Below are 56,451 nucleotides of genomic sequence, written 5' to 3'. Positions count from 1 at the left end.
ACACCGGCCGCGCCTTGACGAGCAGCGCCTTCAGCTCGTCGTTCTTCGCGTTCGGGATCAGCGTCTTGTCGAGCGCGTCCAGCACCGTTTCATGGTAGGCCACTTCATGCGCGACGTACGCGCTGTCGAACGCGGCGCCGTGCAGTGTCTTCAGATTCGCGAGGTTCTCGTCGCCGCCCTGCTTGAGGCTGCGGCTCGTCGCGTTTTCTTCCGGCGCGACGTTCAGTTTGTGCAGCAGATCGGCGGCGGCCTGATTGACGCTGCCGTGATCCGCGACCATGCGCTGCGCGAACGCCTTCACGTCCTTCGATGCGGATCGCGATTCGGCGAGCTTGCCGGCGTCGATGTCGACCTGATTGGCCGTCGCGACGATCGCCGCGATCTGCGGATCGGTCGGCCCCGCGCCCTGCGCGCAGGCGGCGCCGCTCGTGAGCGCGAGCGTCAGCGCGCCGAGCCATCCTCTCGTGATGATCTTCATGCGAGTTCTCCCAAGTGACGGACAGGCGGCGTGCGGAAACGGGCCTCGATGCGGCCGGCGCTGCCGTGCGCCGTGAGGACATAGATGTCGCGTGTCGCCGTCGCGTTCCGGCGCAGCGGAAGCGATGCGGCTCGCACGGCGCTGCCCCCGGCGGACGCGACGCGCCGGCGGCGTTTCGTACGCCCGATGCGCTAGTGCCGCAGCATGCCGCCCGACATGCCGCCGCCATGCGACAGCCCGTGATGAAAACCGCTGCCCATCGGCGGGCCGATGTGACCCGGCGTCATCGGATGAAAATGGTGGAACCGGTGGAAGTGGTGGAAGCGATCGACGAATACGAAGGTCGTGCCGCCGACGACGAAGAAAGGCGTGCCCCAGTACCACGGATCGGAAAACGGGTAGTCGGCGATCGGATACCACAGCACGCTGCCGTCGTCGCTCTCGATGAGCCGCCAGGTGCCGTCGCTTTGCAGGCATGCGCGGCCGACGACTTGCTGCATCGTGCCGTCGATTTCCGCTTGTCCGGTGATCGCCCGGCAGCGAGACGTGTCGATCGACGTGGTGGTTCCGTCATAGGCTTGTGCGCATGCGCAGACGGACACGCTCGCGCACATCAGCGCGGTTGCGCAACGAATCAGCTTGTTCATGATAGGGCTCTGAATGGACACCCCGAAATATCGGCGCGCGGCGCGATGGCCGGCGTCGTCCTGCATGCCGTCCTTTTTCGATGTCGACGAGCGCATGCCGCGCGCGCGGAGCACCGCTTTCGCGAAACGTCTGACGCTCGACTTGTAAACGAACGGACGTGCCGCGCTATTCCATGATGCGCGCGACAAGCGAGTGCGTGGGACGATCGGCGGCATGGCGTGCCGTGAACGAGCCGTTTCCTTGCGTCCGGCGAGCGCGTTGAGGCGTCGCATTGCGCCGCATCGCGCCGATCGCGCCGCGCGCCGCGCGCGGCCGCGATCGATCGGCGCGGCGTGCAAATTGCACTGAGATGCAAGAAATTTGTTCAATTGTCGCGGCGGTTGATCGTTTTCGGCATCTGCCCGACAATCCGGTTCGCCTGGCTGGTTGTGTCAATTCGAATTCCGCTTAAAAAAACCGAGGGAACCATGCCTTACGTCTCCACCACTTATTCGAGCAACGCCGAGGCGCCGGTCGGCCGCTGGACTTGCGCGCCGAGCTCGACGCTCACGCCGTTCGACCAGGCGCCGGCCGGCAGCGTCACGTCCGGCGTCGATCTTTGCGGGCAATGCGTGTCCTATGTGAAACGCGTGTGCCCGACGCTGCCGCTCACCGTGCAATGGCGCAAGGGCGCGGCGGTGAAGGGGAATGCGACGATCGTCGCCGGCACCGTGATCGCGACGTTCAACGCGGCCGGCAAATACGACGGCCACGCGGCCATCTACGTGAGCCAGTCGAAGGACGGCGGCGTCCTGGTCTACGACCAGTTCGTGACGCCGCCCACGCCGCAACCGGTTCAGCAGCGGCGCCTGCGCTGGGGCGCGCACGGCCGGTCGAACAACGGAGACAACTTCCATGTCGTGGAGTAAGGCAGCCTGCGCATTGGTCGCGGCGGCGTTTTTCGGCTGTGCGGGCGCGTCCGGCACGACGGGCGCAACCGGCGCGAGCGCGGAAGTCTGCCCGGTGCGGCAGCAAAGCCCGCTGCATTACGTCGACGTGTTCGACGGCGCGCCGAGCGATCTCGCGACGCTGGTTCCCGACGACGCCGGCGAGCGCAACGGCCACTGGGCGCTGGGCTACGTGTACGACGCCGGCCGTTACGTGACGATCCGCTGCAAGTACGCGGACGGCGAGACGCGGGACGTCAAGCTCGCCGGCCGCGTGAATCGCTGCGATTACCGGATCGACGGCAAGAAGGCGTTGCGGGTGACGTGCAAGTGACCGCCGCGTGAGGCGCGATGGCGCGCCGCGCGTTCGATGCGTTCTTGCGTGCGATGCGCGCGGCGTCCGACGAGCCGCGACGCAATTGATCCTCGAGCGGTGCGCGCTTTTCTTCGTCCGTTTTCCATTCTGCCGATCGATGCGGATTGCGTCGGGCGGCGGCGTCGCCTGCCGCACGTCGCGCGCTTACGCCGCGAATTCGACTTCGAGCGAATTAACGGAAACCTGTCCTTGCGTCGCGATCGGCTCGTCAAATCCTCGTTCATCGGGCGCATGCGACACGGCGCGTCGCCGAGGCTGTCCGGGTGCCTGACGACAGCACGCGATGCTTGAACTCGCGAACCGGCAGGCGGCGTGTGTGCGGCGCGCCGTCGATGGGTCCGTCGATGGAGGCGCGTGGCCGACAGCGAGCACGCGTCGCGCGCTCGGAGGCGAACGCATCGAGCGAAAGCCGGACGCCCATCGGGCGCCGCCCGTCAGATCCGCTCTTCGAGCGCATGTGCGAGGCCCGCTTCGCCAACGCTGCCCGCGCGCGCACCGACCGCATGGTAGAAGCCGCATACCGATTCGCGGCGCTCAAGCAGTGCGCCGTCGGCACGCTGGCCGGCCGACAACGAGCACGCGTTACGCGCTCGCGGGCAACCGCATCGCACGAAAGCCACGCGCCCGTCGCGCCCGCCGTCAGGTCTGCGCATCGAGCGCACGCGCGACGGCCGCCTCGCCCACGCTGTCCGCCCGCCCGACGACCGCATAGTTGAACCCGCGCACCGATCCGTAGCGCGCGAGCAGCGTGCCGTCGGCACGCTCGCCGGCCGCGAGCAAGCGATTCGCCGATTCGGGCGGCCGCACGTAGAAGCTCAGCGTGCGCCCGGCCGCATCCTCGTACAGCACCATCGCGGCCGTGCCGCGCTCGGTCGCGAAAAGACGCCCGCCGACGGGCGCGAAGCCCGCGCCGCTCAGGTCCGGCAACCGGACCGACGCGCCGACCTCGCGCGCGACCCACGCCTGCAACTCGCCCGGCCGCTTCTGCACGACGTCGACGCGCGCGCTGCGATCGACGACCATCAGCTTGTACGCGGCGACGGCGTCGCTCATCGGCGCGGCGGGCGTGCTGCGCCAGCCGTGCGCCTGCCAGCCGCCCATCGCGCCGAGCCCGACGCACAGCACGAGCGACGCCGCCACCGCGAGCCGCGCGCGCGCCCGTTCGGCGCGGCGCGCGCGCAGCGCGGCGGGATCGAGCGTCGCAGTCGGCGCGGGCAGCGCGGCCGAATCGAGCGCCGCGCGCAGTTGCTGCGCATCCTGCCGCCAGCGGAGCATTTGCGCCGCGCGCGCCGGATGCAGCGCGAGCCAGCGCTCGACGGCCGCGCGCGCATCGGCGTCGAGCCGGCCGTCGACATAGGCGTGAAGATCGTGTTCGTCGGGCGGAATGTTCATTTCATCAAACGCAGCGAAGGAGCGGAAATCTCGCCGTCGCCGAGCGCGCGCAATGCGTGCCGCGCGCGCGACAGCCGCGACATCACGGTGCCGATCGGAATGTCGAGCAGCTCGGCGACTTCCTGATAGCTGAATCCCTCGACGGCGACGAGCAGCAGCAGGCTGCGCTGCTCCGTCGGCAGCCGGCCGAACGCGTCGAGCATCGAGCGCGCGATCGCGTGATCCTCGGCCGACGGCCATTGCGGCTCGTCGTCGTCCCTGATCCGGCCGAGCAGCCACGCGTAGCGCTTCGCGCGGCGCGTCGCATCGACGAACTGCCGGTACAGGATCGTGAAGAGCCAGCTGCGCAGCGCCGAATCGTCGCGCCGCGTCGACCAGCGCGACAGCGCACGCTCGAGCGTCGACTGCACGAGATCGTCGGCGCTGTGGACGTCGCGGGTCAGCCAGAGCGCGAAGCGGCGCAGTCGCGGCAGCAGTTCGCGCAGTTGGTCGTCGAGATCGGCGGGGGGCATGGGCGGGGCGGATGCCGGCGTCGGAGTGGATTCAAAGCGTCAGACGCCCGGTCGCCAGAGTTTATTCCACGCGTGCGCGAAAAAATTCCTCGTGGAATAAACCGGGCGGCGATCCGTCATACGCGGGTTCGACACAGGACCTGATGGTCGGGAGCGTACACGATGGAACCCCCTTCAACGCCGCCTGCCGAGCCGGTGCGCGGCCTCTGGCGATGGGCGCTGATCGGCGGCGCGGCGGCGGCGGTCGCGGCGTCGTTCGGCTACGTCGGCGGCTGGCTCGCGCCGCACCGGCTGACGCCGCAGCGGCTCGTCGACGCGCTGCAGCGCAACGGCGGCCTGCATCCGGGCTACCGGCGCAATCACGCGAAAGGCGTCTGCGTGACGGGCTATTTCGAAGGCAACGGCGCGGCGAGCGCGTACTCGACCGCGCCCTTTTTCGCGGCGGCGCGCGCGCGGGTGGTCGGACGCTTCGCGCTGCCGGGCGGCAATCCGTACGCGCCGGACAACAGCGTGCCGATTCGCAGCCTCGCGCTGCGCCTGAGCGCGCCCGACGGTGAGCAATGGCGCACGGGAATGAACAGCATGCCGGTGTTTCCGGTCGCGACGCCGCGCGCGTTCTACGAGCAGACGGTGGCGGGGCGGCCCGACCCGAAGACGGGCAAGCCCGATCCGGCGAAGCTGAAGGCGTTCTTCGACGCGCATCCGGAGACGGCCGCGTTCCGCGCGTGGGCGAAGACGGCGAGGCCGGGCGCGAGCTACGTCACCGAGACGTATTACAGCCTGAACGCGTTCTATCTCGTCGATGCGGCGGGGCGACGGCAGGCGGTGCGGTGGCGCGTCGCGCCGGAACAGACGGCCGAGGCGGGCGAAGTTGCGAAGGTGGGCGATCCGAACGTGCTGCAGGAGGATCTGACGCGGCGCATCGGTTCCGGGCCGCAGCGCTGGCGTTTGTTGCTCACGCTGGCGGAGCCGGGCGATCCCGTCGACGACGCGACGCGCGCGTGGCCCGCGAATCGCACGACGATCGATGCGGGCACGCTCGTGCTCGACCGCGTGGAGGCGCAGGGCAGCGGGCCGTGCCGCGACGTCAACTATGATCCGACGATCCTGCCCGACGGCATCCGAGCGTCGGGCGACCCGCTGCTCGCCGCGCGCTCGGCCGCGTATGCGGATTCGTACCTGCGCCGCACGAGCGAAGAAGCCGGGATGCCCGGCGCCGCGCATCCGCTTTCGGAGAAACGATGATGAAGACTACGTTCGGCCCCCTGGCGCGGCTGCTGCATTGGGCGATGGCGGCGATGATCGTCTCGATGTTGTTTGTCGGCGCGGGGATGGTGGCGACGGTGTCGGGGCGGCACGCGGTGCTGATTTCGATTCATAAGCCGCTCGGGGTGGCGGTGCTGGCGCTGGCCTGCGTGCGGGTGGTGGTGCGGTTGAGTTCGCGGCCGCCGGCGTTGCCTTCGGATTTGCCGGGGTGGCAGAAATTCGCGGCGCATGGGTCGCATCTCGCGTTGTATGCGCTGATGATCGCGATGCCGGTGGTTGGGTGGGCGATGCTGTCGGCGGGCGGGTATCCGGTGACGTTGGGCGGCGGCGTGCAATTGCCGCCGATCGCGCCGGCCGATCCGGTTTGGTTCGCTTGGCTGCGGCATGCGCATCGGTGGCTGGCTTATCTGTTCTTCGCGACGTTTCTCGCGCACTTCGCCGCCGCGCTTTATCACGGGTTGATTCGACGGGATGGGGTGTTGAGGGCGATGGTGGGGCGGTGAGCGCGATGGGGTACGGCGATCGCGATTGACGGTGCGGACTTTGTTCTTGGTAACGACCGAAGGAGGGACTGCGGGCCGCAATGATGCAGCCCGCTCGTTCGATCGAAATGCGATCGCGTTCTATGTATCGCTTGTGGAGTTCAGCGAGCGCAACCGCAGCATGCAGCGGAGGCGCAATGAGCGGCGGAGTTTCAAGCCAATTGCAAACATGGATGTCATCGGGCGCCATCGGCCGCTGGGTTCCGGCTTCTACGTACTGTGTCAACCGGATGAGGCCGGCGCTGCAAAAATGAACGCGTGGACCGTCCACATCGCCGTGCTGTCTGCACCGGCAGCGCCACCCATATCCGGCACCGCTTCCGCCTATCTTTTCCGGAAGGCCTGGAAATTTACATCATCGGAGGGTCATACGGGTCGTCGACGGTCTTGAGCCGATTGCCAAGACTCGTCGGCGCGATTTTTTGCTGGCCGGCATGCGCAGCATCCGCGCGATTGCTGCGGAAAGGAACATTGAGATTCTCGTCGAACGCTATTGCGGACCTGACATCCGGCTCAAGTCATATGCCATCTCGGATGCGACACTCTTTGCATGGGCCGGCGTGCACAGGGGAACTCACAACGAGATTGTCTCAAAGAAAGGATGGCCGCTATCGTCTTTCCATTCGACCTTGCGGAAGCGGGGAATCTGGCGAAATCGTTGAAGGCGGATTGCTCGAAGCGGCTCGGCTGTATGGTATTGACCGGTGACCGTTCGGGGGCGATGGGTTAGCTTATAGTTGAACTATCAATAAAAAAGACCCATAAGTTTCTCAACTTATGGGTCCCAGATTCTCAGGTTATGCGTCTACCTACACGACACCTCAAACATCAATATTCCCCGCCCTCAACGCATTCGATTCGATAAACGCCCTACGCGGCTCGACCTCATCCCCCATGAGGGTGGTAAAGATCCCGTCCGCCGCAATCGCATCCTCGATCTGCACGCGCAGCAACCGCCGCACCGCCGGGTCCATCGTCGTTTCCCACAGCTGCTCGGGGTTCATCTCACCCAACCCCTTATACCGTTGCTTCGACATGTTCCGCTCGGCGTCGGCCATCAGCCACTTCATCGCTTCCTTGAAGTCCGACACGTTCGAGCTCCGCTCGCCGCGCTTGATCGCCGCACCCGCGCCGATCAAGCCCTTGAACGTATTCGCAGTGTTCACGAGCTGCTGATAATCGGCCGTGTGCTGGAACTCCTCGTCGATCACCGACACGCGCACGTTGCCGTGATGCGTGCGCTCGACGCGCAGCGAGCGCTGCTCGCGCACCGCATCGTAAGCCGGCACGACGCGCACTTCTGTCTTCGAGTCGTCGGACAGCGCGGCGGCGAGCGCCTTCGCCGACGCCTCCGTCGACGCCTCGCTCGACAGATCGATCGCGACGCCGTCCATGATCGCCTCGAGCGCGGCCGGGTCGTACAGGCGGCTCAGCCGCCCGATAACGCCCTGCGCCAGCAGATACGAGCGCGCGAGCTCGCCGAGCGCGTCGCCGGAGATCGGCGTGCCGTTCTCGATCGGCACGAGCTCCGAGCCCTGCAGCGCGAGGCGCAGCATGTGCGCGTTCAGTTCGGCGTCGTCCTTCAGGTAGCGCTCGTCGCGGCCCGCTTTCACCTTGTAGAGCGGCGGCTGCGCGATGTACACGTAGCCGCGCTCGATCATCTCCGGCATCTGCCGGTAGAAGAACGTGAGCAGCAGCGTGCGGATGTGCGCGCCGTCGACGTCCGCGTCGGTCATGATGATGATCCGGTGGTAGCGCAGCTTGTCGAGGTTGTAGTCGTCCTTGCCGATCCCGCAGCCGAGCGCGGTCACGAGCGTCACGATCTGCTCGGATGACAGCAGCTTGTCGTAGCGCGCCTTCTCGACGTTCAGCACCTTGCCGCGCAGCGGCAGGATCGCCTGGAACTTGCGGTCGCGCCCCTGCTTGGCCGAGCCGCCCGCCGAATCGCCCTCGACGATGTAGATTTCCGACTTCGCCGGGTCCTTCTCCTGGCAATCCGCGAGCTTGCCCGGCAGGCCCACGCCGTCGAGCACGCCCTTGCGGCGCGTCATCTCGCGCGCCTTGCGCGCGGCGTCGCGCGCGCGCGCCGCTTCGACGATCTTGCCGCAGATGATCTTCGCGTCGCTCGGCGTCTCGAGCAGGAACTCCTCGAGCGCCTTCGCGACGACTTCCTCCACCGGCGCGCGCACTTCGGAGGAAACCAGCTTGTCCTTCGTCTGCGAGCTGAACTTCGGCTCCGGCACCTTCACCGACAGCACGCACGAGAGCCCCTCGCGCATGTCGTCGCCGCTCGTCTCGACCTTCGCCTTCTTCGCGATCTCGTTGTCGGCGATGTACTTGTTGATCACGCGCGTCATCGCCGCGCGCAGGCCGGTCAAGTGCGTGCCGCCGTCGCGTTGCGGGATGTTGTTCGTGAAGCACAGCACGTTTTCGTTGTAGCTGTCGTTCCACTGCATCGCCACTTCCACGCCGACGCCGTCCTTCTCGCCGTTGATGTGGAAGATCGTCGGATGCAGCACGCTCTTCGTCTTGTTGATGTACTCGACGAAGCCCTTCACGCCGCCCGCGAACGCGAAATCGTCTTCCTTGCCGGTGCGCTGATCGGTCAGGCGGATGCGCACGCCGTTGTTCAGGAACGACAGCTCGCGGATGCGCTTCGCGAGGATGTCGTAGTGGTATTCGACGGTGCCGAAGATCGTCGGATCGGCCATGAAGTGAACTTCGGTGCCGCGGTTCTCGGTCTCTCCGATCACCTGCATCGGCGAGACGTCGACGCCGTCGCGCGTTTCGAGCATGCGGTTCTGCGCGATGCCGCGATGGAATTCCATGAAGTGCTTCTTGCCGTCGCGGCGCACGATGAGGCGCAGCCAGCTCGAGAGCGCGTTCACGCACGACACGCCGACGCCGTGCAGGCCGCCCGACACCTTGTAGCTGTTCTGGTCGAACTTGCCGCCCGCGTGCAGCTCGGTCATCACGATTTCGGCGGCGCTGCGCTTCGGCTCGTGCTTGTCGTTGAGCTTGACGTCGGTCGGGATGCCGCGGCCGTTGTCCGTCACGGAGATCGAATTGTCCGCGTGAATGGTCACGTGGATGTCGTTGCAGTAGCCGGCGAGCGCTTCGTCGATCGAGTTGTCGAGCACCTCGAACACGAGGTGGTGCAGACCGGTGCCGTCCGACGTGTCGCCGATATACATCCCGGGTCGCTTGCGCACCGCTTCCAGGCCTTCGAGGATCTGGATCGACGACGCGCCGTAGCTATTTTCGGGCTGCGAATTGTGCTGTTCAGTCATGGATGTCTTCCGGTTCTGCTGGGCTGCTCAAGTGGCGGCGCGGTGCTTCTGCCGAAAAAACCCGGGCCGCCTCGGGTTTTTCGCCCCTTGCGGGGGCCGGCGTCGTGCGCCGGCGCTCGAGCGTCCGAATCGCCATAAAAACGCCAAAGGGGCGTGGCGCCCCTTGGTGTATCCGGCGAGTCGTGCGCATCAAATGCGCATCGGCATCACCACGTACTTGAATTCATCGTTCTCGGGCACGGTGATGAGGGCGCTCGAGCTGGCGTCGCCGAGGCTCACCTGGACGGTGTCGACCTTCAGGTTCGCGAGCACGTCGAGCAGATACGTGACGTTGAAGCCGATGTCGACGGTGTCGCCCTGGTAGGCGATTTCCAGTTCTTCCTGCGCCTCTTCCTGGTCGGCGTTCGTCGACATGATCTTCAACTGGCCGGGCGCGATGATGCAGCGCACGCCCTTGAACTTGTCGGACGTGAGGATCGCCGCGCGCTGCAGCGAGCGCTGCAGCTCTTCGCGGCCGATTTCGAACGTGTTCTTGTGCGCTTTCGGGATCACGCGCTGGAAGTCCGGGAACTTGCCCTCCACGAGCTTCGACACGAGCTCGACCTGGCCGAACGTGAACTTCGCCTGCGTTTGCGCGATGTCGATCTTGACCGTGTCGTCGATATCCTCGAGCAGGCGCTGCAGCTCGAGAATCGTCTTGCGGGGAACGATCACTTCCTGGCGGCCGAACGAGCCCTCGATCTTCATCGACGAGAACGCGAGGCGGTGGCCGTCGGTCGCGACGGCCATCAGGCGGTCGCCGTCGACGACGAGCAGCATCCCGTTCAGGTAGTAGCGGATGTCCTGCTGCGCCATCGCGAAATACACCATGCCGAGCAACTGGCGGAACGCCTTCTGCGGAACGGCGAGGCTTGCGCCGAATTCCTTTGATTGCGCGACGGTCGGGAACTCGTCGGCGGCGAGCGTTTGCAGGGCGAAACGGCTCTTGCCGGACTGCACCGTCAGGCGCTTGTCGGTGAGCGACAGCGTGACCTGGCCGTCGGGCATCGCGCGCAGGATGTCGAGCAGCTTGCGGGCCGCGACGGTCGTCGCAACTTGGTCGCCGCCGACGCCGAAATCGGCGCGCGTCGTGATCTGGAGCTCGAGGTCGGTCGACAGGAACGACACGTCCGGGCCGTTCTTCGTAATCAACAGATTGGCGAGGATCGGCAACGTGTGGCGGCGTTCGACGATACCGCTCACGGTTTGCAGCGGCCTAAGGAGGGTGTCTCGTTCGGTCTTGACCAGTTGCATAGAGTTCCTTCGTTCAAATAACGGCCTGCAAGCCTCGCAGCGCCTGCCGGGCGGGCCGCCGGCCCGCCGACGGCGAGGCGGTCAAACCAGTATTGTGCCTCAAAACCGAACCGCCCCTTTTAAATTGGGGCGCTTCCGCGATTCTCAAGCGCCCGCGCGCATCAGCCCTTGAGCGTCTGCTCGAGCACGTGCAACTCGTGGTTGAGCTGCGCGTCCTTGCCGCGCTCGTCGGCGATCTTGCGCACCGCGTGCAGCACGGTCGTGTGATCGCGCCCGCCGAACAGCTCGCCGATTTCGGGCAGGCTTTTCTGCGTGAGCTCCTTCGCGAGATACATCGCGATCTGCCGAGGCCGCGCGATGTTCGCGGGGCGCTTCTTCGAATACATGTCGGCGACCTTGATGTTGTAGAAATCGGCAACCGTCTTCTGGATGTTCTCGACCGAGATCTGCCGGTTCTGCACGGTAAGCAGATCCTTGAGCGCTTCCTTCGTCAGCTCGATCGTGATCTCGCGGCCGTGGAACTTCGAATACGCGAGGATCTTGCGCAGCGCGCCTTCGAGCTCGCGCACGTTCGAGCGCAGATGCTTCGCGACGAAGAACGCGACGTCCTCCGACAGGCTCACGCCCTCCGATTGCGCCTTGCGCATCAGGATCGCGACGCGCATCTCGAGCTCGGGCGGCTCGATCGCGACGGTCAGGCCCGAATCGAAGCGCGAGATCAGGCGATCGTCGATGCCGGAGATTTCCTTCGGATAGGTGTCGCTCGTGATGATCACCTGCGCCTTGTTCGCGACGAGCGCTTCGAACGCGTAGAAGAACTCTTCCTGCGTGCGCGACTTGCCGGAGAAGAACTGGATGTCGTCGATGAGGAGCAGGTCGAGCGAATGATAGTAGCGCTTGAAATCGTCGAACGCCTTGCGCTGGTAAGCCTTCACGACGTCGGACACGTACTGCTCCGCGTGGATGTAGCGGATGCGCGCGCCCGGCTTGTCGAGCAGCAACTGGTTGCCGATCGCGTGGATCAGGTGGGTCTTGCCGAGGCCGACGCCGCCGTACAGGAACAGCGGGTTGTACGAGATGCCTGGGTTGTCGGCCACCTGGATCGCCGCCGCGCGCGCGAGCTGGTTCGCCTTGCCGGTGACGAAGTTGTCGAACGTGAGCACCGGATTGAGCTTCGAGCGCTCGTACATCGAATCGGCGGCTTCGCTGTTCGCGTTCGCCGCGCCCGGGCGCCACGTGCGGCGGCCGGCAGCCGCTTCGTGCGCGGTGAGGCTCGGCAGGTCGAGGTCGGCGGCTTCGTCGGCGTTGAGCGCGGCGGCGTTCGCCTGCGCGGCTTGCGCGGCCTGCGCCGCGGCGACGGCGGCCGCGGTGGCGGCGTTCATGCCGGCGCGCGGGCTCGGATCGGCAGCGCCGGCGGCGGCCGGGGCGGCGGAAACGGGAGCGGAGTTCGCCGCCGACAACGGCGCGCGGGGCGCGAGCGGCGCCGCGCCGGCTGCGGTGCGCTGGCCCGCCTTCGGATCGAGCACGAATTGCACTTCGATCGGCGCGTTCCAGAAATCGCGGGCCAGATCGGAGATCCGGCCCGAGAACTGGCTCTTGACCCAGTCGAGCTTGAAGCGGTTCGGTGCGGCGATCGACAGCGTGTTCGCAGCGGCATCGAAGGCGACCGGGGCCAAGGGTTTGATCCACGTCACGTACTGTTGGGGCGTCAATTCACGCTCCAATAGCGCGGAACAGTGTTGCCAGAAATCGTTCATCGAAGAGCTGTCGTTATTACGGTTGCACGCACGGCGCGCGGCCGCCCTTGTCGCGGATGCGCAACAAGGCCCGGTGCGGCCGTGCAGACGTGCCTCGGACGCTTGCGCGACAAGGGTTTGAGCGCGAGCGCGGGCCGAGGCGGCGTGCGGGATTCTTGGAGATAAGGCGAGATTCTACCGCCAAACGCGGTGCGCGCGGGAGTTATCCACAGGGGCGAATTGTCAGTGGGGCGCAATCGCCACAGCGCGCGGAACCGGGGATCGACACCGCCGATGCGGCCCCGATGTGCCTCTAACGTATTGACCGCCAAGAGAAAAACGGTTTAAATAGCGGGTTCCGCGAAAACCAATCCTGTTATTTTCGGCGATTGCGTTCGCCCGGTTGCCTCGAAAGAGAGGGCACGCGGTCCCTGATTCCCGATATTCTCGAACAAGTGAGAGCAACATGAAACGTACCTACCAACCTTCCGTGACGCGCCGCAAGCGCACCCATGGCTTCCGCGTGCGCATGAAGACGGCAGGCGGCCGCAAGGTCATCAACGCCCGCCGCGCGAAGGGCCGCAAGCGTCTCGCCATCTAAGGGCGGGCCGCGCGCCGTGTCCGCCGTCCGCAGCGATGCGGGCGAGGCAGCCGCTGTCCCGGGTTCGATTCCGTTGCAAGCGTCCGCCGCCTTCCCCAAAGCTGCGCGACTTCTGAAAACGGATGAATTTTCATCCGTTTTTCGTTTGCGCCCGTGGCGGCGCACCGCGCACTTCGTGATCTACGGCAAGCCGACAGGGCACGAAGCGCGTCTCGGGCTCGTCATCGGCAAGAAGTACGCTGCGCGTGCGGTGACTCGCAATATGGTCAAGCGGCTCGCCCGCGAAGCGTTTCGCACGCGTCGCGCCGAGTTCGCCGGCTGGGATATCCTGTTGCGCCTGCATGCGCGCTTCGACAAGAAGGCGATGCCGAGCGCGGCATCCGCGCCGCTCGCGGCGCTGTGCGCGGGCGAGATCCGCGAGCTGCTCGATCGGGCAGCCCGGGAGATCGTCCGTCGCAACGGGGCGAAGCCCGCGTCCGAGTGACGCGCCGACGCCCGTCGCGAACGGCGGCCGGCTGTTCGCCCGATAGGCTCGAACGCGGCGCATCGGCGCCGCCACTGCTATGCAAACGGTTCTGATCGCGTTGCTGCGCTTTTACAAGCTTGCCGTGAGCCCGCTGCTCGGCAGCCGATGCCGTTTTTATCCTTCCTGTTCGGATTACGCGCGCGAGGCAATCCAGTATCATGGCGCCGCGCGCGGCACTTACCTTGCCGCCAGGCGCCTGTGCCGATGCCATCCGTTCTCCGCGGGCGGCATCGACCTCGTCCCGCCGCCCAATTCCGACGCACGTAACGCTCCTCACGAAGCTGAGGCGTCGTCCCATCGACTCTGAGACAACGCATGGATATCAAACGCACCGTCCTATGGGTGATCTTCTTCATGTCAGCGGTCATGCTGTTCGACAACTGGCAACGGTCCCACGGACGCCCGTCGATGTTCTTCCCGAACGTCACGCAGACGAACACCGCGTCGAACGCGGCTAACGGCGCGTCGGGCGCAAGCGCGGCGGCGGCGAACGCGCTGCCGGCGGCCGCGACGGGCGCGGCTCCCGCGACCACCGCGCCCGCGGCGCAGGCGCAGCTCGTGCGCTTCTCGACCGACGTCTACAACGGCGAGATCGACACGCGCGGCGGCACGCTCGCGAAGCTGACGCTGACGAAGGCGGGCGCCGGCAAGCAGCCCGACCTGTCGGTGACGCTGTTCGACCACGCGGCGAACCACACGTACCTCGCGCGCTCGGGCCTGCTCGGCGGCGATTTCCCGAACCACAACGACGTGTTCGCGCAGGTCGCCGGCCCCACGTCGCTCGCGGCCGACCAGAACACGTTGAAGCTGTCGTTCGAGTCGCCCGTCAAGGGCGGCGTGAAGGTCGTGAAGACGTACACGTTCACGCGCGGCAGCTACGTGATCGGCGTCGACACGAAGATCGAGAACGTCGGCACCGCGCCCGTCACGCCCAGCGTGTACATGGAGCTCGTGCGCGACAACACGTCGGTCGAGACCCCGATGTTCTCGCACACGTTCCTCGGGCCGGCGGTGTACTCGGATCAGAAGCACTTCCAGAAGATCACGTTCGGCGACATCGACAAGAACAAGGCCGATTACGTCACGTCCGCCGACAACGGCTGGATCGCGATGGTTCAGCACTACTTCGCGTCCGCGTGGATTCCGCAGCAAGGCGCGAAGCGCGACATCTACGTCGAGAAGATCGATCCGACGCTGTACCGCGTCGGCGTGAAGCAGCCGGTCGCGACGATCGCGCCGGGCCAGTCGGCAGACGTCTCCGCGCGCCTGTTCGCCGGTCCGGAGGAAGAGCGCATGCTCGAGGGCATCGCGCCCGGCCTCGAGCTCGTGAAGGACTACGGCTGGGTGACGATCATCGCGAAGCCGCTCTTCTGGCTGCTCGAGAAGATTCACGGCTTCGTAGGCAACTGGGGCTGGGCGATCGTTCTGCTCACGCTGCTCATCAAGGCGGTGTTCTTCCCGCTGTCGGCGGCGAGCTACAAGTCGATGGCGCGGATGAAGGAAATCACGCCGCGGATGCAGGCGCTGCGCGAGCGCTTCAAGAGCGACCCGCAGAAGATGAATGCGGCGCTGATGGAGCTCTACAAGACCGAGAAGGTGAACCCGTTCGGCGGCTGCCTGCCGGTGGTGATCCAGATTCCAGTGTTCATCTCGCTGTACTGGGTGCTGCTTGCGTCCGTGGAAATGCGCGGCGCGCCGTGGATTCTGTGGATTCATGACCTGTCGCAGCGCGATCCGTACTTCATCCTGCCGGTGCTGATGGCCGTGTCGATGTTCGTGCAGACGAAGCTGAACCCGACCCCGCCGGACCCGGTCCAGGCGAAGATGATGATGTTCATGCCGATCGCGTTCTCGGTGATGTTCTTCTTCTTCCCGGCCGGCCTGGTGCTGTACTACGTGGTGAACAACGTGCTGTCGATCGCGCAGCAGTACTACATCACGCGCACGCTCGGCGGCGCCGCCGCGAAGAAAAAGGCGAGTTGACGCTCGGCTTGCCGAAAAAAGGGGCGACGCAGTTCGCCCTTTTTTTCGAGCCGCCTCGAATGCCGGATGTCGTTTCGGCTGAAGATACGAAAAAGCCGCCTGATCAAGCAGGCGGCTTTTTCATTGATGCGGGCGCCGCGCGGTCAGCGCTTCGACGTATCGCCGTAGAACTGCTCGATCAGTTCCTGCACCAGATAGCGGTGATGCGGCGACAGCGATTCGATCTTCGACGCGAGCTCGATCGTCTCCGGCGTCGGCGGATACTTTTCGTCGCGCGGCAGCGGCTGCGGCGTCGTGCGCGCCGCGCTCGGCGGCGGGCCATAGTGCAGCCAATGCAAGTCGACCCGCAGCCATTCGGCAAGCGTGCGAAGCTTGTCCGGTGTCGGGATTGTGCGGCCCGTCAGCCATTTGTGCGCGGTTTGCGGAGAAACCGGATGCTCGCCGTGATGACGCAAATTGAAATGCAAAGCGAGTTCCGTCGCGCCGGTCACTTTTTCTGGGCTGCGCAACAAGGCGAATTTGAGACGTTCGGTGAACGCCGCTTTTTCTTCGAGTGTCGGCATGGCCAGATTGTGCAGTTCGACCGCTGCCAAGGAGACAACCATTCAGGTTATGATTAGCCCAACTGAGTGACTGTTTAACTGGTGGATGCCAGAGGTTGCGATCGGGCGCGGTTGCGCTCATGCTTGCTGATCGGTGGTTGAGGTCGTTTGGTCGGAATGGCGCCCGTAATTCGTCGTATCAATTGGTTAGCGCAACTAAGATAAACAGAAAATTGCGGAAAATGGCGGGGTGGAACGTTGTCTGCGCAATACTATTGCGCGGCCGGGCTACAATTCGGCATTCAAGGATATCTGCGGTTTTTTTTATTCCCATTCCATTTATTTCAGAATTTTCGCCATGCTCGCCACTGATTCCGATCCGATCGTCGCCATTGCCACCGCGTCCGGCCGAGGCGGGATCGGTGTCGTGCGCATCTCGCTCGGACGCGCCGGGCAAGCCGCGGCGCTCGCGTTGAGCGACGCGCTGTGCGGCGCGCGGCTCGCGCCGAGACATGCGAGCTACGTGCCGTTTCTGGACGGCGCGGGCGAGCCGCTCGATCGCGGCATCGCGCTCTATTTCCCGGCGCCGCATTCATACACCGGCGAGCACGTGATCGAGCTGCAAGGCCACGGCGGGCCGATCGTGCTGCAGCTCGTGCTGCAGCGCTGCCTCGACGCGGGGCGCGCGCACGGCTTGCGGCTCGCGGAGCCCGGCGAATTCACGCGCCGCGCGTTCCTGAACGACAAGCTCGACCTCGCGCAGGCCGAGGCCGTCGCCGACCTGATCGAGGCGAGTACCGAAGCCGCCGCGCGCTCGGCCGGCCGCTCGCTCGACGGCGCGTTCTCGCGCGACATCCACGCGCTCGTGGACGACGTGATCGCGCTGCGGATGCTCGTCGAGGCGACGCTCGACTTTCCGGAAGAGGAAATCGATTTTCTCGAGGCGGCGGATGCGCGCGGCAAGCTCGCGCGCATTCGCGAGCGGCTCGCGCATGTGCTCGGCGACGCTCGGCAGGGGGCGCTGTTGCGCGAGGGGCTCTCGGTCGTGCTCGCGGGGCAGCCGAATGTCGGCAAGTCGTCGCTGTTGAACGCGCTCGCGGGCGCGGAGCTCGCGATCGTCACGCCGATAGCCGGCACGACGCGCGACAAGGTTGCGCAGACGATTCAGGTCGAAGGCATTCCGCTGCATATCATCGATACGGCGGGGCTACGCGAGACGGAGGACGAGGTCGAGAAGATCGGCATCGCGCGCACGTGGGGCGAGATCGAGCGGGCGGACGTCGTGCTGCATCTGCTCGATGCGCGCAGCGGGCTCGGCGCCGACGACGCGGCGATCGCCGCGCGTTTCCCGCTTGGCGTGCCGGTCGTGCGGGTGCTGAACAAGACGGATCTGACGGACGCGCCGGCGTCGGTCGTGCGAGCGGGCGGCGGCGCGGACGGCGCCGAGGTGTGCGAAGTGCGGTTGTCGGCGAAGCGCGGCGAAGGTATCGGTTTGCTGCGCGGCGAGCTGCTGCGCATCGCGGGCTGGCAGGCGGGCGCGGAAAGCGTGTATCTCGCGCGGGAGCGGCATCTGATTGCGCTGCGCGCGGCGCAGGCGCATCTCGCGCATGCGGCCGGGCACGCGGATCAGAATGCTCAGGCACTGGATCTCTTTGCCGAGGAATTGAGGCTCGCGCAGGAGCGGCTCAATTCGATCACCGGGGAGTTTACGTCTGATGATTTGTTGGGGGTGATTTTTAGTCGGTTTTGTATTGGCAAATAACCAGTCGCCAATCGACGGCAAAGGTTCGCAAGAAAAACGCCGAAATCCATTGTCTGGATTGGCTCTGTCTCCAAAGTTCGCCAAGCCTTCGCAATTGACAGCCACGCTTTATTAGTACACATTTCAGTACACAAATTCGCTGTGTACTTTCAGATGTGTACTAACGTCATGCCTAAAATCTCGATTCCCCTGAACGACACGCGCATCAAGACTCTCAAGCCGAAGGTGGCCCGCTACACTGTGTCGGACGGCGGCGGTCTGGTGCTCGAAGTGATGACGTCCGGCTCGAAGTTCTGGCGCTACCGGTATTCCCTGCACGGCAAGCAACAGCCGGTGGTCACGATCGGCGAGTATCCGGCACTGAGCTTGACCATCGCGCGGGAGCGGGCGCGGCGTTACGCGGAGATTGTGGCGGGCGGCGTGTCGCCGGTCGCAGATGCTCGAAAGGACCGAGGCGCGGTGAAGAGCCTCGACACGGTGCGAGAGTTCGGCGGGTATTGGATCGAGCAGCAGATGGCCGACAAGTCCGAGGAATACCTGCGGACGACAAATCGGGCGCTTGAGAAGGACATCTATCCGGCCATCGGCGGCAAGTCCGTTTCAGATGTGACGCCCGGCGATGTGCTCGCGATCTGCGATCGAATCAAGAAGCGCGGCGCTCCGAAAATGGCGCTCTCCACACGGAACGTCCTCAAGCGAATGTACGAGTACGCGATCGCGCGCCAGCTTGTCACGACCAATCCGGCGCAGGCCATTGTCGCGCGCTTTGTCGCCACGCAGGACAGTCGCGACCGCGTGCTGTCGCCCGATGAGATCGGGCATGTGCTGCGCGCCGTCTATGCGTCCAGCATTCGCCGGCCGCTGAAGCTCGCGATTCACCTTCTGGTGCTGACAATGGTTCGCAAGTCGGAGCTAATCGAAGCGCGTTGGGACGAGTTCGACCTCGACGCGAGCATTTGGCGCATCCCCGCCGAGCGGATGAAAAAGGATCGCGAGCACTGGGTTTACCTCGCTCCGCAGGCCGTGGCGATGCTGCGCGAACTGCACGACAGCCGGATCAGTCACCAGTACGTGTTCCCGTCGTCGCGCGGGGCCGACCGGCCGATTGCGAAGAGCACGCTGAATCAGGCTGTCAGGGCGCTCGACATGGAGGTTCAGCACTTCGTCTTGCACGACTTCCGCCGTACCGCCTCGACGCACCTGCACGAGATGGGCCAGCCGTCCGACGCGATCGAGAAGGCGCTTGCGCACTCGATCAAAGGTATCAAGGGCGTGTACAACCGCGCTGAGTATGCCGACGAACGCCGCCGGATCTTGGCGCTGTGGGCCGATTTCGTTGACGCGCAGATCGATGAAGGGCGCAAGGTGGTTATCGGCAAATTCGGCTCTGCAGTCTGAGCTTTGTCACTCGTACAAAAAGTGAACCTGTTCGACTAGAGGTGGCCGCGCAAATTCGGACAGTCGGGTAAGTGGAATGCCCGGGGCCTGAGCCAGCGATAATGCAGGCAAAGGAACCGGAAAGATGACGAAGAGAACCCGACGGACGCACTCAGCGGCGTTCAAAGCGAAAGTGGCCCTGGCGGCGGTCAAGGGCGAGCGCACGCTGGCCGAACTGGCGCAGCAGTTCGATGTGCACCCGAACCAGATCACGGAGTGGAAGCGGCAACTGCAGGAGCGTGCGGCGGATGTGTTCGGCGCGGCCGCTCCACCGTCGAACGAGCCGCCGGTGGACGTGAAAACGCTGCACGCGAAAATCGGACAGTTGACGCTGGAGAACGATTTTTTGTCAGGAGCGCTCGGCAAAGCCGGACTGCTGAGCGCAAAGCGATGATTGACCGTACGCATGCGCTGCCGGTTTCGCGACAGACGCGACTGGTTGGCATCGCGAGATCGAGCGCGTATTACCGGGCGCAGCCAGTGAGCGAGGCGGACCAGTTGCTGATGCGGCGGATCGACGAACTGCACATGGAGTTTCCGTTTGCCGGAGCGCGGATGCTGGCGCGTCTGTTGCGCCGGGAAGGCTATGAGGTCGGCCGCCGCCGCGTGCGCACGCTGATGAAACGCATGGGCGTGGAAGCGCTGTACTGCAAGCCGAACACGAGCCGACGCAATGCGCAGCACAAGATCTGGCCGTACCTGCTGCGCGGCATGAAAATCGCCCGGGCCAATCAGGCGTGGGCACTGGACACGACATACATTCCGATGGCGCGAGGCTTCGTGTACCTGACGGCAGTAGTGGATTGGTCAAGTCGCAAGGTGCTCTCGCACCGGGTGGCGATCACGCTGGAAGCAGTGCACGCCGTCGAGGCGCTCGAGGAAGCGTTCGCGCGCTACGGGCTGCCGGACATTGTGAACACCGATCAGGGCAGCCAGTTCACGGCGGGCGCGTTCACCGAGGCCGTACTGGGTCGAGGCGTGCGGCTGTCGATGGACGGTAAAGGGGCCTGGCGCGACAACGTGTTCGTCGAACGCGTGTGGCGCAGCGTCAAGTACGAAGAGGTTTACCTGCGAGCTTACGAGTCGGTCAGCCATGCCCGGCGCTCCATCGGCGACTACATCGAGCTGTACAACCGAAAACGGCCCCATTCGAGCCTGGCGGATCGGACGCCGGATGAGGCATACTTCGCGACGCTGCCTGCGATCAAATCGGCAGCATGATTGCCTCGGACGTTCCACTTAAAAATCTCAGAAAACTGTCCGAACGAGTGAGGCCACCTCTGTGGTGCGTCGCGTCAGAAAATGCTTCGCAAGCTAGTGTTAGCGCTTGCTGCTCGGTAGCGGTAAGGCGATCAGGGGAAGCCATCGAAGAATTTCCTTGTACGGTAACTCTCAGTGTACGCCAAAAGCGTACATATTAAAAATAGCGTACAAACAGACTGAAAGCACTTTCGCGATTGTGGTCAGCAGAGCAGACGCATTGTTGTATGTTTTTTAGTTGCGTCCTCAAAAAACGTACAAGAGAAAATTAGCGTACGTCGTGGAATGATTGAGGGGCGGGTTGTCGCGTTGAGTCAGGCCGTGACTGCACACCGGTGCGTCCCATGTTGACTGCTGTCTCAGCCGCCCTGTCGCAACATCGCTTCCGCACTCTACCGCACGCGCAGCGCCACTCGAACTCTGGAACACATCGTTGTTCATGGCGTAACTGCATCGGGAAACCGGGCTGTCGACGCCAGTTCCGCTTATCGACCGCCAACTTGCGGATGATGTACTCGACGGGGTAGCGTCACCCCCTCTAGCCACATTATGTAATGTGCCGACCCTTTGCATAAGTGGGAGGGACATGAGCCTGCGCAAAATGAAGCGCCGTTCACCAACTTCAAAATTTCGGCAATCCAAATCGGCTGCTCAGGATTCACAGCGTCCGAAACCGTTCCCTTTCGAACATGGGGCACAGCGATGTCCGAAAATAAGGCTTTACTAATTTTGGACACGGGGTATGATTCGTACATCCCTTTCGAACACATTGAGTGTGCAGCATGTCTCGGACCTTCGCATACGCCCGCGTCAGCACAACCGATCAGACGGCAGCCAACCAACTCCGCGAAATCGAGGCGGCCGGCTTTTCTATCGACAAGCGCCGGATCGTTACCGAAAGCATTTCCGGGAGCGTCAGCGCGGACCAGCGGCCGGGATTTGCACAGCTGCTTCTCAAGATGGAAGAAGGCGACGTATTGATCGTGACGAAGCTCGACCGACTCGGCCGGAACGCGATGGACGTGCGTGCAACCGTCGAAGCGCTGGCAGATCGCGGCATTCGGATTCATTGCCTTGCACTCGGCGGAGTTGACCTGACAAGTGCAGCCGGCCGTATGACGATGCAGGTATTAAACGCCGTTGCCGAGTTTGAACGCGACTTGTTGATCGAGCGGACGCAGGCCGGTATCGCGCGAGCAAAGGCAGAAGGGAAGGCGATGGGCCGCCCGTCTGCGCTGACGAAGCCGCAGCAAGAGGAAGTGCGAAAGCTATTGAGCGAAGGTGCGACGGTCGCCGGTGTCGCGAAGCTGTATGACACCAGTCGCCAGACGATCATGCGAATACGCTCTGCTACATAGCGCCTTGCAGTGCATCACTGAGCCCTACAAACCGGACATGACGGCCGATCGAATACCGTCTTTCGAGTACCTGAATCGATGCCTTCAGGTAACATCTTGAGAGCGCCATGCGTGAAGAACTTTGGCTAGGTCGAGATCCAGCGGGTCCGAGGTCCAATGCTTGTAAAACGATGCATCGTCACTTTCAGGTTTCGGCGCCGGTTCATCAATACGTATCCGAGTTGGCATAAGGACGGAATCCCCTAGCAAGATGCACTCGCCACGTCTCAACGTCGAAAACATGCTTGATATCCCACGCACGGAATCTGGCAGTAGATTCCTGACGTAAGATTGATCATCCGGATTCGAGATTCTGAGGCATAGAAAGCTATTACATTGCGACAGGATCGTGGACGAGACCTCTCTGGGCCGTTGACTGATGACCGTCAGGCTAACGCCATACTTTCTCCCCTCCTTTGCAATCCGCTCCGCCGCGTGACGTGCGGCTTCTGAAGTACTCTCCCGCTCATTCAAGTAGATGTGCGCCTCATCCGCAAAGATTGCTATAGGGTGTCTCGCTTTGTTAACACGACGAAACCAGTATGCAAAGTCGAATAAACAGCGCAATATCAAAGATATAACGGATGCGCGAACATCAAATGGCACCGGACTAAGATCAATCACGACAACCTTCTTTCTTTCACCAACCCTCTCGCCCAGAAGGCGCCTAAATAAATCCTCCATTGACGCGCTGCTTTTATATTTCACCGGCTTGAAAATTAAATCATATCGCCGATCATTCAGGCGCGAATCAATACGCATCAACAACCTTGTAAATTGACCGAACAACGGCCCCTGCTTTTCTTTTGAACTGCCAGCCACCATTTCCGTGTCCAGCTTACGGAAACGCTCCAGTATTTCAGAGAAATCAAAAAAAACGGGAGTGTCGATGGTTATCTTTTTAATTCCCAACCCCTGATTTTCGGGGTGATTCTCCTTTGCAGCCTGAAGCAATTCTTTGAATTTCGCGATCTGGTTTGGCGCAGCCGATTCACTTCTGTCGACCATTAAACCCAACAGCTCTTCCGAGTTCATCAGCCAGTACGGAAGCTCTAGGTCGCTTGCCGATATGACGTCAGCATCCTCGTTGAATGCATCTGCATACTCTCCGTGCAAATCGAATAGCACTGCGGTTGCTTGTTTGAAACTGCAAAGCTTCTGTAACAACGACGCAACCGTCCATGACTTGCCTCCACCAGTCTGCCCGAGAATAGCGGCATGCCGCGACAGAAATGCGTCCAAGTTGATCTTGGCCTCTTGCTCCGGCAGCAATGATAGTCGTCCCAAAGCAAAATCACCTTCCGCATAGCTAGTAAAAATCGAATCAAGTAGGCTGGGCGGTGTGGCAAATGCGGGGGCATTAACGGTAGGCAGTACGTCTGAACCTCTCTCGAATTTGCCCGCTGAGTTGATCGTGCCGACAGGCACGGTTGTCAGCAATCGCGACGATGAGTCGACCAGGAGAGTGCCGCCAACTACTGCGTCTTTCACCTCAGCGGCAGATACTCGGCCCTCCTTCATAGAGACGCCTGTTACCATGCAGAGAAGGCGGGCCGAAGGTAGCGCAACCACAACAAACGTACCCGGCTGTCCAATTAGTATCGGTGCAGGCCCCATGCTAGTAGATAGATGCACGGTCATACTGTCAGGCACGCCGCTCTCCCCGTCAGCGCTACTACGAAACTCCATAACCGAAACAATAATTTCGTCCCCGGAAACAGCGCAGACTCTTCCAATCTGATAGTCCATCGTGCACCCCTTCAAAAGGCGGCCGCAAAGGCACTGAACTTCCATAACTCAGTTTTATTGTCTGACACTGAGCCAGCCTTCCATGATGATGTCGAAAAAGCCGCTGAAACTGACGGCAACGATTTAAATGAAGACAGGCCGACAGGCTCAATGTCGCACAATGCAGTCAACCGACATTTCCCGGCGCGCAACGCTGGGAGTAGCAAGGTTTGGTTGATATGTTCATCCCCGAAACTAAAGCCGCAACTAATCAGATACCTGCACTCCGTACCCAGAACGCGGCTCACTTGCGAAAATAACAGATCATACGGATGCGCGAGCGTATCCATGACTTTTCGACGGCGTGGCAATACGATCGTTCTTGGAGTTGTTGCGCCCAATGATCCAGGATGTTGTTCCAGAATCTGCGCGCCCTTCGCAATCCATGACAAGGAGCCGTGAAGCTTTATTAACTTCACCACAAGTCGCGGCTGGGGTGCGAAACGAATTCCGTCAATCGTCCCTCTGACTTGATTGAACTGCCCCACATCGAAGAACCTAGTCGTTGCGCCGCTGAAACCGTTTTCCAACGTAACACCAGCAATCGCAGCCGCCGTCTCAAGCAACAAATCGTAATTGGTTGTGAAAACCCAAACGGTACAAGGTAGCCCAAATGTCCGACGCTGTAGATTTTCAAAGAACTTGATGTGGCAATCCAAAACAGGGTCGACAACACCAAGCAAACTACTTACGATTAATTCTCTAAATCGCTCCTCTAATGCCTGATACGTCGCCTCACCTGAATTCAATGCGTGCGCAATTGTAAAATCGGCCAACTCTTCAATATTCGGCGTTGCACTTGCGTCATCGTAAACTCGTCCGGCCGTGCTCAACACGGTATCAAGTGCGACTCTCTCTGCGCTCGAAAGACACCCGACGACGTTACGCGTCAACTGCGCCATCATCGGATAACCGGCTTCCCGAGACGCGCCAGCCCCGAATAGAAAGCCAATTCCCTCCAGCGACTGAGCCAAGCTTGGCAAGAGGTCGTCAATACCCAGAACCATGTGTCACTCCGCTCGCAGTGGAGTTGCAGTGCAACCTAAGGCCGCAAGGAACGCTTCGCACCACGCCGGCAGTTCACATGTCCACCAAACACTGGAATGAATACCGCGCATGCCACAGCATGCTTATTCTTGCACTTCCAGCAAACAATATGCCCTGCCTTGGCAAATTGCAAAGTTAGTTTGCCAACCCGATTCACATTGACGCAGCGACCGTGCAGCGGCGCGGGGGAGTCTTTTGCGCGCACCGTTCCAGACGGTAGACATTGCTTGCAAAGCACCCGCCCGAACGCTTGAGACGAGGCCGCCTGTCTCCAACTTTGTCTCCAAGAAATTGGGTGTTTTGGAGATACACTTGGAGATAGTCGCCTCTATGCCAGACAAGGCTCACAAGCCGAAACGAGTGTTTGTCTCCAAATCTCCAGATATTTTTGCTTCCGGCGGCACGACAAGGTTACGCACAGCGCCTCCCTTCCCTGATCGAGCCTACGCCGATACGCCTGTTGGTATTTTTGTTGGTATCTACGGAACACCCATGCTGGAATAGCAGATACAGCCAAGCGATATGAATTCTGTCGGGGCACCGCTGCGGGGCGCGTACCCTGCGAGGGCGGTCATTTCTGAGCAGCGTCCCGCGTGACGTTTGCCAACTTCGGCAGCCCATGTTTGCCGGTGGATAACTGCGATGACTTTGTGGTTTTAGTACACAAGTTAGTACACAAGGTAAGGGCGACAGGCCGCTGATCCTTTATGTCATGGGCATTTTTGGAGCATTGCTAGGTTCTGTATTGAGATCGCACGACACCATCAACGCAAGATCGAACCGCCAGCCCAGTTGCCTAACACGGGTTTCCACTGCGCCATGTCCGAAGGCTCGGCCGATTGATCTCGCGCATCGCTTTCCGCGCGTGACCCGGCATCGTCGAAGCCGGTGCTCACTGCGACTGCGCGTTCACGTCACCGGTCTGAGCGATTTTCGTCAAAACCTCCTTTTGATACACGTACCACGAAACGAGACATGGCTTGTCTCGGCAATTTTTTTGACGATAGTTCCATTGCCTTCGCGTGCGTTCGGCGAATGCGGCCTTGTCAGGAACCGCTTCTTTCGCTTGTCGGTAGATATCAGCGAGCTCTCGATCCGAAGCGGCAAGTTCCGGATCATGGCAGATCAGGTATTCGGGAATCGAGTTGGCTTTCGAGCAATCGAAACTCGTTTGCTGCGCAATTGATTCCGTCTGCGAAGCTTGCGTCGTCGATTGCGCCGAAGTCGTCGCCGCGGTATTGGCGGGCGGAACGGAAACGGGTTGCGGCATCGATGGCGACGACTGGCCATACGGTTTCAGTTGGCCCGATAGCGCGTCTTCCAGCATGGCGCCTATCAGCGAATTCGGTACAACGCGAATGGTATCGGTTTTGAGAACCGTCGCGGCGGACATGCTCTGCACTTTCGCAAAATTGCACGGCGCCTGGCATGTCACGCGCGTCGCATAAGTTTCGTTATCCGGATCAAGCATCAGCAACACGTACGTTCCGTCTCGAAATCCGACATAACGCATCATGACGAGAGGCTTCGTTGCTCTGCCGCTGCGAACGTCGTCCTCGCTCAAGGCCGGCTCGTAGCCATACGTACCGTCTTGCTCCATTGCGTATTGGTGAGAAGGCGGCGCGGGCGCAGCGATCGGCGCGGGAGGCGGGGGCGGCGCGTTGTTGGAACTGCTCGCGGACGCCGGCTGTTGCGGGCTCGCCGAAGCAGTGGGCGTTTCCTGCTTGCTCGAGTGGTTGCAAGCGCCAAGCGTCGCCGCCAATAGGCACGACAGCACCGAAGTTCTCATGGCTCACCCCGTCGTATTGTGTTGGTTCTCGTGCCGCCGACAACGTGATTGCCTTTTGATTTTAGTGCTACGCCCGGCGCCGGCAGCGAGGAAAATACGCACTCGAGACGTGGCCGGCCGAAATGAAACTCACTCAACAATTAACAATCTTTCACATTCCTCGGCAGCCGGTTCGACATCGTCAAACACCGCCAAACTTGCCTCGGCGTTTCTCCTAACTCCGTCCTTCTCGTCATACTGACAAGCTTTTCCGAGCCGCTCTGAAACACAAGATGCAAAAGTTACGGCTGGTTGCAAAAGGGTAAAAGACGAACACTCATCCGCTACGTATCCTTCGCACACCAAGACAATGGTTGGGGGGGGTGTCATGAAAACAATCTGGAAGATTCTCGGCCTGACGGCCGCGGCGTCGATCTCGCTCGCCGGCTGCGGTGGTGGCGACGGCGGCGGCAGCAGCAGCGCGCAAACCGGCACGCTGCATGTCGCGATGACCGACGCGCCGTCGTGCGGCTTCGATCACGTCTACGTGACTGTCTCGAAGGTGCGCGTCAACATGAGCGCGCAAGCGGGCGACAACGATTCCGGCTGGACCGACGTCGCGCTCGCGACGCCGCAGAAGGTCGACCTTCTGTCGCTGACCAACGGCGTGCTCGCCGACCTCGGCCAAAGCGCGCTGCCGGCCGGCCAGTACCAGCAAGTGCGGCTCGTGCTCGCGCAGAGCCAGGGCAATACGCTCGCGAACTCGGTCGTGCCGACGGGCGGCACCGAGCAGCCGCTCGCCACGCCGAGCGCGACGCAAAGCGGCTACAAGATCATCACGCCGTTTACGGTTCAACCGAACACGCTCGTCGATCTCGTTCTCGACTTCAACGCGTGCAAGTCGATCGTCCAGCGCGGCAACGGCGCGTATGCGCTCAAGCCAGTCGTGACCGCCACGCCGACCGTCGTCAGCGGCGCGATCGACGGCTATGTCGCGCCGAACGAAGCCGGGGCGACGGTCTACGCCGAGCAGAACGGCCAGGTCGTCAGGGGCACCATCGCCGACAGCAGCGGCCACTTCGTGCTGACGCCGCTCGTGCAGAGCTCGACGAACGGCAACTACGACATCGTGATCGCGCAGAACAACGTGGCGACCGGGATCGTTCGTTCGGTGCCCGTCGTCGTGAACACGACGACGTCGGTGTCGACTTCATCCGTGCCGATCACCCTGCCCGCATCGACGATGAACGTCGTGAGCGGCACGGTCACGGCGAGCGCCGACGCGATCCTCCGTGCGCTGCAGATGGTGAACTCGCTGCCGTACGAGGTTGCATCGACGAACGCGAATCTCGACACGGGCGCCTACGCGCTGACGCTGCCGACCGCGGCGCCGATCGTCGGCACGTATTCGGGTTCGCTGCCCGTCGCGATGAGCGCGGCGCTGAGCGCTGCCGGCCAGTACACGATCGAAGCCGATGCGGCGAACGGCGCGACGCAGCAGCAGCCGGCGAACATCGCCGCAGGCTCGGTCGCGAACGTCAATTTCGGGTTCTAATCGTCGGCAATACGAACGGAAGGGGCGCTGCTCCTTCCGCCTTCATCACAAACGGGGAAACAACATGAAGAAAATCATCATCGCGCTGGCGGTTTCCACAGGTGTCCTGAGCGGCTGCGCAGTCTACGTGCCGGATCAGCCGGGCGTCATCATGGCGCCGCAAGGCGGCCCGGGCAATGGCTTCTGCCCGCCGGGACAAGCGAAGAAGGGAAATTGCTGAGTCTCGCGAGCACGTGTACCAAGGCGCCTTCGGGCGCCTTTTTCGTGTCCGAACGCGGGGTATCGAGGATTGGCGGGATGTGCGGCGGTTCGACTCGGATCGGCGTGTTTCGATGCGCGCGTGAAGCGAAGCGCGGCACGTGACGCACGGCGCGCAGCGCCTCGGCGGCAAGCTCGCGGCCTGACGTGCGACGGGAATGGCGCGTCGAACGAATCACGCGTGCGTGGCAGGAGCGCCGATGCGGCGCGTACTTGCCGCTTTCGCCGAGCGGCGGCGCGGCGGATGTCCTCGTATGCGGCCAATCCGCGCGCGGCTGGTGCGCGGACGTCTCGACGCCGTCAGTGCCCTCGCCGCAGGAGCCGCCACGGGTGGCGCCAATCGACATGCGGTGCGTGCTCGTCGCGCGGATGCTGCAGGCGATGTTCCTGCCAGAGTTCGTCCGAATACAGCACCGCGACGATGAGAAGCGGGAGTACGAGAAAAACGCCCAGTATCACTTGCTCGATCACGATAGTCTCCATCGCGGGGCGGGAACCCTCGCTTAATTTTAGACTCTGTACCAAAGCCCACAGTCATTTTCCGTCGATGCTTTCTTCGACGCACTCCGCGCTTGTACGGGTGTCCATGCCGCCCCCACGCCGCCCCTCGAATGACTCAAGGACAATCAACATGCAAATCCAGAACGAACAACACACGCTCGCACTGAGGCCGCTCGAGCGTCAGGACCTGCGTTTCGTGCACGAACTGAACAACGACGCGAAGATCATGCGTTACTGGTTCGAAGAGCCGTACGAAACGTTCACCGAGCTGTCGCAACTGTACGACCAGCACGTGCATGACCAGCGCGAGCGCCGCTTCGTCGCGTTCGATTCGGATGACGAACTTGTCGGTCTCGTCGAACTGATCGAGCTCGACTACATTCATCGCCGCGGCGAGTTCCAGATCATCATCGCGCCGAACCGTCAGGGCCGCGGCTACGCGACGCGCGCGACCCGGCTCGCCGTCGAATATGCGTTCAAGGTGCTGAACCTGCGCAAGCTGTATTTGATCGTCGACAAATCGAATGCCGCGGCGATTCGGGTTTACGAGAAATGTGGTTTCAAGCACGAAGCCGAATTGATCGAAGAGTTTTTCGGCAACGGCCAATATCACAACGCATTGAGAATGTGCATTTTCCAGCGCGATTATTTCGAGACCCAACAGGGTGCGGAATTACACGGGGGCGAATAAAGCCGGCCGGCGTGTACGGCGGCGCGCCGCGCCAGCCGGGGCGCTTGAAGGCTGGCGACGGAACGGATGCCGGGTGCGAACGCACCTGGCATTTTTTTTGAATTTCGCTGATCAGAAGATTCTCATGTGGCGGTGCGAAATTTCTTGACGAATTTATGTGCGGCGCATCAAATCGATAAGCGGCGCCTTTTGAATTATCCAACTCGTTCATCGTGAGAAAACCCGTGCGACCGGAAGGCTTGCAGCGCAAGACTTTTGGGCATCCGAAAAATCGGGAATACGGATTTGCGCCGTGGCGGAGCGCAGCGGCAGGCTGCGCGAACAGGGCTGCGGAGCGGGTGCGGCAATCCGTCGCTATTGCGGTCGCACAACGAATGTGCTTGCGATCGCCTTCGCTTTTCCTAGCATGAGAAGACGCGGGTCGACGCAAGCCTTTAAATACATACCTAACCCGAGCTCATGACCCGAGCGATTGGGAGACACGACATGATGAAGCGAACCGGTCTTTTACTGGCACTGACGAGCGGCATCGTTGCATTTTCGGTGGCGCAGGCCAATGGCGATGCGCCGCTCAAGCCGCAGCAGGAAATCCAGCTGACGAAGAACGCTTGGGGATGCCTGTCGAAAGACAATCTGGATTCCGTACTGAGCCACGAGCGCGACGGCCAGTCTCAGGCGAGGCAGCAGTATTTCGACGACTATCGCTGCCTGTCGGTGCCGGAGGGACAGCGCTTCCGGGTCGTGAGCGTCGACGAGGGCGACGTGCAGTTCGTGAGCGCCGAGAACAGCGACCAGCAAGGCCTCTGGACCGACGCGCGCTTCATCAAGCAGTAACGCGTTCGCTTTCGGCGGCGCGTTCGGCACGGGCCGAGCGCGCCGAGTTCGTACGGCCCGGTGCATGTCGGGCCGTTGCGCGTTTACGGCCGCCGTCGGCGGCGACGCGTGCGAGCGGTCGCGCGAGCATCGCGCATTCGGTATCATCACGCCCCGACCCGAATCAACGGCCCGTGCGGGCCCCGATGCCGAATGGCGCTCAAATCGACGATCTACAAGGCGGAGCTGCAAATCGCCGACATGGACCGGCACTATTATGCCGATCATTCGCTCACCGTCGCCCGTCACCCGTCCGAAACGGACGAGCGGATGATGGTGCGCATCGCCGCGTTCGCGCTGTTCGCGCATGAGCGGCTCGAGTTCTGCAAGGGGCTGTCGGATATCGACGAGCCCGATCTCTGGCAAAAGGACCTGACCGGGGCGATCGAGACCTGGATCGACGTTGGCCAGCCGGATGAGCGCCGCATCGCGAAAGCGAGCGGCCGCGCCGAGCGGGTGAACGTCATCGCGTACGGCGGGCGCACGTCCGACATCTGGTGGCAAGGCGTGCGCGGCAAGGTCGAGCGGTTGCGCAACGTGCAGGTGACGTCGCTCGCGGAGGGCGTCGCGGCGGCGTTGGGCGGTTTCGCCGAGCGCACGATGCGTTTGCAGTGCATGATTCAGGACGGCGCCGCGTGGCTGTCGAGCGCGACGCACGATCCGGTCGCGATCGAGTGGACGACGCTGAAGGCTCGCGAAGACGCTTGAGCGGGTGGTTGGCGGCGCAGGCGGCCGCGCGTTGCAGCTTGCCAGCCGGGGCGGTTAGCCTGCTCTGCTTTCTGCTTTCTGCTTTCTGCTTTCTGCTTTCTGCTTTCTGCTTTCTGCTTTCCGCTTTCCGCTTTCCGCTTTCCGCTTTCCGTCCGCCGTCCGCCGTCCGCCGTCCTCCGTCCGCCGTCCGCCGATTCCGGATTTCAGGTTCCCGCGTTCGGGAGGAGAATTGCCCGCCTTGCGCCGGCGCCGTGTCGTGGCGCTCAGCACGCGACGGCTTCAGGCGGCCCTTTGAGCTCGACCATATTGCCTTCCGGATCGAACAGGTAGATCGACGGCCCGTAGCCGTCCGCGCCGTAGCGCCGCGCGGCGTCGCCCGGCCGCGCGCCGTGCGCGGCGAGATGCGCGTGCAGCGCGGCAGCGTCGAACGGCTCGATGCGCAGGCACAGATGATCCATGTTCCGCCCCTTTCCCGGCGTCCCGCTGTCCGCACGGTCGATCGGCGCGCCGGCCGCGAGCAGATCGATCAGCGAGCGCCCCGCACGCAATTGGACGAGCCCCAATTCCCGCTGCTCCTTCTCGACATGACAGCCGAGCACTTCGCAATAGAAACGGGTCATCGCCGCCAGATCGGCGGCGCGCAGCACCACGTGATCGATCTCGTGGATGTGGAATTTCATCGGGGACGTCTCCTTCGGGGGGAGTCCTACCGAGTGTAGACGGTCCGTGCGGCGCACGAGCGGGCGGTGCAAAATCGATGGACGAAAAAAAGCCCGTTCGCAATTGAACGGGCTTAATCCATATCAGGAGGAGACATGGAGGAGACAGTTCCAACTATACACATCCGGATGGTGCGACGCAATATTCCTAGTGTAAAAAAACGTCAGGACGGCAATCTGTCGCATCCGCACCGCAACAAAATGGGGCAGAGGCGACGCTCGCGCGATAGTTGGCGCAACGAAGCGAACGATTGTGTGTCATTCGTGTGACGATGATTCGAATGAGAGCGCAAGAAACAGCGCGTAGGCGGCGGGAGCGGCGTCTACAGTGACAGGCATCCGTTCCGTCTTTGCGAGGTCATCATGAAGAAGCCAGCCTATTCGACCGACGACGCGCGCTGGGCCGCGCTCGTCGCGCGCGATGCCGACGCCGACGGCGCGTTCTGCTACGCGGTCAGGACGACGGGCGTGTTCTGCCGGCCGTCGTGCGCGTCGCGGCTGCCGAAGCGCGAAAACGTGTCGTTCTTTGCCGATACGGGCGCCGCGCGCGCGGCCGGCTATCGCTCGTGCAAGCGTTGCCGGCCCGAGGGGTTGCCGCGCGAGCTCGAGATCGTCCATCGCGCGTGCGCGGTGCTCGACACCCATCGCCAGGACCGGTTCACGCTTGCGCAACTAAGCGATGCCGTTCACGTGAGCCCGTTTCATCTGCAGCGGCTCTTCAAGCGCGTCGTCGGCGTGTCGCCGCGCCAGTATCAGGCCGCGCAGCGCGGCGCGGCGCTGCGCGACGCGTTGCAAAGCGGCGTCGCCGTCACGCGAGCGGCCGTCGACGCGGGCTTCAATTCGCCGTCTCGGCTCTACGAATCGGTGCCGCGCGAGCTCGGCATGTCGCCGTCTGCGTTTCGCCGCAAGGGCGCCGGGCTCGAGATCGACTACGCGACGGCCGACACGCGGCTCGGCGTCGTGCTCGTCGCGGCGACGAGCAAGGGCATCTGCAGGATTGCATTCGGCGACGCTGCGACGCCGCTCGTCGACGAGCTGAAAGCGGCGTTCGCGAATGCGCGAATCGTCGAGTCGGCCGAGCGGATCGCGCCTTTCGTCGAGCAGATCGACGCGTATTTGAACGGCGCGCGCCGGCGTTTCGAGTTGCCGCTCGATCTCGCCGCGACCGAGTTCCAGCAGCGCGTGTGGGATGCGTTGCGTCGGATTCCTTACGGCGAGACGCGCAGCTACACGCAGATCGCCGAGGCGCTCGGCGCGCCGCGCGCCGTGCGGGCGGTCGCGAGCGCGTGTGCGTCGAACCCGGTTGCGCTCGCGATTCCGTGCCATCGCGTCGTGCAAAAGGGCGGCTCGCTCGCCGGCTATCGATGGGGCCTGCCGCGCAAGGCGGCGCTCCTCGATGCGGAGGCGCAACGCGCGGCGGGCGAGTCCGCCGCCGCGCTCGCCGTGGACGACGCAGCTTGAGCGCCGCGGTTCGACCAGCCGCTCCGCGGCCCGGCAGCGTCGCGCTCGAACTGCCGTTCAAATCGCCCTACGATTGGCGCCGCGTGCTGCGCTTCTTCGCCGGGCGCGCGATTCCGGGCGTCGAAGCGGTGGAGGGCGACGCGTATCTGCGTACGATCGACTATCGCGGCGTGACGGGCGCGCTGACGGTGCGCAAGCATCCGCGTAAGCGCTGTCTCGTCGCGCTCGTCGAAGGCGACGCGGCGCGGCGCGCGGACGCCGCGTTCGCCGAGCGGCTCGCGACGATGCTCGATCTGCACGCCGATCCCGCCGCGATCGGCGCGCATCTCGCGCGCGACGCCTGGCTCGCGCCGCTCGTCGATGCGGCGCCCGGCTTGCGCGTGCCGGGCGCGTGGTCGGGCTTCGAGCTGATCGTGCGGGCGATCGTCGGCCAGCAGGTGAGCGTGAAGGCCGCGACGACGATCGTCGGGCGACTCGTCGAGCGCGCGGGCGAGCGGCTCGCCGATCACCCGCAACGCGCGACCGGCTGGCGTTTTCCCGAACCCGCCGCGCTCGCCGCGTGCGATCTGTCGCGCATCGGGATGCCGGGCAAGCGCGTCGCGGCGCTGCAGGGCGTTGCGCGCGCGGTCGCCGCGGGCGACGTGCCGCTCGACGCGTACGCGGCCGATCCGGCCGGTGTGCGCGCCGCGCTGCTCGCGCTGCCGGGGATCGGCCCGTGGACCGTCGAATACGTCGCGATGCGCGCGTGGCGCGACGCCGACGCGTGGCCCGCGACCGATCTCGTGCTGATGCAGGCGATCGTCGCGCGCGACCCGGCGCTCGACCGTCCGGCGAGCCAGCGCCGCCGCACCGATGCGTGGCGCCCGTGGCGCGCGTATGCGGCGATGCATCTGTGGAACGAGATCGCCGAGCGTGCCGGCGCGGCGCGCGGCGGATAGCCGCCGACCAGACGCCGACGCCCGCCGGACGCGGTGGGCGTGAATCGTCCGGCAACGCCCGAGGGCAGGTCAAGCGAGCCTTTCGGCGAGATGTTAAAGTGCCCGCTACCATCAATCCCGCCAGGTGGTCCGCGCGCGTCGCGCGGCTGCCGAGCCCGCACTTGCATCGATGCCGAACAACATGACTTCCCGACAGACAGACTTGTTGCAGCAACGCCTCGCCGTGTTGAGCACGAGCCCGACGCGCGAGCAGCTACCTGACGGCCTGCGCGGCATCGAGAAGGAAAGCCTGCGCGTGACGCGCGACGGGATGATCGCGTTCACGCCGCATCCGCGCGCGCTCGGCTCGGCGCTCACGCATCCGTCGCTCACGACCGACTATTCGGAAGCGCTCGTCGAGCTGATCACGCCCGCGGAGCGCGACGCTGCGACGACGCTCGAGCGGCTCGACGAACTGCATCGCTACGTCTACGCGTCGATCGGCGACGAAATGCTGTGGACGGATTCGATGCCGGGCCTTTTGCCCGCCGACGACGAAATCCCGATCGCTTACTACGGCACGTCGAACATCGGACGCCTGAAGACCGTCTACCGGCGCGGCCTCGCGTATCGCTACGGGCGCACGATGCAGTGCATCGCGGGAATTCACTACAACTATTCGCTGAGCGAGGAAGTCTGGCGGCGGCTGCACGCGGAGGACGGCTCGACCGCGAACATGGTCGACTATCAGTCCGAGCGCTACCTCGCGCAGATCCGCAATTTCCGCCGCACGAGCTGGCTGCTGATGTACCTGTTCGGCGCGTCGCCCGCGCTCGATCTCGGTTTCCTGCGCGGCCACCCGCACAAGCTCGACACGTTCGACGCCGCGACGCTGTATCGCCCGCATGCGACGAGCCTGCGGATGAGCGACCTCGGCTACTCGAACACGACCGCGCAGGCCGCGCTGGAAGCCGACTACAACACGCTGCAGGGCTACCTCGACGCACTGTCGAAGGCGGTCAGCGAGCAGTACCCGCCGTACGAGGCGATCGGCACGCACCGCGACGGCGAGTGGATTCAGATCAACACGAACGTGCTGCAGATCGAGAACGAGTTCTACTCGACGATCCGGCCGAAGCGCGTTACGTACTCGGGCGAGCGGCCGCTGCACGCGCTCGCGTCGCGCGGCGTCCAGTACATCGAAGTGCGCTGCCTCGACATCGATCCGTTCGAGCCGACGGGCATCTCGCTCGACACCGCGCGCTTCATCGACGCGTATCTGCTCGTCTGCGCGCTCGCCGAGAGCGCGCCGCTCACGTGCGACACGTATCGCGAATCGAATGCGAACTTCGGCCGCGTGACGATGGAGGGGCGCAAGCCGGGGCTCGAACTGACGCGCGACGGCGCGGCCGTGCCGATGCGCGCTTGGGCCGACGAAATCTTCGCGCAGATCGAAGCGGCGGGCCGCGTGCTCGACGACATTCGGGGCGGCGATGCGCATGCGCGCGCGATCGCCGCGCAGCGCGCGAAGCTCGACGATCCGGAGCGCACGCCTTCCGCCCGCGTGCTGCGCGCGATGCGCGAGAACGGCCAGTCGTTCCTCGAGTTTGCGCGCGCGCAAAGCGAAGCGCATGCCGCGTATTTCCGCGGCCGTCCGCTCGACGAGGCCGCGATGCGCGATGCGCAGGCGCTCGCCGAGCGCTCGCTCGACGAGCAGACGGAACTCGAAGGGAAGAACGCCGGATCGTTCGACGCGTTCGTCGCCGCGTATCGCGCTTATACGTTGAATCGGTTCAGCGTGTGAGGGAGCGCGGGCGCGCGCCAGGCCGGCACGCGCGTGAGCGTGAGCGTGTGCGTGTGCGTGTGCGTGTGCGGCGCGAGGGCATGATGTCGACGGGCGGCGTGTTGGTGCGTATGCGTGTTGCGGCTATGCTTGCCGCCGCTTCGCCGCTTCGCCGCTTCGCCGCTTCGCCGCTTCGCCGCTTCGCAACGTCCCCGTCCATTGCGACCCTCCGCCAACGCCTGAGCGCCGCCGATAAACCGCCGAAGGTCGCGCGGCTTACCTGCATGCGCACACGCCTCGCCGCGCTCAACGCCATGATTGGAGCCAACGCCCTCCGAGACGCTTTGCTGCGTTCCGCTTGACTCGGCAGACGGTTGCTCAGAGCGGATCGCGGCCGCCGGGCCGCGCCTCGCCGGCGGCGCTCTCTTCATCCGGCACGGTCTCGAGATCCGCGAGCCAGACGGCCGCCGACGCGTCGCTCGGCGCGCGATAGTCGCCGCGCGGCGACAGCGATCCGCCCGATCCCACCTTCGGCGCATTCGGCACGCAACTGCGCTTGAATTGCGATTCCTCGAAGAAGCGCCGCACGAACACGCGCAGCCAGTGCTTGATTTCGCGCAGCGTGTACTGGTGCCGTTCCTGTCCCGGATCGGGCCATGCGCCGAGCGTCGCGTCGCGCCACGCGTGCCACGCGATGAACGCGAGCTTCGACGGCCGGTAGCCGAACCGCGACACGTAATAAAGCGCGAAGTCCTGCAATTCGAACGGCCCGACGACGTCCTCCGAGCGCTGTTCCGGCTCGTTGCCGGCGTTGCCCGGAATCAGTTCCGGGCTGATCGCCGTGTCGAGCACGGCTTGCAGCACCGGCGCGAGCGCCGGATCGAACAGCGTCGATTGCGCCGCCCAACGGATCAAGTAGCGGATCAGCGTCTTCGGCACGCTCGCATTGACGCCGTAATGCGCCATGTGATCGCCGACGCCGTATGTGCACCAGCCGAGCGCGAGCTCGCTCAGGTCGCTCGTGCCGACGACGAGCCCGCGATGCAGGTTCGCAAGCCTGAACAGATAGCTCGTGCGCATGCCTGCCTGCACGTTCTCGAAGGTCGCGTCGTAGATCCGCTCGCCGCGCGCGAACGGATGGCCGATGTCGGCGAACATCTTCAGGCAGGCGGTGCGGATGTCGATGTCGAGCGCGGCGCAGCCGAGCGCGGCGATCAACTGCCGCGCCTGGCGGCTCGTCTTCTTGCTCGTCGCGAAGCCGGGCAGCGTGCACGCGACGATGTTTCCGCGCGGCAGGCGCAGCACGTCCATCGCGCGCGCGCAGACGAGCAGCGCGTGCGTCGAATCGAGCCCGCCCGATACGCCGATCACGAGCTTGTCGACGTGCGCCGCGCGCATTCGCGTGACGAGCCCCTGCACCTGAATGTCATAGATCTCGCCGCAGCGCCGGTCGCGCAGCGCAGGGTCCGACGGCACATAGGGAAAGCGCTCGTACGTGCGCGCGAGCGGCAGGCGGCGATCGCGGTCGATCGGCGCGTCGATGCGCACGGTGCGGAACGTCGCGCAGACGTCGCGATGCCGCTGCGCCGATTGCGCGAAGCTTGTCTGGCGCGCGCGCTCGCAACAGAGGCGATCGAGGTCGATGTCGGCCCTGATCGCCTGCGCGGCGTCGAGAAAGCGCCGGCTCTCGGCGAGTTGCACGCCGTCCTCGTGGATCATCGCGTGCCCGTCCCAGGCGAGATCGGTCGTTGATTCGCCGGCGCCGGCGCTCGCATACGCATACGCGGCGAGGCAGCGCGCCGACTGGTTCGCGACGAGCGCCTGCCGGTATTCGGCCTTGCCGACCGTCGCGTTCGACGCCGACAGGTTCAGCAGCACCGTCGCGCCCGCGAGCGCGGCGAACGACGACGGCGGGATCGGCACCCACAGGTCCTCGCAGATCTCGACGTGGAACGTGAAGCGCGGCTGCGCGCCGATCTCGAACAGCAGCGCGCTGCCGAACGGCACGCCGGAATGGCCGGGCAGATCGACGGCGGCGCGCGGCAGCGCGTCGCCGGACGCGAACTGCCGCGCTTCGTAGAACTCGCGGTAGTTCGGCAGGTAGGTTTTCGGAACGATGCCGCACAGGCGGCCGCGATGGATCACGGCCGCGCAGTTGAACAGCATCGAGCAGAATTGCAGCGGCACGCCGACGACCGCGATCGAGCCCAGCGCGCGCGATGCGGCGAGCACGTCCTCGAGCGCCGCGACGCATCCGTCGAGGAGCGCCTGCTGGAGAAAAAGATCGTCGCACGTGTATGCGGACAGGCATAGCTCCGGAAAGAGCGTGAGAAGCGTGCCGTCGTCTTCGGCCTCGCGCAGCGCGGCGATCACCTGCGCCGCATTGAACGCCGGATCGGCGACGCGCACGCGCGGCGTCGCGACGCGGATGCGCGCGAAGCCGTGCCGGTAGAGATTGAAGAAGGCCATGGTGCCGTGTGCGAGACTCGCGCGCTGCGCCCAATGCGGTGCAGCGCGACATGCGCGCGAGGTGCGGCGACGCGTGGCGGGCGAAGCCGCGTTTGCCGACAGTGTGCGGCGCGCATCGGCCACACCGTTGACTCAGATCAAGCGATGCGGCGATGCGCCGCGCAGAAGCCGGCGCGGCGCGTGGTTGCGCTTCGCTGGCGGCGCGCGGCGGTTACGGCTGCACGTCGAGGAAGTCGCGCGCGTTGCACGCTTCGGCGCTCACGCGCAGCGTCTGCAGCGCGCGCTTCTCGATGCGGCGGATCTGTTCGCGCGACACGCCCGATTGCGCGGCGATCTGCTCGTAGCTGCACGGCTCGCCGCCGCCGATCCCGAAGCGCAGGCGGAGAATATCGGCTTCCTGCGCCGACATCGTCTTCAGCAGCGACGCGACGACGTCGCGCATCTGCGCGTCGGCGAGCGCATCGAACAGGCTCGGCGTCGACGCGTCCTCGACGAGATCGCCGAATTCGGCGTGCTCGTCGTCGCCAAGCGGCGCGTTCAGCGAGCGCGGCTCGTGCGGCAGCGTCAGCATCGCGCGCAGCCGCTCGGCCGACAGCTCGGTCGCCGCCGCGAGCTCGGCGAGCGACGCGCGCGCGCCGCTGCGCTGCCTGATCCGATCGGCGGCCTTGCGCACGCGGCGCGCTTGGTCGCCGACGTGAACCGGCAGGCGGATCGTGCAGGCGCGGTCCGCGATCGCGCGCGAAATCGCCTGACGAATCCACCATGTCGCGTACGTCGAGAACTTGAAGCCGCGTTGATATTCGAATTTCTCGATCGCACGCAGCAGGCCGAGATTGCCTTCCTGAAGCAGATCGGCGAGATCCAGCCCGCGCGACGCATACCTGCGCGCGATCGACAGCACGAGCCGCAGGTTCGCCTCGGCCATCCTGGTGGTCGCGGTCGAGATGCGCGCTTCGCCTTCGGCAAACGCGCTCGCGGCGGCGCGCAGCGCGTTCGAGCCGCCCTTCGCCGGCGACGCCGGCGGGCGCTGCATCGCGCGCCGCACCGCGTTGATTTCGGCCGACGGCCAGCCGTATGCGTCGAGCGCGGCGTACGCCCGCTTGCGCGCGCGGGCGAACGCGCGCGCACCTTCGTCGCCGCGGGCGCGTGCGCGTTGCAGCGCGGCGCGCGCGTGGGCGAGCGCCGGATCGTCCGGCAACGACGCGAGCGCGAGAAGATCGAGCGCATCGGCGAGCGCGTGCAGCACCTGCGTGCGGCCGGCTTCGATTTCGGTTGCGAGCGCGATTTCCTGCGCGTGGTTCAGAAGCGGCACCGCGTGCATCCGGCGCACGAAGAGCGTGAGCGGATCGGTCGAGGCGGCGGCGTCGCCCGTCGCGTCGTCGCTTTGTTCGGACAACGGAGCGTTGGTGTCGTCGCGCCAATCGGCGCCGGCGTGCGCGGACCGCGCCGGCTTGCCGTGCGACGGCGCGTCGCCGCCGCTTTCTTCGGATGGGTGGTGGTCGAGAGGATCGAGCTCGCCGAAGTCGTGCTCGAGCGCGCCGGAGGGCGCGCGGGCGGGCTCGTCGCCCAACTCGGCAAAAGCCGCGTCGTCGTGGGCGCCGGCAAGTTCGAGCAATCGGTCGATGCCCTGTTCGTAGCGCACTTCGCGCTCTGAGACTTTCATGGCAAACGCGGATCGGGCCGCGGTACGTCGTGACGGAGCGAATCCGTCGAGCCAGGCCCGTCGGCTCGTCGCGAACGCCCGTCCGCGCCGATGAGCCTTACAGCCGTGCATCTTGTGGCGGATCGCGAAATTTCAATGGCGAGCTGCGCTTTCCGATCGGCGAGACGCGCGCCGCCGCGCGGCCGAAACAGGTTCGGAAGCCTTATTGATCGTGATTGCGTGTCGGCACGGCGTCATGAAACGCGTGGCTATTCATACGATTCGCGGCGAACGCGCGCTGCGTCGGGGCTCGCGCTCTCGACGCCGGCGGCGGCGCGCTCGCGCAAGCGGGCGTCGTCCGCGTCGTCTTCGCCTTCGTCTTCGTCGCGTTCGACGGAGATGTCGCGGGCCGCTTCGTCGCGCACGTCGCGCTCGTCGTCGGGGTAGCCGGAGTCGTCGGGCTCTGCCTCGTGCGGCTCGGCCGTGTACGAGCCCGCCGTGCCGAAGCCCGGTGCGGCTTCGCGCAGCGCCGCCGCGTAAGCTTTCCACCCGGTGTCGTTGCCTGCGAACAGGTGCTTGCGAACGGGCAGCGCAAGCGCGTCGTAGTCGAGCGGATCTTCGAGCAGCAACTGCGGCCACAGGCAGAACGAGCGCAGCGCGCGAGCCTCGAACTCGCGCATGGTCATGTCCTGCACGACGTACTCGACGAGCGGCACGTCGGCGAGCATGCCGTTCGTCGCAAGGAGCGCTTCGATCGACAGATCGTCGCGCTTCTGCTCTTCGAGGCGGCTCAGGATTTGCAGCACGCTGCCGAGGTGTAGCAGCAGCGCGCGCCGTGCGTAAGCGTCTTCCATGACGGTGCCTCCGGGCGGATGGCCGTGCCGCATGCCGCGCGCTCGGCGAGCGTGCGGCGGCGGGCGCGCATCGCGCTGCGCGGCGTGCGAGATCGAAACGCGGCTGCGTCGACGCGCTCGCCGCGTCGGATGCGGCACGGCATGCATACAAGGGTATCCAATCTGCACGCGGGCCGCCGATGCGGATTGACGCACGTCAACGGAGGAGCGCGGCTGGGCGACCTGGGACGTGTCGAATCGTGCGTGAGTTGGGGACGGCCGGCGGATGCGGCGCTTGCCTGGCGCCGCGCGACGGCTGATGCGACGGAGCGGGCGTGTCCGGCGGCTTGCCTGCCAGCTGAGGGAGCGCGGCGCCGCGGCGCGTCGATCCGATCGTGCTCACGCGTCGGCAGACCGATAACGCGGCGTCAACAACGATAAGGGGACACACTCATCCTGACGAGACCGGCCACGCGTTGCACGGGCCCATTCCGTAGCTGTAGCCGTAGCCGCGACCGCTGCCGCACGGCGATCGCGCCTACTCGTCGGACGCGTGCGTCGACCGGCCGCAGTGCAGCCGGCAGCGCAGCGATTGCTCACCCCTTCGAATGCCGTTCGACCTTCATCGCGCTCTCCTTGACTTCGTGCCGGCGTACGCGCGTTGCGCGGCGACTGCAGGAAACGTGGAAAGCGGCCTGTCGATTCTCGTCAACGAAGCACGAGATCGGAGCCGATCGCCTCCCCCAGCGCCCGCGCGATGCGCGCTTCGCTGTCGGCGAGCTTCGCCTCGACGCGTTCGACGAGACGGCGGATCTTTGTCGAGCCGCGCCGGCTCGACGGATAGGCGGCGCAGATCCGCTCCTCGCCGAACGACGCGCTCTCGAAGCGCCATTCGACGAGAAGCGGCACGAGCCGCCCCGCTTCGAGCGCGTCGACGATGCTCCATTGCGGACACGGCAGGATGCCCGCGCCGTCGAGCGTCGCCGCGAGCGCGAGGCCGTAATTGTCGGTCGCGAGCGGGCCTTTCGGCTCGATGCGTTCGCGCGTGCCGTCGCGATCGAAGGCCCACGTGTTGGCGAGCGTCGGGTGGCGGTAGATCACGCAGTCGTGCCGCGCGAGATCGGCGGGCGCGACGGGCCGGCCGCGCTGCGCGAGGTAGCCGGGACTCGCGCACAGCAGGCTGCGGTTCGAGCCGATCGGCTTGACGATCTGGCTCGGCAGATCGTAGTTGCCCATCCTGAGCGCGAGGTCGTAGCCTTCGCCGACGATGTCGACGTAATGATCGGACAGCGACAGCTCAATGCGCACGCGCGGAAACGCCCGCGTGAACGGCAGGCAGAGCGGCGCGAGGATCGCGTGCCCGAACGAGTGCGCGGCGGTGACGCGCAGCAGGCCGCGCGGCTCGTCGTCGTGCTCGGAGAGTTGTCGCGCGCCGTCCGCGAGCCGGCGCAGCACGTCGGTCGCGGTCGCGAGATAGAGCCGCCCGCCTTCGGTCAGCACGAGCTTGCGCGTCGTGCGTTCGAGCAGTTGCACGCCGAGCGTCTCTTCGAGCCCGGCGATCGCTTTCGTCACCGCCGACGGCGTCTTCGCGAGCCGGCGCGCCGCTTGGCTGAGGCTGCCCTCTTCGACCGCGCAGACGAAGGTTTCGAGCGCGGACAGCAGATCGATTCGCCGCATTCTTTCCTCAAAGGCACAAGCGATGTGCGTAATAAGATCACGAATCGATTTTTTTCTCTACTTACGCTTCACAAGCGAAACGTTCGGCGGCGCAGCCGTCGAGCGGCCGCCATTTCGTTCGGCGTCGTCAAAGGAGGGATCGATGAAGCGCATCGCGTGGATCGTCGTCGTGCTCGCATCGCTTGCGTGTTTCGCCGCGCGCGCGGCCGACGGCAACGTGCTCAACGTCTACAACTGGGCCGAGTATTTCGCGCCCGATACGATCCCGGGCTTCGAGAAGGAGACCGGCATCAAGGTGCGGCTCGACGTCTACGACAGCAACGAAGCGCTGCAGACGAAGCTGACGACGGGCAACAGCGGCTACGATCTCGTGTTTCCGTCGAACGACTTTCTCGCGCGGCAGATTCAGGCGGGCCTCTACCAGAAGCTCGACCGATCGAGGCTGCCGAACCTGAAGAATCTCGATCCGGCGATCGTCGCGCGCGCGGCCGAAGCCGACCCCGGCAACCAGTACAGCGTGCCGTACATGCAGGGCACGTTCGGGCTCGGGCTCAACGTCGCGAAGGTGAAGCAGGCGCTCGGCGTTCCGCTGCCCGCGAACACGCTCGAGCTGATCTTCAATCCCGCGTACGCAGCGAAGCTCAAGGGCTGCGGAATCGCGTTCAACGATGCGGGCAGCGAAGTGTTTCCGCTTGCGCCGCGCTACATCGGCCGCGATCCGAACACGACCGATCCGCGCGACTACGAAGCGGCGCTCGACATGATGAAGAAGATCCGGCCGACGATCCGCCAGTTCATCGCGACGCCCGTGATGAACGATCTCGCGACGGGCGACGTGTGCGTCGTCACCGGCTACTCGGGGGCGGTGCTCGTCGCGGCGCTGCGCGCGGCCGACGCGAAGAACGGGCAGCGGATCGTCTACAGCCTGCCGGCGGGCGGCGCACCGTTCTGGTTCGACAGCATGGCGATTCCGAAGGGCGCCGCGCACGCGGACAACGCGCTGCGCTTCATCGATTACATCCTGCGGCCCGACGTCGTCGCGAAGATCAGCAACAAGGTGATGTATCCGAATCCGAACCGCGCGGCGACGCCGCTCGTGGACAGGCGGCTCACGTCGAATCCGGCGATCTACCCGGACGCCGCGACGATGCGCACGCTCTGGGTGAAGCGCCCGATGCCGCCGCAGGCGATGCGCATGCAGACGCGCTACTGGACCCGGTTCAAGACCGGTTACTGAGCGGCTTCATTTTGACGAGGAGACCGAAGTGATTCCCACCGGACTGCTGTTCGACCCCGCATTCCTCACGCATCGGCAAGGCGATCTCGTGTATGTCGTTCCGCGCGGCACGCTGAATTTCGGCGAGCATTTCGACAGCCCGCTGCGGCTCGCGTACACGAAGCAGCTGCTCGACGCGGTGGGCATGACCGAGCGCCTCACGCGAATTGCGTTCGACGGCGCGACCGACGAGCAGTTGCTGCGCGTGCATCGGCCCGAGTATCTGCGGCAGCTTGCCGAAGCGTGCGCGGTGGCGGGCGCGCAAGTCGTGCAGCTCGGCGAGGACGCGGCGGGCAGCGCGCTGACCGAGCGCGTCGCGCGGCTTGCGGCGGGCGCCGCATGCGCGGCGGTCGATGCGGTCGTGACGGGGCCGCTGCGGCAGGCGTACGCGCTGATCCGGCCGTCGGGCCATCACGCGGGCGCGGATTTCGCGATGGGCTACTGCTACTACAACAACGTCGCGATCGCCGCACGGCATGCGCAGGCCGTGCACGGCATCGAACGCGTCGCGATCGTCGATTGGGACGTGCATCACGGCAACGGCACGCAGCAAGTGTTCTACGACGATCCGTCGGTGCTGTTCGTCTCGCTGCACGAGGCAGAGAATTTCCCCGTCGACGGCGGCGAGGCGCGTGAAACGGGCGGCGGCGCGGGCGCGGGCTACAACGTGAACGTGCCGCTGCCTTCCGGCACGGGCGATGCCGGCTATCTGCATGCGTTCGAAGAGCTGGTGCTGCCGCTCATCGACGCGTTTTCGCCGCAACTGATTCTCGTATCCGCGGGGCAGGACGCGAACGCATTCGATCCGCTCGGCAGAATGCGCGTGCAGCGCGACGGGTTCCGGCAAATGGCGCGCGCGCTCCGGCAAGCGGCGGGCAGCGTGTGCGGCGGACGCATCGCGATGTTGCAGGAAGGCGGCTACAGCCTGCCGTATCTGCCGATCGCGACGCTCGGCGTGCTCGAGGGGCTCGTCGGCTGGAACGCCCCGTTCGACGATCCGCACCTGTTCGTCCAGCATCCGCTCGGCGACGGCGAGCGCAACGCGGTGAAGGCCGCCCGCAACGCGCTGGCGCCGTATTGGCCGACGCTGAGCCAATCATGAGGAGAACGAGATGAGAAAGACGATCGTGGCCGCCACGCAAATGGCGTGCGATTGGAATATCGAAGCGAACCTGTCGCGCGCCGAACGCGTCGTGCGCGACGCGGCCGCGCGCGGCGCGCAGATCGTGCTGCTGCAGGAATTGTTCGAGACGCCGTATTTCTGCATCGACCAGAATCCCGCGCACCTCGCGCTCGCGAAGCCGTACGAAGGCCATCCGTGGCTTGCGCGCTTCGCGTCGCTCGCGCGCGAACTCGAGGTCGTGCTGCCCGTGAGCTTCTTCGAGCGCGCCGGCCAGACGCAATTCAATTCGGTCGCGGTCTTCGACGCCGACGGCCGCGCGCTCGGCGTTTATCGCAAGACGCACATTCCGGACGGCCCGGGCTACGCGGAGAAATACTATTTCACGCCGGGCGACACGGGGTTTCGCGTATGGGACACCGCGTACGGCAGGATCGGCGTCGGGATCTGCTGGGACCAATGGTTTCCGGAATGCGCGCGGGCGATGGCGCTTGCGGGAGCGGAGATCCTGCTCTATCCGACGGCGATCGGCAGCGAGCCGCACGATGCGTCGATCGATTCGCGCGCGCATTGGCAGAACACGCAGCGCGGGCATGCGGCCGCGAACTTGATGCTGCTCGTCGCGAGCAACCGGATCGGCGTCGAGCGCGGCGAATCGGGCGAGATCGTGTTCTACGGCAGTTCGTTCATCGCGGGCGCGGACGGCGAGAAGATCGTCGAATGCGATCGCGACGGCGAAGCGATCGCGACGGCCGAATTCGATCTCGACGCGCTCGCGTATCGACGCCGCTGCTGGGGCGTGTTTCGCGATCGGCGGCCGGAGTGCTATCGGATCTTGAGCGTAGAGGCGGCGGATCGTTCGCGATGACGCGGCGAGCACGCGGCCGCGATCGAGGAGATGAATTTGATGCGGCAGAAAGCGATTCTCGGTGACGGAAAACCGAATGTCATACGTGCTGCCGAGATCACTTCCCTTTATCGAGCAGGAATTCCATGGAGGCGATTCTCCTTGCGGATTCGAATTGGGGCGCTTTATTTTCGAGGATCGTCGAGTAATTGAGAATCTTTGCTAGGAAGGTGATTTTGGAACGGACGCAATGGAAAATGTGCCGCTTCAAATGGAATGAACGGCGCTTCGGAAGGGGATATCGGTTGCGTCGCGCGCGACGGTGACATGCGATGGAAGGCGGAACTCCGGATGCCGCACTTGCGAGGCGACCGGCCGGGAGTGGCCGATAAGCGTGCGTCGCACCGCATTCACGCGTTGATTTCCCGGGGCGTTGATCGAATTGTGTGGCGCGCGGACATTCGTTGCATTTTGCGTAGCCGGTATTGCGTATGCCGGCGGCGCGGCAATCGATTAATCGAAGCGGGGGCTTGTGCAAACCGCATCGAATAGTCGATTTGGATCGGATTTATTCAGCGAGCGAGCGGATTCGGATTATCCGATGTCGAGAGCCTGCGACGCTTTCCGGATATTGCCAAACGAAACGGCGGGGCGATCCGAATAATCGAGAGCGAACATGCACGTCGTGAGCGAAGGGGGCGTGGAATGTCGGCGGCGCAAGCGCGAACCGGTTCGAACGCGTCGACTCGGCTTCTAGCGCGCGGAGCCGGCAAGCGCGCGGTACGGCGATGAAATGACGGAATTGGCGCGGCTGCGGGACACGTCGGGCTTTCGACTCGAAGGGGCGACAAATCTTCGGGGCGTGCGCTGTCAGCGGAATGCGCGATGGGATGCCGCTTCGCACTCGCTTGCGCCGACGCGATGCCGGCATCGAGGGAAAATAGACTGGTGGATTCGGCTGCCGCGGAAGGCGAGGTGATCGATGGGCGCGCCAAAAACAGAAAAGGGTTACAAGCGACTAGCCTGTAACCCTTCGAATTCTTTGGTGGGGCGTGAGTGACTCGAACACTCGACCTACGGATTAAGAGTCCGCTGCTCTACCAACTGAGCTAACGCCCCGACAGAAGTGAAATTATGCATGGGCTTTTGAACCATGTCTAGCCCTTTTTGCTTTTTTCTCGAAAAATTCGCGCGCGGCCCGCGCTGCTGTGTCGAGTTCGCACGATCCGTCGCTTCTCGCGCGCTCCCGGTATGATGTCGCCCAAACCCTGTCGCGCGGCGGGCGCGCGGCTCTTTCTGGGCGTACGACGATGGACGAAAACACTGTCCGTGATTTGCTGGATCGGCTCCTTGCTCCGTGGGTCCGCTCCCTTTCCCTCACTCCCGTATCGGTTTCGGAGGAGCGCGTCACCTTGCGGCTGCCGTTCTCCGGCGAGCTGCGCCACTCGGGCGGCGTGATCTGCGGTCAGGTGTTCATGGCGGCCGCCGACACCGCGATGGTCGTCGCGATCTCCGCCGCGCTCGGCGAATTCCGACCGATGACGACCGTCGCGCTCAACACCCATTTCATGCGCCCGGTCCGCAAGGGCGACGTGCTCGTCACCGCTCGCGTGCTGCGGATGGGCCGCAATCTCGTGTTCGGCGAAATCGAGCTGTTCGACGAGGACGGCAAGATGGCCGTCCACGCCACGTCGACCTACGCGCTCGTTTCCTGAGCGCCGGCAGCGGCAGGCGGCAACGAGGAGCGCATCCGATGTTCGACCAAGTCGTATTCGCGGGCGGCGGCAATCGCTGCTGGTGGCAGGCGGGATTCTGGGACGTCGTGCGGCCCGCGCTCGACGTGCGGCCGCGCGTGATCGCCGGCATTTCGGCCGGCGCGGCGACCGCGTGCATGCTCTACACGCGCGATTCGCGCTGGGTGATGCGCTATTACGAAGAGACGCTCAAGCACAACCGCAGGAACGTCTACTGGGGCAATCTGCTGCGCGCCGAACCGGTCTTTCCGCATTACCGGATCTATCGGCAGGCGCTTCTCGACATCTACGGCGAGCCGTTCGCGAAACTCGCCGGCGCGCCGGAGATCCGCATCGGCGTGTCGCACGTGCCGCGCTGGCTCGGCGCGCGCAGCGCGGTCGCGGCGGGACTCATCGCGTACAACATCGAGAAGTACGTTCGCAAGGCGCTGCACCCGACGCTCGGCCGTTCGCTCGGTTTCCGCCCCGAATTCGTCCGCGCGCAGGATTGCACGCGCGCCGACGAGCTCGCCGATCTTGTTCTCCAGTCTTCGTGCACGCCGCCATTTACACCCGTTCTGCGCCGCAACGGCCGGCCGGTGCTCGACGGCGGGATGGTCGACAACGTGCCGGTCGGCGCGCTCGATGCGTCGCCCGGGCTCGTGCTCGTGATGGTGACGCGGCTCTACCCGAGGCCGCAGACATTCGTCGTCGAGCGCGGCGGCCAGCGGCGGCTTTACGTGCAGCCTTCGCGCAAGGTGCCGATCTCGAGCTGGGACTACACGAGTCCGCACCAGATGCAGCATGCGTACGATCTCGGCCGGCGCGATGGTGAGCGCTTCCTCACTTCAGCGCCGACGCTCGTCGGCGAAACCGGTGCGGGGTGTTAAGGCTGGGCGGGGCTGCGGTGTGCGGAATGCGGGGCCCGGGACTTGGGATACGAGATACGAGATACGAGATACGAGATACGAGATACGAGATACGAGATACGAGATACGAGAGGCGAGAGGCGAGAGGCGAGAGGCGAGAGGCGAGAGGCGAGAGGCGAGAGGCGAGAGGCGAGAGGCGAGAGGCGAGAGGCAACTTGCGGAATGCAGCGAACCGCTGAATCGGGCGCGAGGCGCGCGGCCGCCGCGCACCTCGCTTCCTCCCGCCGCCGCCGCCGCCGTCCCGCCGACGCTCAGCGGCGAATCCGTCCCTGAGTGAGCGCCTCGGGATTCGCGACACTCGACAGGTCGCCCGCGTCGAACGCGAGGATGTTCTTGAACGCGGCGCTGAAGTAGAGCTCGTAGCTTTCGCGTTCGACGTAGCCGATGTGCGGCGTGCAGATCACGTTCTCCATCCGCAGCAGGCTGTAACCCTGCAGGATCGGCTCGCTCTCGTAGACGTCGATCGCGACCATCCCCGGCCGGTTGCGCGCGAGCGCGGAGACGAGCGCGTTTTCTTCGAGCAGCTCCGCGCGGCTCGTGTTGACGAAGAGCGACGTCGGCTTCATCCGCAGCAGATCGTCGAGCTTGACGATGCCGCGCGTGTCGTCGTGCAGGCGCAGGTGCAGCGACAGCACGTCGGACTGCTCGAAGAGCGCCTCGCGGCTCTCGGCGGTCGCGTAGCCGTCGGCGCGCGCCGCTTCGAGCGAATGCTCGCGGCCCCAGATCATCACGTTCATCCCGAACGCCTTGCCGTAGCCGGCGACGAGCCGGCCGATCTTGCCGTAGCCCCAAATCCCGAGCGTCTGCCCGCGCAGCACTTGGCCGAGCCCGAAGTTCGGCGGCATCGCCGACGTCTTCAGGCCCGACTGCTGCCATGCGCCCTGCTTCAGGTTCGCGACGTACTGCGGAATGCGGCGCTGCGCGGCCATGATGAGCGCCCAGGTCAGCTCGGCGGGCGCGATCGGCGAGCCCGTGCCCTCGAGCACGGCGACGCCGCGCTCCGTGCATGCGTCGAGGTCGATGTGGGTCGAGATGCGCCCCGTCTGGCTGATCATGCGCAGATGCGGGAGCTTGCCGAGCAGTTGCGACGTGATGTGGGTGCGCTCGCGAATCAGCACGAGCGCTTCGACTTCCGCCAGGCGGCTCGCGAGCTGCCCGAGGCCGCGCACCGTGTTGTTGAAGATCTTCACTTCATGGTCGGCGAGCATCTCGAAGCAGTTGAGCTTGCGGACGGCGTCCTGGTAGTCGTCGAGGATGGCAATTTTCATGGCGTGTTTCGGGATTCGCGCGGGATGAGCGATGTCAGGTGGTGGCCGTCGCGCTTCGTCGCGCGCCGGTCCGGCCCGGTTTGGGGGCCGTAATGATCCTATGGCGGCGCGGCAACAGGTGTATCTCTTTTTAACAGCTTGTTACGCGGCGCGGCAAGCGTTTGCGTCCGGGCGGAAATCATGCTGTTCGGGCCCCGCTCGATGCCGGCCGGACGGCGATTCCGCCGTTTCTCAATTGGGCGATTTGCGCAGGGAGATTGCTCAATTATTTCATTCTCAAGAACAATTGGTCTTTCCAGCTAGGCGGGCTGAGCAAGTTCGAAGGTTTTTATCGAGATTCCGCGCGAAGTTGAGCAACTCTGCATCTTTTTCGCTGTCGTAGGAAAATTACTCATTTGCTTCATATTTTTGAAGCGGTAACAGCGGTAGGAGTGGAGTATGGATCATTTGCAGTCGATGCGAGTGTTCGTCAAGGTCGCGGATCTCGGCAGTTTCGCCCGGGCGGCGAGCGCGATGGACATCTCGAACGCGGTCGCGACGCGCCACGTCGCCGACCTCGAAGGCCGGCTCGGCACCCGCCTTCTGAATCGCACCACCCGTAGCCTCTCGCTGACCGAATCCGGCCAGGTCTATTTGGAGCGGGCGCGCCAGATCCTCGACGAGCTCGAAGATGTCGAGCAGATGGTCGTCGCGCGCAACCACGAGCCCGTCGGCACGTTGCGGATCGTCGCGCCCGTCGTGTTCGGCCTGCATAACCTCGCGCCGGTGCTGCAGACATACACGCAGCGCTTTCCAAAGGTCATTCCCGATCTGACCCTCGTCGATCGACAGGTCGATCTCGTCGAGGAAGGGTTCGACGTCGGCGTCGTGATCACGCGGCAGATGCGCAGCGCGAGCATCGTCACGCGCCGGCTGACGACGGGCTGCATGGTGGTCTGCGCGACGCCGAGCTATCTGGAGAAGCACGGCATGCCGACGCATCCCGAGCAGCTCGTCGAGCACCCGTGCCTCAGCCTGCCGTCCGAATACTGGGGCGACGAGCGCGTGTTCACCGGCCCGGACGGCGAGGTGCGCGTGCGGCCGTCGAACGTCGTCGTCGCGAACAACACCGAAATGCTGCGCCAGTTCGCGATGCTCGGCATGGGCGTCGCGATCCTGCCGAGCTACCTGATCGGCAGCGACATCGCGCGCGGCAAGCTCGTGCGCCTGCTGAGCGAGTACCGGCTGCCGCAGGTCGAGATCAACATCGCGTATCCGAGCCGCCGTCACCTGCCGGCGAAGGTGCGCACGTTCATCGATCACCTCGTCGAGCACTTCAGCCAATTGCCGGACACGATGTTGGGCGAGCAGTGGGCCGCGCAGGGCGGCTTCGGCCAGCCCGTCGAGGCGCTGCCCGCCGACGCGCTCGCCGAGCGCCCGAGCGCCGCCGATCCGGCGCTGTCGCCGCGCCTGCCGCGCGCGCCGCGGGCGCGCACCGTCGTGCCGTCTCCGCTGTAACGCGCGCCGGCGCCGCGCGCGTCCTTGTCCGGCGCGCACGCCGCTGTGCGCCGGATCTCCACCGCAAAAAGCAAAAGCGCGGGCTCGTCGGGAGCCCGCGCTTTTGTTTGGACCGACGCGTCGAGGCGTTCATGCCGCTCGATCGCACGGCACGGCGCACGCCGCGTGGCGCCGCGCCCGGCGCGCCGCGCGGGCTCGGCGTCGACGCCGATTACGAACCCGTCTTGCGGGCGGGCGTCTTGCGCGCGGCCGTCTTTCGAGCGGGCGCCGCCTTCTTCTCGGCTTTTTCGTCGCCGTCCGTCGCGGCGTCTTCGGCCGCGGCCGTCGACTTGGACGCGGTCTTCTTCGCCGCCGCGGGCTTCGGCTCCTTCTTCTCGAACTCGAAGCCGATCTTGCCGTCTGCCTGCTTGACGAGGTACGCCTTGAAGTTGCGTCCGGTGCGCGACGACTTGAAGTTCGGCAGCAGATCGGTGCGGCCGTTCTCGAGGAGCTTCGCCATCTGTTCGCGGGTGATCTCCTGCTGCAGGATCACCTTGCCGGAGCGGAAGTCGCAAGTCTTCGGGTTCGCGACCGCATGCTCGCAGACGTAGCTCATCCCGTGCTCGAACACGCGGCCCTTGCACTTCGGACATGCGCCGACCGGCTCCTGCGCGGAAAAATCGGGCGCCTCGCCCTCTTCGCCGCCCTGGTCCTGGCCGAAGTCGAACTCGAGCTTGTAGTTCTTCGTCTCGTCGTCGAACGTGAGCTTGAGGATCGCGGAGAACGGGCGGCCCATCTTGCTGCGGAAGCCCGACAGCGGCCCGATCTCTTTCTTCTGCAACAGCTCCTCGACTTCGGCGACCTCGAACTGCCGGCTGCCCGGGATCTTCGAGATCGAGAAATCGCACTTCGTGCAGGCGAAGCGCCGGTAGTTCTCCTTCACCTGGCCGCCGCAGTTCGGGCACGGCGTCTCGAGCGTCGCGTAGTCGCCCGGGATCGTGTCGGAGTCGTATTCCTTCGCGCGCTTGACGATCGTCTGCGTCATCCGCGCGATTTCCTGCATGAACGCGTCGCGCTGCAGGTTGCCGCGCTCCATCTGCGACAGCTTGTATTCCCACTCGCCCGTCAGCTCGGGGGCGGTCAGCTCCTTCACGCCGAGGCCGCGCAAGAGCGTCATCAGCTGGAACGCCTTCGCGGTCGGGATCAGTTCGCGGCCTTCGCGCACGAGGTACTTCTCGCCGAGGAGGCCTTCGATGATGGCCGCGCGCGTCGCCGGCGTGCCGAGGCCCTTCGCGGCCATCGCTTCGCGCAGCTCGTCGTCCTCCACGAGCTTGCCCGCGCCTTCCATTGCCGACAGCAGCGTCGCTTCCGAATAGCGCGCGGGCGGCTTCGTCGTGAGGCCGTGCGCGGCGATCTTGTCGGTCTTGACCTTCTCTTCCTTCTGCACCGGCACGAGGTTCGCGTCGGCGCCCTCGGCGTCGCGGCCGTACACCTGCAGCCAGCCCGGCTCGACGAGCACCTTGCCTTCCGTCTTGAAGTGGTGGCCGGCGACTTCGGTGATCCGCGTCGTCACCTTGTACTCGGCGGCCGGGAAGAACACGGCGAGGAAGCGCTTGACGACGAGGTCGTAGAGCTTTTGCTCAGGCTCGGACAGCGATTTCGGCGCTTGCAGCGTCGGGATGATCGCGAAGTGGTCGCTGATCTTCGAGTTGTCGAAGATCCGCTTGTTCGGCTTTACCCAGTTCTTGTCGAGCACCTGCTTCGCGTGCGGCAGGTAGTTGTTGCTTTCCTTGAGCATCTCGAGCGTCGATTTCACCGTGTCGAGGTAGTCCTCCGGCAGCGCGCGCGCGTCGGTACGCGGATAGGTGAGCACCTTGTGCTTCTCGTACAGCGCCTGAGCCAGGCCGAGCGTGTTCTTCGCGGAGAAGCCGAAGCGGCTGTTCGCCTCGCGCTGCAGGCTCGTCAGGTCGTACAGCAGCGGCGACAGCTGCGTCGACGGCTTCGATTCCTCGGTGACGGTGCCGATCTGGTCGCGGCACGCGGCGACGATCGTCTCTGCGGCGGGCAGGCTCCAGAGGCGCGAGTCGCGCTTTTCGGGGTCGAATTCGTCCTTCTTGAACTTCGGATCGTACCAGCGGCCTTCGTAGAAGCCGCCCGCGCAGACGAATTCCGCGCGCACTTCCCAGTAGTCGCGCGGCACGAAGCGGCGAATCTTTTCTTCGCGCTCGACGACGATCGACAGCGTGGGCGTCTGTACGCGGCCGACGGTCGTCAGGAAGAAGCCGCCGCCCTTGCTGTTGAACGCCGTCATCGCGCGCGTGCCGTTGATGCCGACGAGCCAGTCGGCCTCCGAGCGGCAGCGGGCGGCGTCGGCGAGCGGTTGCATGTCCGAGTCGGTGCGCAGGCGCGCGAAGCCGTCGCGGATCGCGGCGGGCGTCATCGACTGCAGCCACAGGCGCTGGACCGGCTGCTTCGCCTTCGCGTGCTGCGCGATCAGGCGGAAGATCAGCTCGCCCTCGCGCCCCGCGTCGCATGCGTTGATCAGGCGCTCGACGTCCTTGCGCTTGATCAGCTTCGTCAGCACCTTGAGGCGAGACTCGCTCTTCGCGATCGGATTCAGATCGAAATGGGGGGGAATGACGGGCAGGTGCGCGAAGCTCCATTTGCCGCGCTTGACCTCGTATTCCTCGGGCGCGGCAATTTCGAGCAGGTGGCCGACCGCCGACGACAGCACGTAATCGTCGCTTTCGTAATATTCGTCATGCTTGGTAAAGCCGCCCAAAGCGCGCGCGATGTCGTTCGCGACAGAAGGCTTTTCCGCAATGATGAGTGCTTTCGACATGACAAGTGTGTATTGGTAGACCGGGCGAGCCCGAGTGCGGGCCCTTTTACGACGGCTTTATAGCACACGGCGCCCAAACGGCGGCCGGCGCGAGCAAAAAGCGGGTCATCATAAGTGGGGGCAAGGGCGGCGGCAAGCCTGTCGCACGCCCTCTCGCGTAAACCAGCGGTAAAGCCGCATTTCGCGATCGATATTTTGGGGCCGAATGGCGCTAGTCGAACAAATTGCGCAGCTTCGGTGCATGCGGCGCGCCCGGCAGCGCGGTCAGGTCGGACAGCATTCGTTCGACGATTGCCGCATGCGGCAGCACGGTGCCGAAGAAGCGAACCGAGTTCGCGTCTTCGATAAGGAGCGTCGGGAAGTTCTCGACGTCGAGCTCGTCGAGCCGATCGGCGTGCGTTTCGATGTCGACCCACGCGAAGCAGGCGTCGGGGTGCGCGTCGGCGAGCCTGTCGAACGCAACGCGGTATTCGCGGCAGGTGCCGCACCACTCGGCGCACAGGCAGGCGACGAGTAGCGTGTCGGGATTCCGGAGGCGCTCGGCGATCCGATCTTCGTCGGTGTCGAGATTCAGCGCGGGCATTGGTGGATTTCCTTGAATCGTAAGGTGGCGGCGGCTCGGGCGAACGCGCGAGCGGGACGCCTATTCGCCGGAATGTAGCACGCCGCCCGTTCCGCGCGCTTGAGCGCACGCCTGCGCGCCGTCGATGCGGGTGTAGCGGCCGCCCGGCAGCGCCGCGATGCGTCCGGCAAGCTCCAGTTGCAGCAGCAGCCGGTGCAGCGAGTCGCTCGCGAGCGACGTGCGCTGAGCGAGCAGCTCGGGCGGCACGGGGCCGTAGCCGATCGCGTCTAGCAGGCGGCGTGCGTCGTCGTCGAGCGCGGCGTCGGCCGACGCGCCGGCGCGCGCGTCGCACGGCTTGACGGCAGGCCGGGCGGGGTCGAGGCCGAATTCCTCGAGCACGTCGGCGGCGGTCTCGACGAGCTTCGCGCCGTCGCGGATCAGCGCATGGCAGCCTTGCGACAGCGGCGCGTGGATCGAGCCGGGGATCGCGAACACGTCGCGTCCCATCTCGTTCGCGAGTCGCGCGGTGATGAGCGAGCCGGAGCGCGGCGCCGCCTCGACGATCAGCACGCCGCCCGATAGCGCGGCGATCAGCCGGTTGCGTTGCGGAAAATGCGCGGATCGCGCGGGCGTGCCGAGCGGCCACTCGGAGACGAGCGCGCCGCGCTCGGCGATTTCGTGGGCGAGCGCATGGTGGCGAGCGGGATAGACGAGGTCGGCGCCGGTGCCGATCACGGCGACCGTGCCGCTTGCGCCGTCGAGCCCGCCTCGGTGCGCGGCGCCGTCGATGCCGCGCGCGAGGCCGGACACGATCGAAAGGCCGGCGTCCGACATCTCGCGCGCGAAGCGTGTCGCGTCGGCGAGCCCTTGCGGCGTGGCGTCGCGACTGCCGACGATCGCGACCGCGCGCGCATGGAGCAGCGCAACGCGCCCCTTTATATATAGCAGCGGCGGCGGATCGTAGAGTTCGGCGAGCGAGCGGGGATAGGCGGGATCGTGCCGGGTCACGAGCGCGTTGCCGGGTTCGGCGAGCCAGGCGAGCGCCGCGTCGACGCGCGGCTCGAAATCGTCGGCGGGCGGCGCGAGCAGCGCGCGGGCCGCCGCGTCGCCGGCGAGCGCCGCCAATTCCGCGTGCGACGCGGAGAAGAGCGCTTCGGGCGACGCGAATGCGCCGAGGAGCGCAGCGCAGGCCGCGGCCGGCACGCCCGACGCGCCGGCAAGCCGCAGCCAGCCGGCGAGCTCGGCCCGCGTTAGCGTCAGCGGCGACATGATGAAACCCTCCAGAAGCGCGGCCAGCGGGCCGCGTGGTGCCGTGATAAAATTTTCATCATCCGAAATAAAACGAATGCCACGCGCGCAGGCGCGCGGCGATTGGCCGGTCATCGCGGCGCGCGGCGCATTCCGCGCGTCGCAGAATCCATCTTGAGGCCGGCGCGCGCGCCGCGGCAGTCGGCCGAACGGCCGATGCGCGCGAGTCGTTCGTCTCTCAACACTGAACATCATGGCTTTGCTGAACATCCTTCATTACCCCGACAAACGGCTGCACAAGGTGGCCAAGCCGGTCGACAAGGTCGACGATCGCATCCGCAAGCTCGTCGCCGACATGGCCGAGACGATGTACGCAGCGCCCGGAATCGGTCTCGCGGCGACGCAGGTCGACGTGCACGAGCGCGTGATCGTGATCGACGTGTCCGACGAGAAGAACGAGCTGCGCGTTTTCATCAATCCGGAAATCGTCTGG

The 56,451-nt window shown here is 64.8% G+C and carries 51 protein-coding genes and 1 tRNA gene (2 of these 52 only partly in view); 29 read left to right on the top strand and 23 right to left on the bottom strand.

Going from position 1 to position 56,451, the window contains the following annotated elements; genetic code table 11:
* Positions 1-478, bottom strand: partial view of a DUF4142 domain-containing protein gene (locus WS78_RS19590; protein WP_059577808.1) — the 5' portion only. 62 nt of this gene lie to the left of the window's left edge; only the first 478 of its 540 coding nucleotides appear in the window; the start codon lies at positions 476-478; its stop codon lies beyond the left edge, outside the window.
* 191 nt (positions 479-669) lie between these two features.
* Positions 670-1,125 carry a hypothetical protein gene (locus WS78_RS19585; protein ID WP_059578112.1) on the bottom strand — a complete coding sequence of 152 codons (456 nt, stop codon included), beginning with the start codon at positions 1,123-1,125 and terminating at the stop codon, positions 670-672.
* 468 nt (positions 1,126-1,593) lie between these two features.
* Here WS78_RS19585 and WS78_RS19580 point away from each other — a divergent pair, with 468 nt between their 5' ends.
* Both WS78_RS19580 and WS78_RS19575 read left to right on the top strand, forming a co-directional pair.
* A complete protein-coding gene (locus WS78_RS19580) occupies positions 1,594-2,034 on the top strand; it encodes a BPSL0067 family protein (protein ID WP_059577805.1) in 441 nt (146 codons plus the stop codon).
* Entirely contained in the window at positions 2,021-2,386 is a 366-nt protein-coding gene (locus tag WS78_RS19575) for an STY0301 family protein (RefSeq protein ID WP_059577802.1), read from the top strand. Before WS78_RS19580 ends, WS78_RS19575 begins: the two co-directional genes overlap by 14 nt.
* A 476-nt stretch (positions 2,387-2,862) precedes the next feature.
* Here WS78_RS19575 and WS78_RS36045 read toward each other — a convergent pair whose 3' ends face one another.
* The 3 genes from WS78_RS36045 to WS78_RS19565 all read right to left on the bottom strand — a co-directional run bounded on the left by WS78_RS36045 (position 2,863) and on the right by WS78_RS19565 (position 4,332).
* Positions 2,863-3,000: a hypothetical protein gene (locus WS78_RS36045; protein ID WP_156437520.1), complete on the bottom strand. Its 138-nt coding sequence runs from the start codon at positions 2,998-3,000 to the stop codon at positions 2,863-2,865.
* Between the two features lie 67 nt (positions 3,001-3,067).
* A complete protein-coding gene (locus WS78_RS19570) occupies positions 3,068-3,820 on the bottom strand; it encodes an anti-sigma factor family protein (RefSeq protein WP_059577798.1) in 753 nt (250 codons plus the stop codon).
* Positions 3,817-4,332 carry an RNA polymerase sigma factor gene (locus tag WS78_RS19565; RefSeq protein ID WP_059577794.1) on the bottom strand — a complete coding sequence of 172 codons (516 nt, stop codon included), beginning with the start codon at positions 4,330-4,332 and terminating at the stop codon, positions 3,817-3,819. Before WS78_RS19565 ends, WS78_RS19570 begins: the two co-directional genes overlap by 4 nt.
* A 162-nt stretch (positions 4,333-4,494) precedes the next feature.
* Between WS78_RS19565 and WS78_RS19560 the strand changes: the two genes are divergently transcribed.
* The 3 genes from WS78_RS19560 to WS78_RS37675 are packed head-to-tail and all read left to right on the top strand — an operon-like array spanning position 4,495 to position 6,531.
* On the top strand, positions 4,495-5,577 hold the full coding sequence (locus tag WS78_RS19560; protein ID WP_059577790.1) for a catalase family peroxidase: 1,083 nt from the start codon (positions 4,495-4,497) through the stop codon (positions 5,575-5,577).
* Positions 5,574-6,101 carry a cytochrome b gene (locus WS78_RS19555; protein WP_059577787.1) on the top strand — a complete coding sequence of 176 codons (528 nt, stop codon included), beginning with the start codon at positions 5,574-5,576 and terminating at the stop codon, positions 6,099-6,101. Before WS78_RS19560 ends, WS78_RS19555 begins: the two co-directional genes overlap by 4 nt.
* Before the next feature lie 46 nt (positions 6,102-6,147).
* A complete protein-coding gene (locus WS78_RS37675) occupies positions 6,148-6,531 on the top strand; it encodes a hypothetical protein (protein WP_226377173.1) in 384 nt (127 codons plus the stop codon).
* A gap of 430 nt (positions 6,532-6,961) precedes the next feature.
* Here WS78_RS37675 and gyrB read toward each other — a convergent pair whose 3' ends face one another.
* From gyrB to dnaA, 3 genes are all read right to left on the bottom strand, one after another.
* Positions 6,962-9,430, bottom strand: coding sequence for a DNA topoisomerase (ATP-hydrolyzing) subunit B (gene gyrB / locus WS78_RS19545; RefSeq protein ID WP_059577784.1), 2,469 nt, complete (start codon positions 9,428-9,430; stop codon positions 6,962-6,964).
* Positions 9,431-9,619: 189 nt separating this feature from the next.
* Positions 9,620-10,723, bottom strand: a complete 1,104-nt coding sequence (gene dnaN, locus WS78_RS19535; RefSeq protein ID WP_038749872.1) for a DNA polymerase III subunit beta — start codon at positions 10,721-10,723, stop codon at positions 9,620-9,622.
* Between the two features lie 161 nt (positions 10,724-10,884).
* The gene (dnaA, locus tag WS78_RS19530) at positions 10,885-12,480 is read right to left on the bottom strand and encodes a chromosomal replication initiator protein DnaA (protein ID WP_038749869.1); all 1,596 of its coding nucleotides are present in this window, start codon (positions 12,478-12,480) and stop codon (positions 10,885-10,887) included.
* Between the two features lie 445 nt (positions 12,481-12,925).
* Here dnaA and rpmH point away from each other — a divergent pair, with 445 nt between their 5' ends.
* The 4 genes from rpmH to yidC all read left to right on the top strand — a co-directional run bounded on the left by rpmH (position 12,926) and on the right by yidC (position 15,569).
* Positions 12,926-13,060: a 50S ribosomal protein L34 gene (rpmH, locus tag WS78_RS19525; RefSeq protein WP_004198824.1), complete on the top strand. Its 135-nt coding sequence runs from the start codon at positions 12,926-12,928 to the stop codon at positions 13,058-13,060.
* Between the two features lie 16 nt (positions 13,061-13,076).
* Positions 13,077-13,544 carry a ribonuclease P protein component gene (gene rnpA / locus WS78_RS19520; RefSeq protein ID WP_038749866.1) on the top strand — a complete coding sequence of 156 codons (468 nt, stop codon included), beginning with the start codon at positions 13,077-13,079 and terminating at the stop codon, positions 13,542-13,544.
* Positions 13,545-13,623: 79 nt separating this feature from the next.
* A complete protein-coding gene (gene yidD / locus WS78_RS19515; protein WP_006024057.1) occupies positions 13,624-13,893 on the top strand; it encodes a membrane protein insertion efficiency factor YidD in 270 nt (89 codons plus the stop codon).
* Between the two features lie 8 nt (positions 13,894-13,901).
* Positions 13,902-15,569: a membrane protein insertase YidC gene (yidC, locus tag WS78_RS19510; protein WP_059577780.1), complete on the top strand. Its 1,668-nt coding sequence runs from the start codon at positions 13,902-13,904 to the stop codon at positions 15,567-15,569.
* Positions 15,570-15,712: 143 nt separating this feature from the next.
* Here yidC and WS78_RS19505 read toward each other — a convergent pair whose 3' ends face one another.
* The gene (locus WS78_RS19505; RefSeq protein WP_226377172.1) at positions 15,713-16,078 is read right to left on the bottom strand and encodes a helix-turn-helix domain-containing protein; all 366 of its coding nucleotides are present in this window, start codon (positions 16,076-16,078) and stop codon (positions 15,713-15,715) included.
* Between WS78_RS19505 and WS78_RS37670 the strand changes: the two genes are divergently transcribed.
* The 5 genes from WS78_RS37670 to WS78_RS19485 all read left to right on the top strand — a co-directional run bounded on the left by WS78_RS37670 (position 16,016) and on the right by WS78_RS19485 (position 21,928).
* Positions 16,016-16,189, top strand: a complete 174-nt coding sequence (locus WS78_RS37670) for a hypothetical protein (RefSeq protein ID WP_226377171.1) — start codon at positions 16,016-16,018, stop codon at positions 16,187-16,189. The two genes, WS78_RS19505 and WS78_RS37670, sit on opposite strands and share 63 nt — an antisense overlap.
* 280 nt (positions 16,190-16,469) lie before the next feature.
* Positions 16,470-17,873, top strand: coding sequence for a tRNA uridine-5-carboxymethylaminomethyl(34) synthesis GTPase MnmE (gene mnmE, locus WS78_RS19500; RefSeq protein WP_038749857.1), 1,404 nt, complete (start codon positions 16,470-16,472; stop codon positions 17,871-17,873).
* Between the two features lie 168 nt (positions 17,874-18,041).
* The gene (locus WS78_RS19495) at positions 18,042-19,271 is read left to right on the top strand and encodes a tyrosine-type recombinase/integrase (protein WP_059577777.1); all 1,230 of its coding nucleotides are present in this window, start codon (positions 18,042-18,044) and stop codon (positions 19,269-19,271) included.
* 124 nt (positions 19,272-19,395) lie between these two features.
* Positions 19,396-20,531 (top strand): IS3 family transposase gene (locus WS78_RS19490; protein WP_394335868.1). Its coding sequence is split into 2 segments (ribosomal slippage): positions 19,396-19,651 and positions 19,651-20,531, totalling 1,137 coding nucleotides; the frame shifts between segments, so codons are not numbered across the junction.
* Between the two features lie 821 nt (positions 20,532-21,352).
* Entirely contained in the window at positions 21,353-21,928 is a 576-nt protein-coding gene (locus WS78_RS19485) for a recombinase family protein (protein WP_059583702.1), read from the top strand.
* Between the two features lie 84 nt (positions 21,929-22,012).
* Here WS78_RS19485 and WS78_RS19480 read toward each other — a convergent pair whose 3' ends face one another.
* The 3 genes from WS78_RS19480 to WS78_RS19470 all read right to left on the bottom strand — a co-directional run bounded on the left by WS78_RS19480 (position 22,013) and on the right by WS78_RS19470 (position 26,402).
* On the bottom strand, positions 22,013-23,716 hold the full coding sequence (locus WS78_RS19480; RefSeq protein ID WP_197419425.1) for an ATP-binding protein: 1,704 nt from the start codon (positions 23,714-23,716) through the stop codon (positions 22,013-22,015).
* A gap of 11 nt (positions 23,717-23,727) precedes the next feature.
* Positions 23,728-24,762, bottom strand: a complete 1,035-nt coding sequence (locus WS78_RS19475) for an SIR2 family protein (protein WP_082717311.1) — start codon at positions 24,760-24,762, stop codon at positions 23,728-23,730.
* A 932-nt stretch (positions 24,763-25,694) separates the two neighbouring features.
* Positions 25,695-26,402: a lysozyme inhibitor LprI family protein gene (locus tag WS78_RS19470; RefSeq protein WP_059583704.1), complete on the bottom strand. Its 708-nt coding sequence runs from the start codon at positions 26,400-26,402 to the stop codon at positions 25,695-25,697.
* A gap of 556 nt (positions 26,403-26,958) precedes the next feature.
* On the opposite strand from WS78_RS19470, the gene WS78_RS19465 reads away from it, so the two are divergent.
* Together WS78_RS19465 and WS78_RS19460 are read left to right on the top strand one after the other, a co-directional pair.
* The gene (locus tag WS78_RS19465; RefSeq protein WP_059583705.1) at positions 26,959-28,125 is read left to right on the top strand and encodes a DUF4382 domain-containing protein; all 1,167 of its coding nucleotides are present in this window, start codon (positions 26,959-26,961) and stop codon (positions 28,123-28,125) included.
* A gap of 64 nt (positions 28,126-28,189) precedes the next feature.
* Entirely contained in the window at positions 28,190-28,345 is a 156-nt protein-coding gene (locus WS78_RS19460) for a lipoprotein (protein WP_038754640.1), read from the top strand.
* Positions 28,346-28,683: 338 nt separating this feature from the next.
* Here WS78_RS19460 and WS78_RS37160 read toward each other — a convergent pair whose 3' ends face one another.
* Entirely contained in the window at positions 28,684-28,854 is a 171-nt protein-coding gene (locus tag WS78_RS37160; RefSeq protein ID WP_162836179.1) for a hypothetical protein, read from the bottom strand.
* Between the two features lie 160 nt (positions 28,855-29,014).
* Between WS78_RS37160 and speG the strand changes: the two genes are divergently transcribed.
* The 3 genes from speG to WS78_RS19440 all read left to right on the top strand — a co-directional run bounded on the left by speG (position 29,015) and on the right by WS78_RS19440 (position 31,156).
* Positions 29,015-29,575, top strand: coding sequence for a spermidine N1-acetyltransferase (speG, locus tag WS78_RS19450; RefSeq protein ID WP_038754642.1), 561 nt, complete (start codon positions 29,015-29,017; stop codon positions 29,573-29,575).
* A gap of 486 nt (positions 29,576-30,061) precedes the next feature.
* A complete protein-coding gene (gene sap1 / locus WS78_RS19445; protein WP_038754645.1) occupies positions 30,062-30,409 on the top strand; it encodes a surface attachment protein Sap1 in 348 nt (115 codons plus the stop codon).
* A 192-nt stretch (positions 30,410-30,601) separates the two neighbouring features.
* On the top strand, positions 30,602-31,156 hold the full coding sequence (locus tag WS78_RS19440; protein ID WP_038754648.1) for a YaeQ family protein: 555 nt from the start codon (positions 30,602-30,604) through the stop codon (positions 31,154-31,156).
* Positions 31,157-31,419: 263 nt separating this feature from the next.
* On the opposite strand, the gene WS78_RS19435 is transcribed toward WS78_RS19440, so the two are convergent.
* Positions 31,420-31,836 (bottom strand): VOC family protein, encoded by a 417-nt coding sequence (locus WS78_RS19435; RefSeq protein WP_038754650.1) that lies wholly within the window; start codon positions 31,834-31,836, stop codon positions 31,420-31,422.
* Positions 31,837-32,238: 402 nt separating this feature from the next.
* On the opposite strand from WS78_RS19435, the gene ada reads away from it, so the two are divergent.
* The 3 genes from ada (at position 32,239) to gshA (ending at position 36,057) form a co-directional block, all read left to right on the top strand.
* Positions 32,239-33,336, top strand: coding sequence for a bifunctional DNA-binding transcriptional regulator/O6-methylguanine-DNA methyltransferase Ada (ada, locus tag WS78_RS19430; protein ID WP_059583707.1), 1,098 nt, complete (start codon positions 32,239-32,241; stop codon positions 33,334-33,336).
* Positions 33,333-34,274, top strand: a complete 942-nt coding sequence (locus WS78_RS19425) for a DNA-3-methyladenine glycosylase family protein (RefSeq protein WP_059583710.1) — start codon at positions 33,333-33,335, stop codon at positions 34,272-34,274. The genes ada and WS78_RS19425 overlap by 4 nt, the downstream gene beginning before the upstream one ends.
* Before the next feature lie 169 nt (positions 34,275-34,443).
* Positions 34,444-36,057, top strand: a complete 1,614-nt coding sequence (gene gshA / locus WS78_RS19420) for a glutamate--cysteine ligase (protein ID WP_038754673.1) — start codon at positions 34,444-34,446, stop codon at positions 36,055-36,057.
* Positions 36,058-36,414: 357 nt separating this feature from the next.
* Here gshA and WS78_RS19410 read toward each other — a convergent pair whose 3' ends face one another.
* The 4 genes from WS78_RS19410 to WS78_RS19390 form a co-directional block, all read right to left on the bottom strand.
* Positions 36,415-38,505, bottom strand: coding sequence for an NAD(+) synthase (locus WS78_RS19410; protein ID WP_059583712.1), 2,091 nt, complete (start codon positions 38,503-38,505; stop codon positions 36,415-36,417).
* 211 nt (positions 38,506-38,716) lie between these two features.
* Positions 38,717-40,168 (bottom strand): RNA polymerase sigma factor RpoD/SigA, encoded by a 1,452-nt coding sequence (locus tag WS78_RS19405; RefSeq protein WP_059583715.1) that lies wholly within the window; start codon positions 40,166-40,168, stop codon positions 38,717-38,719.
* 248 nt (positions 40,169-40,416) lie between these two features.
* Complete coding sequence (locus WS78_RS19395) at positions 40,417-41,001, bottom strand: hypothetical protein (protein ID WP_059583854.1); 585 nt, start codon at positions 40,999-41,001, stop codon at positions 40,417-40,419.
* Positions 41,002-41,688: 687 nt separating this feature from the next.
* Positions 41,689-42,657 (bottom strand): LysR family transcriptional regulator, encoded by a 969-nt coding sequence (locus WS78_RS19390; protein ID WP_059583719.1) that lies wholly within the window; start codon positions 42,655-42,657, stop codon positions 41,689-41,691.
* Between the two features lie 142 nt (positions 42,658-42,799).
* Here WS78_RS19390 and WS78_RS19385 point away from each other — a divergent pair, with 142 nt between their 5' ends.
* Genes WS78_RS19385 through aguB form a run of 3 tightly spaced genes read left to right on the top strand, consistent with a single transcriptional unit; the run spans position 42,800 to position 45,921 of the window.
* Positions 42,800-43,894 carry a polyamine ABC transporter substrate-binding protein gene (locus WS78_RS19385; RefSeq protein WP_059583721.1) on the top strand — a complete coding sequence of 365 codons (1,095 nt, stop codon included), beginning with the start codon at positions 42,800-42,802 and terminating at the stop codon, positions 43,892-43,894.
* Positions 43,895-43,922: 28 nt separating this feature from the next.
* Complete coding sequence (locus WS78_RS19380) at positions 43,923-45,035, top strand: class II histone deacetylase (protein ID WP_059583725.1); 1,113 nt, start codon at positions 43,923-43,925, stop codon at positions 45,033-45,035.
* Positions 45,036-45,045: 10 nt separating this feature from the next.
* Positions 45,046-45,921: an N-carbamoylputrescine amidase gene (aguB, locus tag WS78_RS19375; protein ID WP_059583727.1), complete on the top strand. Its 876-nt coding sequence runs from the start codon at positions 45,046-45,048 to the stop codon at positions 45,919-45,921.
* 1,022 nt (positions 45,922-46,943) lie between these two features.
* Here the strand turns inward: aguB and WS78_RS19365 are convergent.
* Positions 46,944-47,019 (bottom strand) — tRNA-Lys (locus WS78_RS19365).
* Positions 47,020-47,210: 191 nt separating this feature from the next.
* On the opposite strand from WS78_RS19365, the gene WS78_RS19360 reads away from it, so the two are divergent.
* Positions 47,211-47,615 (top strand): PaaI family thioesterase, encoded by a 405-nt coding sequence (locus WS78_RS19360; protein ID WP_038748597.1) that lies wholly within the window; start codon positions 47,211-47,213, stop codon positions 47,613-47,615.
* Between the two features lie 38 nt (positions 47,616-47,653).
* Positions 47,654-48,523, top strand: coding sequence for a patatin-like phospholipase family protein (locus WS78_RS19355; protein ID WP_059583729.1), 870 nt, complete (start codon positions 47,654-47,656; stop codon positions 48,521-48,523).
* 290 nt (positions 48,524-48,813) lie between these two features.
* Here the strand turns inward: WS78_RS19355 and WS78_RS19345 are convergent, their stop codons facing one another.
* The gene (locus WS78_RS19345) at positions 48,814-49,830 is read right to left on the bottom strand and encodes a D-2-hydroxyacid dehydrogenase family protein (protein ID WP_059583732.1); all 1,017 of its coding nucleotides are present in this window, start codon (positions 49,828-49,830) and stop codon (positions 48,814-48,816) included.
* 438 nt (positions 49,831-50,268) lie between these two features.
* On the opposite strand from WS78_RS19345, the gene WS78_RS19340 reads away from it, so the two are divergent.
* A complete protein-coding gene (locus WS78_RS19340) occupies positions 50,269-51,327 on the top strand; it encodes a LysR family transcriptional regulator (RefSeq protein ID WP_038748594.1) in 1,059 nt (352 codons plus the stop codon).
* 211 nt (positions 51,328-51,538) lie between these two features.
* Here the strand turns inward: WS78_RS19340 and WS78_RS19335 are convergent, their stop codons facing one another.
* The 3 genes from WS78_RS19335 to dprA form a co-directional block, all read right to left on the bottom strand.
* On the bottom strand, positions 51,539-54,148 hold the full coding sequence (locus WS78_RS19335; RefSeq protein ID WP_059583735.1) for a DNA topoisomerase III: 2,610 nt from the start codon (positions 54,146-54,148) through the stop codon (positions 51,539-51,541).
* A 211-nt stretch (positions 54,149-54,359) separates the two neighbouring features.
* Entirely contained in the window at positions 54,360-54,731 is a 372-nt protein-coding gene (locus tag WS78_RS19330) for a thioredoxin family protein (protein WP_038748592.1), read from the bottom strand.
* 60 nt (positions 54,732-54,791) lie between these two features.
* Positions 54,792-55,979, bottom strand: coding sequence for a DNA-processing protein DprA (gene dprA, locus WS78_RS19325; RefSeq protein WP_059583738.1), 1,188 nt, complete (start codon positions 55,977-55,979; stop codon positions 54,792-54,794).
* Positions 55,980-56,211: 232 nt separating this feature from the next.
* On the opposite strand from dprA, the gene def reads away from it, so the two are divergent.
* Positions 56,212-56,451, top strand: the 5' portion of a protein-coding gene (def, locus tag WS78_RS19320; RefSeq protein WP_038748590.1) for a peptide deformylase. 264 nt of this gene lie beyond the right edge of the window; only the first 240 of its 504 coding nucleotides appear in the window; its start codon is at positions 56,212-56,214; its stop codon lies off the right edge, out of view.

The sequence above is a fragment of the Burkholderia savannae genome (assembly GCF_001524445.2).
Classification (GTDB): domain Bacteria; phylum Pseudomonadota; class Gammaproteobacteria; order Burkholderiales; family Burkholderiaceae; genus Burkholderia; species Burkholderia savannae.
This window is presented reverse-complemented; position numbering and strand designations above follow the sequence as displayed.

Bases quoted from the DNA above. Each gene is read 5' to 3' on its own strand.
- WS78_RS19360 (WP_038748597.1), top strand. From the start codon at position 47,211: ATGGACGAAAACACTGTCCGTGATTTGCTGGATCGGCTCCTTGCTCCG.
- sap1 (WP_038754645.1), top strand. From the start codon at position 30,062: ATGATGAAGCGAACCGGTCTTTTACTGGCACTGACGAGCGGCATCGTT.
- aguB (WP_059583727.1), top strand. From the start codon at position 45,046: ATGAGAAAGACGATCGTGGCCGCCACGCAAATGGCGTGCGATTGGAAT.
- WS78_RS37670 (WP_226377171.1), top strand. From the start codon at position 16,016: ATGACGCAAATTGAAATGCAAAGCGAGTTCCGTCGCGCCGGTCACTTT.
- WS78_RS19340 (WP_038748594.1), top strand. From the start codon at position 50,269: ATGGATCATTTGCAGTCGATGCGAGTGTTCGTCAAGGTCGCGGATCTC.
- WS78_RS19585 (WP_059578112.1), bottom strand. From the start codon at position 1,125: ATGAACAAGCTGATTCGTTGCGCAACCGCGCTGATGTGCGCGAGCGTG.
- WS78_RS19440 (WP_038754648.1), top strand. From the start codon at position 30,602: ATGGCGCTCAAATCGACGATCTACAAGGCGGAGCTGCAAATCGCCGAC.
- WS78_RS19460 (WP_038754640.1), top strand. From the start codon at position 28,190: ATGAAGAAAATCATCATCGCGCTGGCGGTTTCCACAGGTGTCCTGAGC.
- gshA (WP_038754673.1), top strand. From the start codon at position 34,444: ATGCCGAACAACATGACTTCCCGACAGACAGACTTGTTGCAGCAACGC.
- rpmH (WP_004198824.1), top strand. From the start codon at position 12,926: ATGAAACGTACCTACCAACCTTCCGTGACGCGCCGCAAGCGCACCCAT.
- WS78_RS19565 (WP_059577794.1), bottom strand. From the start codon at position 4,332: ATGCCCCCCGCCGATCTCGACGACCAACTGCGCGAACTGCTGCCGCGA.
- WS78_RS19390 (WP_059583719.1), bottom strand. From the start codon at position 42,657: ATGCGGCGAATCGATCTGCTGTCCGCGCTCGAAACCTTCGTCTGCGCG.
- WS78_RS19555 (WP_059577787.1), top strand. From the start codon at position 5,574: ATGATGAAGACTACGTTCGGCCCCCTGGCGCGGCTGCTGCATTGGGCG.
- WS78_RS19575 (WP_059577802.1), top strand. From the start codon at position 2,021: ATGTCGTGGAGTAAGGCAGCCTGCGCATTGGTCGCGGCGGCGTTTTTC.
- dnaA (WP_038749869.1), bottom strand. From the start codon at position 12,480: ATGAACGATTTCTGGCAACACTGTTCCGCGCTATTGGAGCGTGAATTG.
- WS78_RS19345 (WP_059583732.1), bottom strand. From the start codon at position 49,830: ATGAAAATTGCCATCCTCGACGACTACCAGGACGCCGTCCGCAAGCTC.
- WS78_RS19570 (WP_059577798.1), bottom strand. From the start codon at position 3,820: ATGAACATTCCGCCCGACGAACACGATCTTCACGCCTATGTCGACGGC.
- WS78_RS19470 (WP_059583704.1), bottom strand. From the start codon at position 26,402: ATGGAGCAAGACGGTACGTATGGCTACGAGCCGGCCTTGAGCGAGGAC.
- WS78_RS19580 (WP_059577805.1), top strand. From the start codon at position 1,594: ATGCCTTACGTCTCCACCACTTATTCGAGCAACGCCGAGGCGCCGGTC.
- WS78_RS19385 (WP_059583721.1), top strand. From the start codon at position 42,800: ATGAAGCGCATCGCGTGGATCGTCGTCGTGCTCGCATCGCTTGCGTGT.
- ada (WP_059583707.1), top strand. From the start codon at position 32,239: ATGAAGAAGCCAGCCTATTCGACCGACGACGCGCGCTGGGCCGCGCTC.
- WS78_RS19335 (WP_059583735.1), bottom strand. From the start codon at position 54,148: ATGTCGAAAGCACTCATCATTGCGGAAAAGCCTTCTGTCGCGAACGAC.
- dprA (WP_059583738.1), bottom strand. From the start codon at position 55,979: ATGTCGCCGCTGACGCTAACGCGGGCCGAGCTCGCCGGCTGGCTGCGG.
- WS78_RS19475 (WP_082717311.1), bottom strand. From the start codon at position 24,762: ATGGTTCTGGGTATTGACGACCTCTTGCCAAGCTTGGCTCAGTCGCTG.
- yidC (WP_059577780.1), top strand. From the start codon at position 13,902: ATGGATATCAAACGCACCGTCCTATGGGTGATCTTCTTCATGTCAGCG.
- WS78_RS19405 (WP_059583715.1), bottom strand. From the start codon at position 40,168: ATGAAAGTCTCAGAGCGCGAAGTGCGCTACGAACAGGGCATCGACCGA.
- mnmE (WP_038749857.1), top strand. From the start codon at position 16,470: ATGCTCGCCACTGATTCCGATCCGATCGTCGCCATTGCCACCGCGTCC.
- WS78_RS19395 (WP_059583854.1), bottom strand. From the start codon at position 41,001: ATGGAAGACGCTTACGCACGGCGCGCGCTGCTGCTACACCTCGGCAGC.
- WS78_RS19495 (WP_059577777.1), top strand. From the start codon at position 18,042: ATGCCTAAAATCTCGATTCCCCTGAACGACACGCGCATCAAGACTCTC.
- speG (WP_038754642.1), top strand. From the start codon at position 29,015: ATGCAAATCCAGAACGAACAACACACGCTCGCACTGAGGCCGCTCGAG.
- dnaN (WP_038749872.1), bottom strand. From the start codon at position 10,723: ATGCAACTGGTCAAGACCGAACGAGACACCCTCCTTAGGCCGCTGCAA.
- WS78_RS19485 (WP_059583702.1), top strand. From the start codon at position 21,353: ATGTCTCGGACCTTCGCATACGCCCGCGTCAGCACAACCGATCAGACG.
- WS78_RS19465 (WP_059583705.1), top strand. From the start codon at position 26,959: ATGAAAACAATCTGGAAGATTCTCGGCCTGACGGCCGCGGCGTCGATC.
- WS78_RS19410 (WP_059583712.1), bottom strand. From the start codon at position 38,505: ATGGCCTTCTTCAATCTCTACCGGCACGGCTTCGCGCGCATCCGCGTC.
- WS78_RS19560 (WP_059577790.1), top strand. From the start codon at position 4,495: ATGGAACCCCCTTCAACGCCGCCTGCCGAGCCGGTGCGCGGCCTCTGG.
- WS78_RS19480 (WP_197419425.1), bottom strand. From the start codon at position 23,716: ATGGACTATCAGATTGGAAGAGTCTGCGCTGTTTCCGGGGACGAAATT.
- WS78_RS19330 (WP_038748592.1), bottom strand. From the start codon at position 54,731: ATGCCCGCGCTGAATCTCGACACCGACGAAGATCGGATCGCCGAGCGC.
- gyrB (WP_059577784.1), bottom strand. From the start codon at position 9,430: ATGACTGAACAGCACAATTCGCAGCCCGAAAATAGCTACGGCGCGTCG.
- WS78_RS19355 (WP_059583729.1), top strand. From the start codon at position 47,654: ATGTTCGACCAAGTCGTATTCGCGGGCGGCGGCAATCGCTGCTGGTGG.
- yidD (WP_006024057.1), top strand. From the start codon at position 13,624: ATGCAAACGGTTCTGATCGCGTTGCTGCGCTTTTACAAGCTTGCCGTG.
- WS78_RS19435 (WP_038754650.1), bottom strand. From the start codon at position 31,836: ATGAAATTCCACATCCACGAGATCGATCACGTGGTGCTGCGCGCCGCC.